The 57,671-nt window shown below is 56.9% G+C and carries 49 protein-coding genes (2 of these 49 cut by a window edge); 32 read left to right on the top strand and 17 right to left on the bottom strand.

The genetic code is table 11. The features are described 5' to 3' along the window. On the bottom strand, window positions 1-892 hold the 5' portion of the coding sequence (locus tag CKW31_RS26055) for a M20 family metallopeptidase (RefSeq protein ID WP_095101462.1). 401 nt of this gene lie to the left of the window's left edge; 892 of the gene's 1,293 nt are visible here — the first part of the coding sequence; the start codon lies at window positions 890-892; the stop codon falls past the left edge of the window. A gap of 70 nt (window positions 893-962) precedes the next feature. On the opposite strand from CKW31_RS26055, the gene CKW31_RS26060 reads away from it, so the two are divergent. Continuing rightward, window positions 963-1,733 (top strand): GntR family transcriptional regulator, encoded by a 771-nt coding sequence (locus CKW31_RS26060; RefSeq protein WP_095101464.1) that lies wholly within the window; start codon window positions 963-965, stop codon window positions 1,731-1,733. Window positions 1,734-1,960: 227 nt separating this feature from the next. On the opposite strand, the gene CKW31_RS26065 is transcribed toward CKW31_RS26060, so the two are convergent. Genes CKW31_RS26065 through CKW31_RS26080 form a run of 4 tightly spaced genes read right to left on the bottom strand, consistent with a single transcriptional unit; the run spans window position 1,961 to window position 6,202 of the window. Then, window positions 1,961-3,190 (bottom strand): Zn-dependent hydrolase, encoded by a 1,230-nt coding sequence (locus CKW31_RS26065; RefSeq protein ID WP_095101466.1) that lies wholly within the window; start codon window positions 3,188-3,190, stop codon window positions 1,961-1,963. Window positions 3,191-3,213: 23 nt separating this feature from the next. Beyond that, a complete protein-coding gene (locus CKW31_RS26070) occupies window positions 3,214-4,143 on the bottom strand; it encodes a glyoxylate/hydroxypyruvate reductase A (protein ID WP_095101468.1) in 930 nt (309 codons plus the stop codon). After that, window positions 4,140-4,895: a class II aldolase/adducin family protein gene (locus CKW31_RS26075; protein WP_095101470.1), complete on the bottom strand. Its 756-nt coding sequence runs from the start codon at window positions 4,893-4,895 to the stop codon at window positions 4,140-4,142. The genes CKW31_RS26070 and CKW31_RS26075 overlap by 4 nt, the downstream gene beginning before the upstream one ends. Next, on the bottom strand, window positions 4,892-6,202 hold the full coding sequence (locus CKW31_RS26080; RefSeq protein ID WP_095101472.1) for an MFS transporter: 1,311 nt from the start codon (window positions 6,200-6,202) through the stop codon (window positions 4,892-4,894). Before CKW31_RS26080 ends, CKW31_RS26075 begins: the two co-directional genes overlap by 4 nt. 153 nt (window positions 6,203-6,355) lie before the next feature. Between CKW31_RS26080 and CKW31_RS26085 the strand changes: the two genes are divergently transcribed. After that, window positions 6,356-7,321, top strand: coding sequence for a LysR family transcriptional regulator (locus CKW31_RS26085; protein WP_095101474.1), 966 nt, complete (start codon window positions 6,356-6,358; stop codon window positions 7,319-7,321). A gap of 8 nt (window positions 7,322-7,329) precedes the next feature. Here CKW31_RS26085 and kdgR read toward each other — a convergent pair whose 3' ends face one another. After that, window positions 7,330-8,112: a DNA-binding transcriptional regulator KdgR gene (gene kdgR, locus CKW31_RS26090; RefSeq protein WP_095101476.1), complete on the bottom strand. Its 783-nt coding sequence runs from the start codon at window positions 8,110-8,112 to the stop codon at window positions 7,330-7,332. Between the two features lie 151 nt (window positions 8,113-8,263). Here kdgR and CKW31_RS26095 point away from each other — a divergent pair, with 151 nt between their 5' ends. From CKW31_RS26095 to uxuA, 6 genes are all read left to right on the top strand, one after another. Next, window positions 8,264-9,271, top strand: coding sequence for a sugar kinase (locus CKW31_RS26095; RefSeq protein WP_095101478.1), 1,008 nt, complete (start codon window positions 8,264-8,266; stop codon window positions 9,269-9,271). After that, window positions 9,271-10,482 (top strand): D-mannonate dehydratase ManD, encoded by a 1,212-nt coding sequence (gene manD / locus CKW31_RS26100; protein WP_095101480.1) that lies wholly within the window; start codon window positions 9,271-9,273, stop codon window positions 10,480-10,482. Before CKW31_RS26095 ends, manD begins: the two co-directional genes overlap by 1 nt. Window positions 10,483-10,561: 79 nt before the next feature. Next, a complete protein-coding gene (locus tag CKW31_RS26105) occupies window positions 10,562-11,593 on the top strand; it encodes a Zn-dependent oxidoreductase (protein ID WP_095101482.1) in 1,032 nt (343 codons plus the stop codon). Window positions 11,594-11,660: 67 nt separating this feature from the next. After that, complete coding sequence (locus CKW31_RS26110; RefSeq protein ID WP_095101484.1) at window positions 11,661-12,959, top strand: MFS transporter; 1,299 nt, start codon at window positions 11,661-11,663, stop codon at window positions 12,957-12,959. 11 nt (window positions 12,960-12,970) lie between these two features. Next, a complete protein-coding gene (locus tag CKW31_RS26115; RefSeq protein WP_095101486.1) occupies window positions 12,971-14,416 on the top strand; it encodes a mannitol dehydrogenase family protein in 1,446 nt (481 codons plus the stop codon). A 17-nt stretch (window positions 14,417-14,433) separates the two neighbouring features. Beyond that, window positions 14,434-15,609 (top strand): mannonate dehydratase, encoded by a 1,176-nt coding sequence (gene uxuA, locus CKW31_RS26120; RefSeq protein ID WP_095101488.1) that lies wholly within the window; start codon window positions 14,434-14,436, stop codon window positions 15,607-15,609. 275 nt (window positions 15,610-15,884) lie between these two features. On the opposite strand, the gene CKW31_RS26130 is transcribed toward uxuA, so the two are convergent. From CKW31_RS26130 to CKW31_RS26140, 3 genes are all read right to left on the bottom strand, one after another. Beyond that, the gene (locus tag CKW31_RS26130; protein ID WP_095101580.1) at window positions 15,885-16,598 is read right to left on the bottom strand and encodes a FadR/GntR family transcriptional regulator; all 714 of its coding nucleotides are present in this window, start codon (window positions 16,596-16,598) and stop codon (window positions 15,885-15,887) included. A 98-nt stretch (window positions 16,599-16,696) separates the two neighbouring features. Continuing rightward, a complete protein-coding gene (locus tag CKW31_RS26135; RefSeq protein ID WP_095101492.1) occupies window positions 16,697-18,220 on the bottom strand; it encodes a UxaA family hydrolase in 1,524 nt (507 codons plus the stop codon). Window positions 18,221-18,244: 24 nt separating this feature from the next. Beyond that, a complete protein-coding gene (locus tag CKW31_RS26140) occupies window positions 18,245-19,255 on the bottom strand; it encodes a zinc-binding alcohol dehydrogenase family protein (RefSeq protein WP_095101494.1) in 1,011 nt (336 codons plus the stop codon). Between the two features lie 312 nt (window positions 19,256-19,567). Between CKW31_RS26140 and CKW31_RS26145 the strand changes: the two genes are divergently transcribed. Beyond that, window positions 19,568-20,692 carry a sugar diacid recognition domain-containing protein gene (locus CKW31_RS26145; protein WP_095101496.1) on the top strand — a complete coding sequence of 375 codons (1,125 nt, stop codon included), beginning with the start codon at window positions 19,568-19,570 and terminating at the stop codon, window positions 20,690-20,692. 87 nt (window positions 20,693-20,779) lie between these two features. After that, window positions 20,780-21,922: a glycerate kinase gene (locus tag CKW31_RS26150; protein WP_095101498.1), complete on the top strand. Its 1,143-nt coding sequence runs from the start codon at window positions 20,780-20,782 to the stop codon at window positions 21,920-21,922. On the opposite strand, the gene CKW31_RS26155 is transcribed toward CKW31_RS26150, so the two are convergent. Then, complete coding sequence (locus CKW31_RS26155) at window positions 21,919-22,827, bottom strand: LysR family transcriptional regulator (RefSeq protein WP_095101500.1); 909 nt, start codon at window positions 22,825-22,827, stop codon at window positions 21,919-21,921. The two genes, CKW31_RS26150 and CKW31_RS26155, sit on opposite strands and share 4 nt — an antisense overlap. Window positions 22,828-22,964: 137 nt before the next feature. On the opposite strand from CKW31_RS26155, the gene CKW31_RS26160 reads away from it, so the two are divergent. From CKW31_RS26160 to CKW31_RS26170, 3 genes are all read left to right on the top strand, one after another. Beyond that, window positions 22,965-24,020: a tartrate dehydrogenase gene (locus CKW31_RS26160; protein WP_095101502.1), complete on the top strand. Its 1,056-nt coding sequence runs from the start codon at window positions 22,965-22,967 to the stop codon at window positions 24,018-24,020. A 93-nt stretch (window positions 24,021-24,113) separates the two neighbouring features. Next, the gene (locus tag CKW31_RS26165) at window positions 24,114-25,409 is read left to right on the top strand and encodes a dicarboxylate/amino acid:cation symporter (RefSeq protein ID WP_095101504.1); all 1,296 of its coding nucleotides are present in this window, start codon (window positions 24,114-24,116) and stop codon (window positions 25,407-25,409) included. A gap of 281 nt (window positions 25,410-25,690) precedes the next feature. Next, entirely contained in the window at window positions 25,691-27,031 is a 1,341-nt protein-coding gene (locus CKW31_RS26170; protein WP_095101506.1) for an MFS transporter, read from the top strand. Window positions 27,032-27,173: 142 nt separating this feature from the next. Here CKW31_RS26170 and CKW31_RS26175 read toward each other — a convergent pair whose 3' ends face one another. The 3 genes from CKW31_RS26175 to CKW31_RS26185 all read right to left on the bottom strand — a co-directional run bounded on the left by CKW31_RS26175 (window position 27,174) and on the right by CKW31_RS26185 (window position 30,629). After that, complete coding sequence (locus CKW31_RS26175) at window positions 27,174-28,505, bottom strand: MFS transporter (RefSeq protein ID WP_095101508.1); 1,332 nt, start codon at window positions 28,503-28,505, stop codon at window positions 27,174-27,176. Between the two features lie 100 nt (window positions 28,506-28,605). After that, window positions 28,606-29,946 (bottom strand): amidase, encoded by a 1,341-nt coding sequence (locus CKW31_RS26180; RefSeq protein WP_095101583.1) that lies wholly within the window; start codon window positions 29,944-29,946, stop codon window positions 28,606-28,608. A gap of 5 nt (window positions 29,947-29,951) precedes the next feature. Continuing rightward, window positions 29,952-30,629, bottom strand: coding sequence for a DUF2848 domain-containing protein (locus CKW31_RS26185; protein WP_095101510.1), 678 nt, complete (start codon window positions 30,627-30,629; stop codon window positions 29,952-29,954). Between the two features lie 324 nt (window positions 30,630-30,953). On the opposite strand from CKW31_RS26185, the gene CKW31_RS26190 reads away from it, so the two are divergent. The 3 genes from CKW31_RS26190 to CKW31_RS26200 all read left to right on the top strand — a co-directional run bounded on the left by CKW31_RS26190 (window position 30,954) and on the right by CKW31_RS26200 (window position 33,382). Then, window positions 30,954-31,643 (top strand): GntR family transcriptional regulator, encoded by a 690-nt coding sequence (locus tag CKW31_RS26190; RefSeq protein WP_256582732.1) that lies wholly within the window; start codon window positions 30,954-30,956, stop codon window positions 31,641-31,643. Between the two features lie 112 nt (window positions 31,644-31,755). Further along, window positions 31,756-32,691: a LysR family transcriptional regulator gene (locus CKW31_RS26195; RefSeq protein ID WP_095101514.1), complete on the top strand. Its 936-nt coding sequence runs from the start codon at window positions 31,756-31,758 to the stop codon at window positions 32,689-32,691. A 127-nt stretch (window positions 32,692-32,818) separates the two neighbouring features. Beyond that, window positions 32,819-33,382 carry a hypothetical protein gene (locus CKW31_RS26200; protein WP_095101516.1) on the top strand — a complete coding sequence of 188 codons (564 nt, stop codon included), beginning with the start codon at window positions 32,819-32,821 and terminating at the stop codon, window positions 33,380-33,382. Window positions 33,383-33,433: 51 nt separating this feature from the next. Here the strand turns inward: CKW31_RS26200 and CKW31_RS26205 are convergent, their stop codons facing one another. Next, window positions 33,434-34,090, bottom strand: coding sequence for a DUF2625 domain-containing protein (locus tag CKW31_RS26205; RefSeq protein WP_095101518.1), 657 nt, complete (start codon window positions 34,088-34,090; stop codon window positions 33,434-33,436). A gap of 326 nt (window positions 34,091-34,416) precedes the next feature. Next, window positions 34,417-35,376, bottom strand: coding sequence for a LysR family transcriptional regulator (locus tag CKW31_RS26210; RefSeq protein ID WP_095101519.1), 960 nt, complete (start codon window positions 35,374-35,376; stop codon window positions 34,417-34,419). Window positions 35,377-35,841: 465 nt separating this feature from the next. Between CKW31_RS26210 and CKW31_RS26215 the strand changes: the two genes are divergently transcribed. The 9 genes from CKW31_RS26215 to CKW31_RS26255 all read left to right on the top strand — a co-directional run bounded on the left by CKW31_RS26215 (window position 35,842) and on the right by CKW31_RS26255 (window position 45,742). Beyond that, a complete protein-coding gene (locus CKW31_RS26215; RefSeq protein ID WP_095101521.1) occupies window positions 35,842-37,362 on the top strand; it encodes an amino acid ABC transporter permease/ATP-binding protein in 1,521 nt (506 codons plus the stop codon). A gap of 33 nt (window positions 37,363-37,395) precedes the next feature. Beyond that, complete coding sequence (locus tag CKW31_RS26220) at window positions 37,396-38,268, top strand: phytanoyl-CoA dioxygenase family protein (RefSeq protein ID WP_095101523.1); 873 nt, start codon at window positions 37,396-37,398, stop codon at window positions 38,266-38,268. Between the two features lie 49 nt (window positions 38,269-38,317). Then, window positions 38,318-39,151 carry an ABC transporter substrate-binding protein gene (locus tag CKW31_RS26225; protein ID WP_095101525.1) on the top strand — a complete coding sequence of 278 codons (834 nt, stop codon included), beginning with the start codon at window positions 38,318-38,320 and terminating at the stop codon, window positions 39,149-39,151. 156 nt (window positions 39,152-39,307) lie between these two features. Beyond that, window positions 39,308-40,039 (top strand): class II aldolase and adducin N-terminal domain-containing protein, encoded by a 732-nt coding sequence (locus CKW31_RS26230; protein ID WP_095101527.1) that lies wholly within the window; start codon window positions 39,308-39,310, stop codon window positions 40,037-40,039. Between the two features lie 127 nt (window positions 40,040-40,166). After that, a complete protein-coding gene (locus tag CKW31_RS26235; RefSeq protein ID WP_095101529.1) occupies window positions 40,167-41,462 on the top strand; it encodes an NAD(P)/FAD-dependent oxidoreductase in 1,296 nt (431 codons plus the stop codon). Between the two features lie 48 nt (window positions 41,463-41,510). Next, window positions 41,511-41,927: a RidA family protein gene (locus CKW31_RS26240; protein ID WP_095101531.1), complete on the top strand. Its 417-nt coding sequence runs from the start codon at window positions 41,511-41,513 to the stop codon at window positions 41,925-41,927. A gap of 11 nt (window positions 41,928-41,938) precedes the next feature. Then, entirely contained in the window at window positions 41,939-42,616 is a 678-nt protein-coding gene (locus CKW31_RS26245) for a DUF1028 domain-containing protein (protein ID WP_095101533.1), read from the top strand. Continuing rightward, window positions 42,613-43,770 (top strand): acetylornithine deacetylase, encoded by a 1,158-nt coding sequence (argE, locus tag CKW31_RS26250; RefSeq protein WP_095101535.1) that lies wholly within the window; start codon window positions 42,613-42,615, stop codon window positions 43,768-43,770. Before CKW31_RS26245 ends, argE begins: the two co-directional genes overlap by 4 nt. Before the next feature lie 346 nt (window positions 43,771-44,116). After that, the gene (locus CKW31_RS26255) at window positions 44,117-45,742 is read left to right on the top strand and encodes a methyl-accepting chemotaxis protein (protein ID WP_095101537.1); all 1,626 of its coding nucleotides are present in this window, start codon (window positions 44,117-44,119) and stop codon (window positions 45,740-45,742) included. Window positions 45,743-45,985: 243 nt separating this feature from the next. Here CKW31_RS26255 and CKW31_RS26260 read toward each other — a convergent pair whose 3' ends face one another. Continuing rightward, a complete protein-coding gene (locus CKW31_RS26260; protein ID WP_095101539.1) occupies window positions 45,986-46,357 on the bottom strand; it encodes a helix-turn-helix domain-containing protein in 372 nt (123 codons plus the stop codon). A gap of 108 nt (window positions 46,358-46,465) precedes the next feature. Here CKW31_RS26260 and CKW31_RS26265 point away from each other — a divergent pair, with 108 nt between their 5' ends. The 5 genes from CKW31_RS26265 (at window position 46,466) to CKW31_RS26285 (ending at window position 54,756) form a co-directional block, all read left to right on the top strand. Continuing rightward, on the top strand, window positions 46,466-47,215 hold the full coding sequence (locus CKW31_RS26265; protein WP_095101585.1) for an SDR family NAD(P)-dependent oxidoreductase: 750 nt from the start codon (window positions 46,466-46,468) through the stop codon (window positions 47,213-47,215). A gap of 529 nt (window positions 47,216-47,744) precedes the next feature. Then, window positions 47,745-49,148, top strand: a complete 1,404-nt coding sequence (locus tag CKW31_RS26270) for an MFS transporter (RefSeq protein WP_095101541.1) — start codon at window positions 47,745-47,747, stop codon at window positions 49,146-49,148. Between the two features lie 547 nt (window positions 49,149-49,695). Continuing rightward, a complete protein-coding gene (locus CKW31_RS26275; RefSeq protein ID WP_095101543.1) occupies window positions 49,696-51,681 on the top strand; it encodes a glycoside hydrolase family 3 protein in 1,986 nt (661 codons plus the stop codon). Between the two features lie 158 nt (window positions 51,682-51,839). Then, a complete protein-coding gene (locus CKW31_RS26280; protein ID WP_256582733.1) occupies window positions 51,840-52,316 on the top strand; it encodes a DUF2251 domain-containing protein in 477 nt (158 codons plus the stop codon). Between the two features lie 1,135 nt (window positions 52,317-53,451). Further along, window positions 53,452-54,756 carry an integrase gene (locus CKW31_RS26285; protein WP_095101547.1) on the top strand — a complete coding sequence of 435 codons (1,305 nt, stop codon included), beginning with the start codon at window positions 53,452-53,454 and terminating at the stop codon, window positions 54,754-54,756. Between the two features lie 330 nt (window positions 54,757-55,086). Here CKW31_RS26285 and CKW31_RS26290 read toward each other — a convergent pair whose 3' ends face one another. Beyond that, complete coding sequence (locus CKW31_RS26290) at window positions 55,087-55,692, bottom strand: SMI1/KNR4 family protein (protein ID WP_095101549.1); 606 nt, start codon at window positions 55,690-55,692, stop codon at window positions 55,087-55,089. Window positions 55,693-56,229: 537 nt separating this feature from the next. Here CKW31_RS26290 and CKW31_RS26295 point away from each other — a divergent pair. Then, the gene (locus tag CKW31_RS26295; RefSeq protein WP_095101551.1) at window positions 56,230-57,432 is read left to right on the top strand and encodes a M48 family metalloprotease; all 1,203 of its coding nucleotides are present in this window, start codon (window positions 56,230-56,232) and stop codon (window positions 57,430-57,432) included. Continuing rightward, on the top strand, window positions 57,420-57,671 hold the 5' end (the start) of the coding sequence (locus CKW31_RS26300; protein WP_095101553.1) for a WGR domain-containing protein. The gene runs 5,205 nt beyond the window's last position; only the first 252 of its 5,457 coding nucleotides appear in the window; its start codon is at window positions 57,420-57,422; its stop codon lies off the right edge, out of view. Before CKW31_RS26295 ends, CKW31_RS26300 begins: the two co-directional genes overlap by 13 nt.

Here is a 57,671-nt window from a genome sequence, read left to right on the forward strand (position 1 = left end):
AAGGCTCCTGCGGCGCGTAGCGGCGATTGATCAGGATGTCGAATTGCGCCGGGACGGTTGATCCCTTGCTGCCACCATGGGCGGCGGCCAGCGTCATGCGTGAAATCAGCGGCGCGCCGTTGTAATGCGGAGGCGCGGGCATCGGCCAGGCTCGTTTTTGCACGTCGAGCTTCAGGCTGTGCAACGCATTGAGCAGCGGCAGGCTCTGTTCAATGGCATTGATTGCATTGACCGGCTCACCCGAATGCGAGGAGCGGCCTTTGACCGTGATCTTCAGATCGATGCTGCCAAAGCAGCCCGCCCAGATGCGGGGGGCGGCGCCGCCGTTGAAGCTGAGGATATGGCCTTCCACCAGTTGTTGTTCGGCCAGATAACGGATACCTGGGTACAAACCGCCTTCCTCGTCAGTACACAGTAACAACGATGGGCAGTAGCGCAGCGGCAAATTGAAACGCTGGGCAGCGCGCAAGGCAGCGAGGGTGGAGGCGATGCTGCCTTTCATATCAGCGGTGCCGCGGCCAATGAGTTTGCCTTCGACCTCGGTCAGTTGCAGCGGCGGCTGAGTCCAGCCGTCGCCCGGCGGTACGGTATCGACATGGAAATACAAGCTGCAGACTTCCTGATCGCCAGGCTGACGAGCAACAAGATTGATGCGTTCGCCATAGGCTTCGCCGCTGCGGGTCTGCCATAACGTTTCGGGCACCGTGACGCGTCGGGTGTCCATCCCCAACGGCGCGACCAACTCATCCATGAGGTCGGCAAACGCGCCGTAGCCCGCACCGGGAGGAAAACAGGTGTCTACGGCGATCATGCGTTGCAGATCATGGAGGAGCGAATCATGATCCGCCTCGATTGACTCGAGTGCCTGTTTCAGCGCCGCATTCATCGTCATTTTTCGCTCTCGATGTATTTCTATATAGTTTATAGTTAAGTATCCACGCACGGCCCGTCAAGGAAAAAAGATGACAGACAGCAACCCGCCGCTTGCACCTGTGAATTTCTCGCGCCTGAGCGAAAACGACGGCGCGCCCCTTTATGAGGTAGTCAAACGGCATATTTCCGAGGCAATCCTCCTAGGCGAGTGGGCAAGCGGCACGGTGATACCCAGTGAGAATGCTTTGGCGGCCGATTTCGGCGTGTCAGTCGGCACCATCCGGCGCGCATTGGCCGAGTTGGTGTCCGAGGGGATGCTGATGCGCAGACGCAAAACGGGCACCGTGGTGACCGGCTGGGCTCCGTTGCACAACCTGCGCTATTTCTTCCAGTACTTCCGATTGCACAACAAGGAAGGCGCGCTGCTGAAATCGCGCACGGTATTGCTTGATTACCAGTTGGGGGAGGCCAGTGCGAACGATGCGGAAAAGCTGCTGATCGAAGAGGGCAGTCCGGTCTATCGCTTGCACCGCCTGCGTAGCATCGACGGCGTGCCTGCGATGCATGAGCAGTTCACGATTGTGGCCAGTAAAGTCCCGGATTTTCCTGGCCCGGAGGAATTGCCGGAATTGCTCTATCGTTATCTGCTTGAGCAGTACGGTCTGCGTGTTGCTGCTGTGCGGGAGCAACTGACGGCTGGTCTGGCCAATGACGAGGATTGCGCACTGCTGGAACTGACCGCGCCCCATGCAGTGATGATTATTGATGCGGTGTCATTCGATCAGGCCGCCACGCCGGTCATGATGACCCACCAGCGCGCGAGCACTGAGCACTTCATGTACGTCAATGAGATTCGGTAGGATCCCTGCAGACTGGCTACGCGCCGTGAGCGGGGATTAAGTGGCGGTTCAATATTCGTCTGCAAACCCCAATCCCCGCAGGAGCGAATTCATTCGCGAAAGGGCCGGTACCTCCGCAGCTTATATACGGCCTGGAATACCGCCTTCCGACTAGATTCGGTTCCACGGGCCGTCCATGAGCGTGAGATCATGATCGGCCCGCGTTCTGGGCTTGCCCGCTCAGTTTGTTATCGCTGAATCCGTTCGACAATGGCATTCAGCAGCACATCGCACCCCATCCGTGCATCTTCCGGGAAGATATCCTCGGCCTCGTTATGACTCAACCCGCCAACGCATGGGATGAACACCATGGTGGTTGGGCAGTGTCGAGCCAGCAGGATAGCGTCGTGGCCTGCGCCGCTGACGATGTCCTGATGCGGATACCCCAGCGCTTCGACGGCACGGCGCACTGCGGCGACGCAGTCCTTGTCGAACGGAGTGGCCGGACTGAGCCAGTGGCGCTGTATGTTCAGGGTCAACCCGCGAGCGTCAGCCACTTGCTGGAAACGCTGTTGGACCTGCTGTTCCATGAGCGCAATCTGCTCGTCTTCGTGGTGACGTAAATCGACCGTGAAGTTCACGCTGCCTGCGATGGTATTGCGCGACGATTTGGCGATGCTCAACTGGCCGATGGTCACCAGCCCTTTGGGCGCGAACTCATCGGCCAGGGCTTCAAGTTGCGCAGCCATTTGCGCCACGCCAAACAGGGCGTCCTTGCGCAGTTTCATCGGTGTGGTCCCGGCATGGGCGCTCTGGCCTTTGACCTGCACGTCCAGCCAGCAAATCGCCTGGCCACCCGTCACCACGCCCACCGGGATGCCGTTATCTTCAAGGATCGGGCCCTGTTCGATGTGCGCTTCAAAATACGCATCGAAAGGACGTTTGAAGGGTTGCTCACCCACATGCCCGGTGGCGTCCAGCGCTTGAGCGACGCTGATACCGTCCGCATCGCAGGCGTCCAGCGCGGTCTGTAATTCCAGGCTGCCGGTGAATACCGCAGAACCAAACATCGCAGGCGTGAAGCGCGCACCTTCTTCGTTGGTCCAGACCGCAATCTCGATCGGGCGCTGGCTCTGGATGCCTTGCTCGTTCAGACAGCGAACCACTTCCAGCCCGCTCAAGACACCGTAGATGCCATCGAAGCGACCACCTTTGGGCTGGGTGTCCAGATGGCTGCCCATCACGATCGGATCAAGCGTGTCGTCCAGTCCGGCGCGGCGGGCGAACAGGTTACCGATGGCATCGAAGCTCAGGGTCATGCCTGCCTCCCTACACCAACTCATGAACAGCTCACGCCCGGCTTTGTCCTCCGCAGACAGGGCCAGGCGGCAGTTGCCGCCTTTGGCTGTGGCACCGACTTTGGCCATGTCCATCAGGCTGGCCCAGAGGCGCTCGCCGTTGGATTCAAGTACGCTCATCACTCAACCTCTTGTATATCGCTTCAGTAGCCCAGCGTCGGGTCCACCAGGTTATTCAGGGGCTCGCCGTTGATCAGGCGGCGGGCGTTTTCCGCGACCTGCTGCGCAATGCAATCGTCGGAGGCTGCGGAGGCCATGTGCGGGGTGATGATCACGCCCGGCATCTGCCACAAAGGATCATCGACCGGCAGCGGCTCCTGATCGAACACGTCCAGCACCGCGCCGCGCAGATGCCCGCTGGCCAGCGCCTGTTGCAAGTCATCAACGATCAGGTGCTGCCCGCGTCCGGCATTCACGACCACCGCGCCAGGAGCCAGAGCGGCAAAGGTCTTGCTGCACAGGATGCCTCGGGTAGCGTCAGTCAAAGGCAGCAGGTTGACCAGCATGTCCAGTCCGTCGAGGAATCCATTGAACTGTCCGTCACCGTGATGACAGACCACGCCCGGGATTTCTCGCGGGCTGCGTGCCCAGCCACTCACGGCGTAGCCAGCACCGGCCAGATCACTGGCAATCGCTGCACCCAGCGAACCCAGGCCCATGACGCCCACCTTGAATTGACCTGCGGGCCGCTGTGGATGACGCTGCCACGCACTGTGGCGTTGCTGCGCAGCCACGCGATCAAAATCACGATGAAAATGCAGCACTGCCCAGCGCACGTATTCGGTCATCCCGCGCCTATGGTCAGGGTCCACCACGCGGCAGGCGGGAAGATCCGCTCGACTCGGGTCAGTGCGCAAATGATCGACCCCGGCAGCCACCGAGTGCACCAGTCGCAGGTTGGGCAGGCTCGCCATGCTGCCTGCGGGCGGATACCAGCAGGCGGCGATTTGCGCCTCGGCGGCGGCCGGGTCATCGGGCAGTACCACCTTGAGTTCAGGCGCAATACGGGCAAATGCGTTTAGCAGTTCGCTGTCTAGAACGGTGTCATTGGTCAACAGGACGACGGTGGTCATGAGCAGTAGGACTCGCGTTGGTCTTCGATCAAGGTGAGTGCTGCTTTCCAGCTCAACTGAATGATCTCTGCGGCTTCATCGCGATCAAACTGTTGGGCTGTCAAACGGCACACTTCCTCGCTGGGTTGCACGAGTTTACTGTTACCGGACAGGGCTTGAACCTGTGCCTGACACGCTCGCTCGAGAAAATGTATCTCGTGGAACGCCTGAGCCACGCTGCCACCCCCCGCCAACAGCCCGTGATTGCGCAGAATCATCGCTTTATGAGGGCCGAGATCCGCCACCAGGCGCTCCCGTTCCTCCAGCGACAGGGCGATGCCTTCATAGGTGTGATAACCCAGCTTGCCGTAGAACTTCAGCGCATGTTGGGTGATTGGCAACAGGCCATGTTCCTGCGCGGCGACTGCCATACCGGCTGCAGTGTGGGTATGAATCACGCAATTCAGGTCTTCCCGGGCCATATGGATCGCGGAATGGACAACGAAGCCTGCGGCATTGACCCGACTGTTTTCCAGGTCACCATTGACCACCTGACCATGCTCATCGATGCGCACCAGATCGCTGGCTCTCATCCGATCGAAGATCACCCCGTAGCGGTTGATCAGAAAGTGATGTGCGGGACCGGGGATACGCAGGCTGATGTGCGTGTCGATCAAATCAGTCATGCGGAAGTGCGCCACCAGCCGATACAACGCAGCCAGTTCGCAGCGGGCCTGCCATTCCACAGCATCGATAGAGTCCGGGGTATTCATGAAAGCTCCTTGTTGAACGCTGGCTGCTGCGTGGTGTTGTCGTCACCGCGCAGACGCGCCAGACCACAGACGCCAAACAGCGAAATGCCTGCCAGCACACTGAAGAAAATCGCCAAAGGCAGCCACTGCCCGGCGTAGTGAGTCGCCAGCAACGTACCGATGATGGGCGTGCTGCCACCGGCAATCGCACAGATCAGCTGGTAGGCGATGGAAATCCCGCTGTAACGCAGGTGCGCCGGGAATGCCTGCGCCATGTAACCGGCAATCACCGCGTAGAGTGCTGACAGGGTGATCACGGCCATGGCGATGCCCAGGGTCATCAACGCGAGATTCTGAGTGCCGACCAACAGAAACATCGGGTAGGGCATGAACATCGAGAGCAGGGCGGTCAACATCAGGAACCGGCCTTCACCGATACGCTCAGCCAGCAATGCGCTGATCGGCTGGGAAATGAATTGCAGGACGGTCACGATAAACAGGCAATCCAGAATGGTCGCCCGGGAGATGCCCTGATACTGGGTCACGTAAGTGATCATGAAGGTGTTGGTGAAGAAGAACCCCGCCGAGCCGATGGTTACGGCACAGGCGGCAAAGAAAATCTGCCGCCAGCAGGTGCGCAGCACATCCAGGACCGGGTATTTGGCAGTTTCGCCTTTCTCGGCGACTTCTTTGAATTCCGGTGACTCTTCAACGCCAAAGCGGATCGCCAGGCCAATCATCATCAGCACGCCGCTGGCGAGGAATGGCAAACGCCAGCCCCAGTCGGCAAATTCAGCGGGCTCCAGAGATGTCACCAATCGGAAGGCAATCAACGCCAGCAGCAAACCGGCGGGGCTGCCCAGTTGCGCAAACGAGGCGTAGAACGTCTTGCGACCCTTGGGCGCATGTTCGCTGGCCATCAGCACCGCGCCGCCCCATTCGCCACCGACCGAAATGCCTTGCACGATGCGCAGCGCGACCAGACCAATGGGGGCCCAGATACCGGCGCTGGCGTAGCTTGGCAACAAGCCGATCCCGGTAGTCGCGAGCCCCATCAACAGCATCGTGAACAGCAACATCTTTTTCCGGCCAAGACGATCCCCCAGATGGCCGAACACCATCCCGGCCATGGGCCGTGCGATGAACCCCACCGCGAAAGTGCCAAAGGCGGCAAGGGTGCTCAGGCCGGGCGTATCGCTGGGGAAAAACACCTGGCCCAGGATCAGCGCGGCGGCTGTAGCGTAGATGTAGAAGTCGTAGAACTCGATGGTGGTCCCGATGAATGCCGCGGCAGCCGCTCGACGCGGCTGGTTGGATGAGGTTCGCATGCAAGGCCCTTTTGGTTTTGGCGTTATGGCAGGGATTGAGGCTGGTCACGTAGCGCTCTGGGGGCGCTTCCCTGCTTTATCGCTCGCTGCCTATAATTAATCAATTTGCTAATACTTATTTTGTGTATTAGTCAGGCTACTAATGGTGCGGTGATGAATAACGACGAATCGGTCGAAGCACAAGGCAAGTGGCAAGGGCGGCGCTTTCTCAATGATCGACTGGACTGGAACCTGTTGCGCACTTACCTGGCAATCGGTCAGGAACGCAGTATCAGCCGTGCGGCGGCCAGGCTTTTTGTCACGCAATCAGCGGTCAGTCAGTCGCTGAAACGTCTTGAAGGACAGCTCGATTGCGCGTTGATTGTGCGCAAGGGGCCGCGCTTCGACCTGACTCAAGCGGGGGAGGAGGTGTTTGGCATTGCTCAGGAAATGTATGGCAATGTCTCGCGCCTGGGTACGGCAGTTGAGGGTGCCGAGGAAGAAGTCGTTGGCAAAGTACGTGTGCTGTCCATCAGTCACGTGCAGTCACCGCTCTATGACGACTTTCTTGCGGACTTCCATCTAATGCATCCGCGTGTCGAACTGGAACTTGAAGTCATGCGCAGTTCGGACATTCAGAGTTCGCTGAACCAGAAAACTGCCAGTCTGGGCATCGGACTGTGCCGCTTCCCCCAGGCGAAACTGGAGCGGGTTCTGTTAATGCGCCAGCGCTACGCATTCTTTTGCGGCAAACGTCATCGACTTTTCGGCAAACGAGGGTTGGCACTGGATGCATTGCAGGGCGAAAACTTTGTCAGCTTCACCAGCGACCAGCTTGGCGGCAATCTGTCGCCACTGACGGTGTTCCGCGATCAGCAGGGCTTTACCGGCAAAATCGTCGCATCCTCGCCCAGCTTTGAAGAGATTCGCCGGTTGATCATTGCCGGTTACGGCATCGGTTGTTTGCCTGAACACCTGGTGGACAATGATTTGCACAACGGTCTGATCTGGCGTTTGCCACCGGCTGACGGCGTGGTGGATGTCGATATGTTTCTGATGTGGAACCGTGATCAACGGATGAACCGCGCCGAGACGGTTTTTATCGAGTCGTTTCGGCGAGTCATTGAAGAGGCGCTTTGATCAGCAGGTTATTTCGCGTGCCAGCCTAACTGGCTGGAAATCCGCTGCGTGGCTTTCATCAGCTGTTTGACGTAATCCTGCTTGAGTTCTTCGCGAAAGCGGAAGCAGGGGAATGACACGCTCATGCCACCGATCACATGACCAAAACGGTCGCGAATCGGCGCCGCCAGACAGCGCATGTTGTCTTCGAATTCTTCATGGTCTTCGGCATAGCCCTGCTCGCGAACCACCTGCAGTTCCTGCAAATAAGCATCGACGGTTGTCAGCGTGTTGGCTGTTCGGCGCTCAAAGCTTTCTTCCTGCAAGTGCGCCAGCAATTCCGGCTGATCCAGCCATGCCATCAAGACCTTGCCGATCCCGGTGCAGTAAAGCGGCGCGCGCCGACCGATGCGCGAATACATGCGCAGGTTGTACTTGGAGTCGATCTTGTGCACGTAGACGATGCTGCCTTCGTCAAGAATCCCCAAATGCACGGTCTCGCCGGTCAGCTCATTGATACGGCGCATGCCCGGCTCAGCCTCGCGGACGATGTCCAGATGAGGCAGGGCTTGCGCGCCCAATTCAAACAGTCGAACGCTGAGCCGGTAACGATCTTCGGCGTCCTGCACCACATAACCGCGGGCTTTGAGTGACTGCAAAAAGCGATAAACCGTGCTTTTGGACATGTCCAGTTTCTGCGCGATTTCCGATACGCCGCTTTCCTCGGGATGTTCTGCCAATGCCTCTAGTACCGCCATGGTCCGGCCTACTGCGGAGACCAGTTCATTGTTCTGGAGAGTGCTGTTGTCCATGAAGGCTCCAACGGGAACGGAAAACCCAAGAATATACGCTAGCGAATCAAAACGCTGTTTCATTTTTCTTGACGAGCTTCAAAATCTGATCAAAACTCCGCCCCAAGCTGCAAATGAAACGCCGTTTTAAAAATAATAAAGGCGCGTAACGATGAATGCGATTTCAAGACAACAGCCGCAATCCGTTTCACACAAACCCGTCACGGTAGCGATGGTGGGTGAGTGCATGATCGAGATGCGTGCCGAGTCAGCCTCGGACTTCAGCCAGACGTTTGGCGGTGACACGCTGAACACGGCCGTCTATCTCGCACGATTGAATCCAGCTGCACGCATCGCCGTGGAGTACGTGACCGCCATCGGCGCGGACAGCTTCAGCGACGCCATGCGCCAGTTGTGGTGTGACGAGGGCGTCGGCAACCGGCACGTTAGGGTGATCAAGGACGCATTGCCGGGGCTTTACGTCATCCAGACCGATACTCGTGGCGAGCGTCGCTTTGTGTACTGGCGCGGCCAGGCTGCAGCGCGGCGCATGTTCGACGGGCCTGAAGCAGATGCAATGCTGCAAGCTCTGGCCGACTACGACTACCTCTACCTGAGCGGCATCAGCCTGGCGATTCTCACGCCAGATGGTCGCGAGCGCCTGTTGGAGGCGGTGGCTCAAGCCCGGGAATCCGGCACCCGGATCGTTTTCGATAACAACTTCCGTCCTCACCTTTGGCCTGACGCCAGCGCAGCTCGCCAGGCCTATAGCGACATCCTGCGCCTGACCGATCTGGCCCTGATCACCTGGGAGGACGACGAAGCCCTGTTTGCTTACCCCGACGTGGAGGCCTTGTTCAGTGCCTATGCGAACTTCGGCGTTGACGAGGTCGTGCTCAAGCGCGGCGCGGCGTCATGCCTGATCAACTGCGCCGGCCAGCGCTTCGAAGTGCCTGCCGAAGCCGTGCGCAACATCGTCGACACCACGGCGGCAGGCGATTCGTTCAGCGCCGGATATCTCTCCTGTCGCCTGCAAGGCGGTGCCCCGGATCTCGCGGCTCAGTGGGGACATCGACTGGCCGCTCAAGTCGTTCAGCATCGCGGTGCATTGATCCCCGTAGCCGCGATGCCCAGTCTGGATATGCCTTCTTTTTCTTTTGCCGCAGAGGCCCGCAACTGATGAAAATCATTGAAGCCCGCGTGATCGTGACCTGTCCGGGTCGCAACCTGATCACTCTTAAAATCGTCACGGATGCCGGTATTTATGGCATTGGTGATGCAACCCTCAATGGCCGCGAACTGGCGGTGGTCGCCTACCTTGAAGAACACGTGCTGCCCGCGCTGATCGGTCGCGATGCCCACCGTATTGAGGACATCTGGCAGTACCTGTATCGCGGGGCCTATTGGCGCCGTGGCCCGGTGACCATGACCGCGATTGCCGCAGTAGACATCGCGCTGTGGGACATCAAGGCCAAGGCCGCCAACATGCCGTTGTATCAGTTGCTGGGTGGCAAGAGCCGCGAGCGGGTGATGGTGTACGGGCATGCCACCGGCAAGGACATCGAGGGTTGCCTGGACGAAGTCGCCCGCCATGTGGAGCTGGGTTACAAAGCGGTACGCGTGCAATGCGGGATTCCCGGCATTGCCACCACCTACGGCGTGGCCAAACGCAGTGGTGAGCGCTATGAGCCAGCCGACAGTGACCTGCCTGCCGAACATATGTGGGACACCGCCAAATACCTCAACTATGTACCCAAATTGTTTGCAGCCGTTCGCGAGCGTTTCGGTGACGACTTGCACATTCTTCACGACGTCCACCACCGCCTCACGCCTATCGAAGCGGGGCGGTTGGGTAAAGCTGTAGAGCCGTTCAATCTGTTCTGGCTGGAGGACTGCACCCCGGCTGAAAATCAGGCTGCGTTTCGCCTGATCCGTCAGCACACCACTACGCCATTGGCGGTGGGTGAAGTCTTCAACTCGATTCATGACTGCCGCGAGCTGATCCAGGAGCAGTTGATCGACTACATCCGCGCCACCCTGGTACACGCAGGGGGCATTACCCATGTGCGACGCATTGCGGACTTTGCTGCGTTGTTCCAGGTTCGTACCGGCTTTCACGGGGCTACAGACCTGTCGCCGGTGTGCATGGGGGCTGCGCTGCATTTCGATACCTGGGTGCCTAACTTCGGCATTCAGGAGCACATGCCTCACGACGAGCGAATAGACGAAGTCTTTCCTCACGCCTATCGCTTTGAAGACGGCCATTTCACTCCGGGCGAAACTCCGGGACATGGCGTCGACATTGACGAGAACCTCGCGGCGAAATACCCCTACAAACGCGCCAGCCTGCCGGTCAATCGCCTTGAAGACGGCACGCTCTGGCACTGGTAAGCCCAGCTTCGATACCAGTAAAAAACGATTTACCACAACAAGAACATCAGGCGGCGGCCGCCCTGACAGGAGTTATCCGATGAAAGCTTTTCAAGTAAGAGCACCTTTTGAGTTCGGCCTGGCCCAGGTCGAGGTGCCGCAAGTCGCACCCGGCGAAGTCAAGGTTGACGTCGCCTACGCCGGTATCTGCGGCTCGGACATGCACATCATCCACGGGCAGAACGCTTTCGTGCGCTTCCCGCGGGTCACCGGTCATGAGTTCTCTGGTGTGGTTCGCGAAGTGGGCGAGGGCGTTGAACACCTCAAGGCCGGCGACCGCGTGTGCATCGACCCGGTGATCAGTTGCGGCACGTGTTACCCGTGCAGGATCAACCGCCCTAACGTCTGCACAAAACTGCAAGTGATTGGCGTGCACCGCGACGGCGGTTTTAGCGAGCAAGTCTGCGTCCCGGCCGGTAACGCCCATCGCCTGCCGGACTCGATGTCTTTGAGCCACGCGGCATTGGTAGAACCTTACTCCATCGCGCTCAACGTGCTGGATCGCATGCAGGTGCATCCGGGTGACAGTCTGCTGATTTACGGGGCTGGGGTGATTGGCCTGACCCTGGTGCAGATGGCCCGGGCCCTGGGTTTGACCGATATCACCGTCACCGACGTGATCGACGCGCGGCTGGAAACCGCCAAAGCCCTCGGCGCCAGTCACACCCTCAATGGTCAGGCGGTCGACGTTGAGGCCACGATGCGCGAATTGACTCATGGCGAAGGCGTCCCGCTGATTGTCGACGCGGCGTGCATTCCGTCCCTGATGCCGCAAATGGTTCGCCTGGCCTCGCCAGCCGGGCGTATTGGCCTGTTGGGCTTCAACGCGACACCGAGTGATCTGGTGCAACTGGAAATGATCAAGAAGGAGCTTACCCTGGTGGGTTCGCGCCTGAACAACCGCAAGTTCCCCAGGGTGATTGAGCTGATTGCCAGCGGCAAATTGCAGGTTCAGGAGCTGGTCAGCCATCAGGTGTCTTTCGACGAGATGCCTGCGGCCATCGACCTGATCGAACACCATCCTGAACAGACCCGCAAGGTGCTGGTGCAGTTGGGTGAAGCGCGTCACTAGTCCGCTGTAGAAACGAGTGCCCCTTTGGGCACCCTCACCGAATAAACATAAAAAGCGGGAGGTTCCAATGTTTGGTCAAGGTCGTACATTAATTATCATCATGCTGTTCCTGGCAGGCGTCATTAACTACCTGGATCGCTCTGCATTGTCCGTGGCAGCCCCTTTCATCCAGAAGGACTACGGTCTGACGACAGGTGAAATGGGCATGATCTTCAGCAGTTTTTTCGTCGGCTACGCGGCGTTCAACTTCATCGGTGGCTGGGCGGCTGATCGCTACGGCGCAAAAACCACGCTGCTGCTGGCGATGGTGTTGTGGTCGTTGTTCAGCGGCCTGACTGTGCTGACCGTAGGTTTCGCTTCGTTGGTGCTGATCCGCATCCTGTTCGGCATGGGTGAAGGGCCGTTGAGCGTCACCACGAGCAAGATGGTCAACAACTGGTACACGCCCAAGCAACGTGCGCGGGCGCTGGGTTCGTCCATGTCCGGCACGCCGCTGGGCGGGGCGATTTCCGGGCCGGTGGTAGGCTTCATTGCCATCAGCTACGGCTGGAAAGTATCGTTCATTATCATCATGGTGGTAGGCCTGATCTGGGCTGCAGTGTGGTTCAAGTTCGTCAAGGACAAACCCGAAGGCAAGGTGGCTGAAGAGATCCAGCGCGCCGAAGGCACGAGCGAAGTGGCTTCGTTGCCGGTGCATCCGCTGCGTTATTACCTCAAGCAACCTACGGTGCTGTTCACCTCTCTGGCGTTCTTTTCCTATAACTACACGCTGTTTTTCTTCCTGACCTGGTTCCCCAGCTACCTGACCATGGCCCATGGCCTGAACGTCAAGGACATGAGCATCGCCACCGTCATTCCGTGGCTGCTGGGTTTCCTCGGTCTGGCCCTCGGCGGTTTCATTTCCGATTTCGTGTTCAAGAAGACCGGGCGGATGATGTTCTCCCGCAAAGTGGTGCTGGTCACGTGCCTGCTGGCCTGCGCTGCCTGTATTGCGGTGGCCGGGATCGTCAAAACACTTTATCCGGCGGTCATTCTTGTTGCGCTGGCCGTGTTCTTCCTCTACCTGACCGGTGCCATTTACTGGGCGATCATTCAGGACACCGTGCCTGCCGCACGCGTGGGTGGGGTCAGTGGCTTCATGCATTTCCTGGCGAACACCTCAGGCATCATTGGCCCGACCCTGACCGGTTTTCTGGTGCAGTTTACCGGCTCGTTCACCAGTGCCTTCCTGTTGGCGGGACTGTTGACCGTAATCGGCGCCGTGTGCGTGGCGCGTTACGTAAAACCGCTGAGCGCTGCAGACACGGGTGAGGCGGCTGTGCAGATCCCGCAGCATGATTCGGCCTTGAGCCATCCCAGAACATAAGGAGCGTTTCGATGCCAATTGTGAACCGTGTGCCTGCTGCCGACCCTGCCTCGGAGATCGGTATCGTGCATTTGGGCCTGGGGGCGTTTCATCGCGCTCATCAGGCGGTTTATCTGCAACGCAACCTCAACCGTCATGGCCAGAGCGACTGGGGGCTGTGCAGTGCCAACCTGCGATCAAACCATGCAGTGGTTGATCTATTGCGCGAGCAGGATGGCCGCTACCACGTCGCCGAGTACCGCGACCGTGAGCACGTGACGCTGCGGGAAATTGCGGTGGTGCGACAGGCGCTTTATGCGGGCGAGGGCGGTGATGAGCTGGAAAAACTGTTGCAGCGCATGGCCGAGCCGCAAACGCGGATTGTTACGCTCACCGTCACCGAAAAAGGCTACTGCTTGAGTCCGTCAACCGGGCAACTGCGCCTTGAAGATCCGACGATTGCCCATGACATTGCTCATCCGCACACGCCGCGTTCGGCGCCCGGTATCGTCCTCGAAGCCTTGCGCCGTCGTCGGACAGCTGACATCCCGGCTTTCACTGTCCTGTGTTGCGACAACATGCCTGACAACGGCCAGCGTACCCGGCAAGCGGTGCGCGGCTTAGCGGCAGAGCAGGATCAAGACCTGGCGCAGTGGGTCGACCAGCACGTGGCGTTTCCCAGTTGCATGGTCGACCGTATTGTCCCGGCCATGACCGCAGAGTCTTTCGGTCGTCTGGAGCAACAACTGGACTGCCATGACCCAGCGGCCGTGGTCTGTGAAAGCTTCAGCCAGTGGGTAATCGAGGACAACTTTCCGCTGGGTCGCCCTGACTGGGAAGTGGAAGGCGTACAGATGGTCGACGACGTGCAGCCCTTCGAAACGATGAAGCTGCGCATGCTCAACGGCAGCCATTCGTTATTGGCTTACGTGGGTGTGCTGGCGGGACATGAGTTGGTGTTCGAGGCGGTCAACGACGCCCGGATGGCAGGTCTCATTGAGCATTACATGGCCCATGAAGCCGCACCCACGCTGGACATGCCTGCGGGCATCGATCTTTCCCTCTATGCCCGCGATCTAATCGCGCGCTTTGCCAATGACAGCCTGCAACATCGCCTCCGCCAGATTGCCATGGACGGTTCGCAAAAGCTGCCGCAACGCTGGCTGCTCGGCGCACAGCAGTTGCTTGACGACGGTCGCGATATCGCTTGTACCGCTTTGGGCGTCGCGGCCTGGATTTGTTACTGCACGCAGCCGACTGAGCAGGTTATCGACGATCCATTGAACGCCACTTTTGCCGATCTGGCGGGGCGTTTCGAAGATGCGGCTCTGGTAGACGCATTTCTCGAACTGGATGAGGTTTTCCCGGCGGCGTTGGCCAATCGCCCTGCGTTTCGTGACGCCGTGCAACAGGCTTACAGCTCGCTGGTTGGCGAAGGTATCAGCAGCGTGCTGCAACGCTTCGCTGCACACCACTAACAAGAAAGGAGAAGCACATGGAACAGACATGGCGCTGGTTTGGCCCCAAAGACCCGATCTCCCTGGCGGATGTCCGGCAAACCGGAGCGACCGGCATCGTCACTGCGCTGCATGAAATCCCCAACGGCGAAGTGTGGCCAGTAGAGGCCATCGCGGCGCGCAAAGCAATGATCGAAGATGCTGGCCTGATCTGGTCAGTGGTGGAAAGCATCCCGGTACATGAAGACATCAAGCGCGGCTGCGGCCGACGTGATGAGTACATCGCCAACTACCAGCAGAGCGTGCGTAACCTGGCTAGTTGTGGCATTGATATCGTCTGCTACAACTTCATGCCGGTCCTGGACTGGACACGTACCGACCTGGCCTGGGAACTGGCAGACGGTGGTTGGGCACTGCGTTTCGACCAGACCGCGTTTGCCGCCTTCGACCTGTTCATCCTCAAGCGTCCGGGGGCAGAAGCCGAGTACAGCGCCGAGGATATTCAGCAGGCCAAAACCTATTTTGAAGGGCTGACCGAAAGCCAGAGCCAGGCGTTGGTTAATACCCTGATTGCAGGTTTACCGGGCGCCGAGGAGCATTACACCCTGGAAGATTTTCGGGCCTTGCTGCGTACTTACGCTGATATCGACGAAGCCCGTTTGCGTGAGCATCTGGGGTACTTTCTGCGTGCAGTGATTCCGGTGGCAGAGGAAGTTGGGGTACGCATGGCGATCCACCCGGACGACCCACCTCGTGCACTGCTGGGGCTGCCGCGCATTCTGTCCACCGCCGCCGATGCGCAATGGTTGCTGGACGCCGCGCCTAGCCAGGCCAATGGCCTGACGTTCTGCACCGGCTCTTACGGTGTGCGCGAGGACAACGATCTTGTGGCCATGGCCAAGCACTTTGCGCCGTACATCTACTTCACGCACCTGCGCTCAACCCGCCGCGAGGCGGACCCGCGCAGCTTCCACGAAGCCCATCACCTGGGCGGCGACGTTGATATGGTCGGGGTTATCCGTGAGCTGGTCACCGAGGAGCGTAGACGTGAACGCGAAGGCGGCCCACGCCTGCCATTGCGCCCGGACCATGGACATCAATTGCTGGACGATCAACACCGCAAGAGCAATCCTGGTTACTCGCTGATTGGTCGGCTCAAAGGCTTGGCAGAGATTCGCGGGGTGGAACTGGCTGTGCGGCAGCAGTTGAGTTGATGTTGTCCGTCTGATAGACCTTAGCGCCTATATCGCGGGCAAGCACCGCTCCCACAGGGGGAATGCGATCTCATGTGGGAGCGGTGCTTGCCCGGGAAGAACATGACACCGTGTTCCCCTGTTGGAGCGAGGCTTGCCGCGAAGAACGATAAAGCGGTTTTTCTGCCATACCGCGTCGACTGGTTCGCAGGCAAGCCCGGCTCCAACAGGAAGCTGCGATCTCCTGTGGGAGCGGTGCTTGCCCGCGATGCAGGCGCCACAGATATCAAGCTAACCTAACGCCCCAAATCCTCAGGCTCCAGCGCCTGCAGCCAGCGTCCTTCCGAGCGACTCAAATGCTGGCGCATCGAGGTCTGGGCGCCGAGCACGTCCTTATTGGCAACCGCACGCAGAATCGCCTCATGCTCAATGACCGCCGCTTCCCAGGTCGACGCATTCTCAGAATGCTTGCTCAAGTGAGCCGAAATCGGGTTGTGTCTCTCATCAAAGAGCGCAGTGATAATTCGCACCAGCGCCGAATTGCCGCTCATTTTGGCCAGCCGATGATGAAATTTGCGGTCGTCCTCCAGCGGTGGCAGGCCGTTGGCAATGCTTGCACGCATGGCGTCGATGCAGTCCTGCAAATAGCGGTAGTCACTTTTCTTGCCATGCAAACAGGCCAGAATCACGCTTTCGCCTTCGATCAACGCTCGGGCCTGCATCAGCTCCGAGGGGCTCTCGCCCAACGTCACAGGTTTGCTGCTGCCTTCCTTTTGGTTGGCACGCACATAAACGCCTGAGCCCATCTTGATTTCGACGGCGCCTTCGATCTCCAGTGCAATCAACGCCTCGCGCAGCGAAGGTCGCGATACCCCCAGCAACCGCGTCAGGTCACGTTCAGGGGGAAGCCTTGCACCGGTTTTGAAGTCCGCCTGCGCAATGTAATTGCGCAATTGATCGGCGATTTTCTGATACGGCTTTCGCTCAGCGGCGTTGATCGGTGAAACCATGGCGACGGCGTCCCTCGGAAAGTTGGCGAAGGCTACCATAGCGACTGATTGTTTCGCCGCTGATGAAACCGTCCATGCTGTCTGGATTCAAGCCGCTATCACATCACCGCGCCGATCTGCCATGGCAAAAACTCGTTATCCCCCAAGCCATTTTCTTCACTGCAGGTTTGCCGTCCGGAGGCGGTATCGAGCATCAACTGGAACAACCGTTGACCTGACTCGGCCACGGACTCAACCCCGTCGACAATCCCCCCGGCATTGAAATCCATATCCAGCTCCATGCGTTGGAAAAGCCCCGTATTGGTAGCAATCTTCAGCGAGGGTGTGGGCTTGCAGCCGTACGTCGATCCCCGGCCGGTGGTAAAGCAAATGAGGTTCGCACCGCCTGCCACCTGACCTGTCGCAGACACCGGGTCGTAGCCCGGCGTGTCCATGAACACCAGCCCCCGGACTTTAATGGTTTCAGCGTACTGGTAAACCCCCATCAAGCCGGTAGCACCTGCTTTGGCCACCGCACCCAGGGATTTTTCCAGAATGGTGGTGATGCCCCCGGCCTTGTTGCCGGGCGAGGGGTTGTTGTTCATGTCACCGTCGTTGTGGCGGACGTAGGCTTCCCACCAATGAATCCGCTCCATCAATTGCGCTGCGATTTCCAGGGCGGCGGCGCGGGCCGTGAGCAAGTGTTCAGCGCCGTAGATTTCCGGGGTTTCCGAAAGTATCGCGGTGCCGCCTTGTTGCACCAGCAGGTCGACGGCCGCGCCCAGCGCCGGATTGGCGGTGATGCCCGAATAACCGTCTGAACCGCCGCATTGCAGACCGACGCACAGGTGGCTAGCCGCTACGGTTGTACGCTGGAATTTATTGATGATTGGTAACATTGCCTCTATATGGGCGATGCCGCGTTGCACGGTTTCACGTGTGCCGCCCGCATCCTGGATGATCAGACTGGCCTTCAACAGGGTTGCGCGGTCGTCAAGCTCATCCAGCAACGGGGTCAGCTGGTTGACCTCACACCCCAGGCCGATCAATAGCACACCGGCGAAGTTGGCGTGATTCGCGTAGCCGCTTAACGTCCGCTTGAGGATGTCGATGCCTTCACCTTTGGCGCCCATGCCGCAACCACTGCCATGAGTGATGGCAACTACGCCATCGACATTGGGAAAGTCCTTCAGGCGCTCGGCAGTGAAAGCCTGGGCAATGTGTTTGCAGACAGTTGCGGAGCAGTTGACGCTGGAAATGATGCCAATGTAATTGCGGGTGCCGACCCTTCCATCGTCGCGCAGGTAACCTTCGAACGTGGCTGGCTCGTGGCTCAATGCAGTGGGCGAATAGACGTTCTGCACGCTGTGTTCGGAATTAACGGTCGGCATGGCCAGGTTATGCACGTGGACATAGTCACCGGGCTCGATGTTCTGCATTGCCTGGCCGATGGGCTGGCCATACTTGAGCACGTGTTGCCCGGCCGATACGCCGCGCAGGGCAATCTTGTGGCCGGACGGAATCGGCTGCCGGGCGATCAGCTCAATGCCGTCGGCGCTGAGCTGCCGGCCTTCGGCGATGTCACCTCGGGCGACAGCGACGTCATCCCCGGGTGATAAAACAAGCAAGGAGGGCTGGTTCATGGTGCGTCCTCTAAATGCGTTTTTTCAGCACTCGATGATGGCTTTGACGACGCCCTGTTTCGGGTCGAGCAGTGTGGTGAACGATTCGGCAACATCTTTGAGCGTCAGCCGATGGGTGTTCAGCGCTGCATCCGGGATCAGGCCGTTGCGCAAGCATTCCTCCACATAGTGGAAGTCCTCCTTGGTGGCGTTACGGCTGCCCATCAGGGTGGCTTCACGCTTGTGAAACTCAGGGTCGGAGAAGGTGATTGAGTCCCGAACCACTGAAATCATGACGTAGGTGCCGCCGTGAGCGATGAACTCGAAGCCGCGCTCCATGGCCCGGGCATTGCCAGTGGCGTCGAATACCACGTCGAAAAAATCACCTTCTGTGAGGTCGGCCAAAGCCTGCTTGTCGCCTTCGCCGATTTGCACCGCTGCTTGAATGTTCAAGTGTTGGCTACAGAAGGCCAGACGGTCTTCGCGGGTATCCAGTACCGTGACCCTCGCGCCGCGAAGACTGGCGAAGATCGCTGCGGCCATGCCAATCGGACCGGTGCCGACCACCAGCACGCGCTTGTCCGCCTGCACATTTGAGCGACGCACCGCGTGGGCTCCGATCGAGAGAAATTCGATCATCGCGGCCTGATCAAGAGAAACACCCGCCGCTTTATGAACGAATGCCTGGGGGATGCTCAGGTATTCGGTGAACGCCCCATCGCAGTGAACCCCCAGCACTTGAATTCGGGTGCAACAGTTGGTTTTGCCTTGGCGGCAAGCGATGCATGTCCCGCAGGAAAGGTAGGGCATCACGTAAACCACGTCGCCAGCAGCAAGCTCGCTGGTGCTGTCGGCGTCTTCGACGACCCCGGAGAACTCATGGCCCATGACTCGTGGGTATTCGAGGTAAGGCTGGTTGCCGGTGAAGATATGCAGGTCGGTGCCGCAGACACCCACGCGCTTGACGCGGATGAGGACTTCTCCGGCTTTTCTGAGCGGTTTATCGCGTTCGATAGCGGTTAACGAGCCGGGTTCGTTACAGATGACGGTCAGCATGCTGATGCTCCTTGTTGAGGGGAAGGGCACCGAGCGCGCTGCAGGCGGGATATCTACACATCAGGAGGCTCTCTTTGTTGATCTCTTTTTGTTGTAGTCGGGCAGGTGCCCGCTCGGATGATCACGCCTGAAAACTACACGCCGGGAATTTTATTGGCAAGACCAATATTTAGTTATCCTGAATTGGACCGACCAATTTGTATTTCTCGTTCCGCTTGTTTGGTGTCGCGCAGCTGACTTGTAAAAACGGTAACCGGACCTTCATGATGGTCAGCGGGCGTTATCCGGCCCGTGCATTTCAAGGACAAGAGCATGTTTGAACTGGACTACGCGCTGGCACAGGAAATTGTCGACCGCGCGATGGCCATCCTGCCCTGCAACGTGAATGTGATGGATAGCCAGGGGCTGATCCTCGGTAGCGGCGAAGCCGGGCGCATCAACACCCGTCATGAGGGCGCCCGGCAGGTTCTCGCTACTCAGCAAGTGGTGCTCATCGACGCGCAGTCCGCGTCGGGCCTCAAGGGTGTGCAGCCGGGCATCAACGTGCCGCTCATGCATGACGGGCGTTTGATTGGGGTTCTGGGCCTGACTGGTGATCCGCAAGCGCTGGAGACTTACGCGCAGTTGCTGCGCATGACCGCTGAAATGCTCGTCGCGCAGCGTCAACGAGAGGACGAGCGTCAGTGGCGCAAACTGCGCATTGATGAACTGCTGTCATTGCTGCTGAGTGGAAGCGGCGACCCGGCCCGGCTCCTTGATGAGGCGCAGCGTCTGGGTCTGAAGCCTCAGCTCTCGCGCACTCCGGTGTGGATTGAACTCACCTCGGATCAAGCGATGGCATCGGTGTGTGAGTGGCTGCACGGACGAACGCCGGACAGTTGGTGCCTGAGCTTTTCTGAAAAAAACCTGCTCTGGTGCTATCCCTCCACGGTGGGGATTGATCCTGACAAACTCTCACAAAAAATTCAGGCCCAGGGCTGGGCGATAGAGCGTCTGGCCTTTGGGGTGCCTGCACAGAACATCGCGCAACTGCGCAACGTCTGTGCCCGCGTGAAGACGTTGGCCGCTTACGGCTTGGAGGTGAAGACGCACGAGAGCGTTTTAATGCTGACGCGTTATCGCCTGCCGGTGATGTTATGGGCGCATCGCGAGGAGGGCACGACGGAGGAGTTGCTGGCGATTGTCGAGAAGGTGCGGGTCAAGGACAGCAATGGTCAATTGATGCAAACCTTGCGCAGCTGGTGTGAACACAGTGGGCAAGTTCAGCAATGCGCCGCGTCCCTCGGTGTGCACCGCAACAGCCTGCGTTACCGGATGGACCGGATCGCCGAAATCAGCGGGCTGGATCTGGACCGGCTGGATGACTTGATTGCGTTATACCTCGGCGTGCAATTGCTGCCTGAAACCGATTTATTGTGCGGGCGAACAATTGAATAACTCTAATGTTGTGCGAAAGACTAAAGCGCGAGCGGCGGTTAAGGTGTCAGCCTGAATGCACAACAAATAGATCGCCGGAGAGCATCAATGAAGATCGTCATAGCACCTGATTCGTTTAAAGACAGCCTGAGTGCGGCCGATGTTGCTCAAGCTATCGCGCTGGGCCTGGCTGAAGTTTTCCCTTCCGCAGAACTGGTTCAATGCCCCATGGCCGACGGCGGTGAGGGCACCGTGGATGCAATCCTGGCCGTACTCGACGGTGAACGACGTCAGCAGATTGTCACCGGCCCACTGGGCACAGACGTTACCGCTCAATGGGGTTGGTTGCCCGAGTCGCGTACTGCAATCATCGAAATGGCTGAAGCCAGCGGTCTGCAACTGGTGGCGGTGGCACAGCGCAACGCCTGCATCACGTCGACTGTCGGTACTGGCCAATTGATTGTCGAAGCTCTGAATGCAGGTGCTGAGAAGGTCGTATTGACCATCGGCGGCAGCGCAACCAACGACGGCGGTGCGGGCATGCTCACTGCATTGGGTGTGCGGTTTTATGATGCGCGAGAAAAACCGTTGGCTCCCGGCGGTCTCGCGCTCGCCGATCTTGCGCGCATCGACCTGAGTGGTATTGACCCCCGTTTGCAATCGGTCAGCTTTGAGATCGCCGCTGATGTCGATAACCCGCTGTGCGGGCCACAAGGGGCTTCCTTCACCTTTGGCCGACAAAAGGGCGCGAGCCCTGAGCAAATACAATCGCTGGATCACGCACTGGCGCGCTACGCCGATTGTTGCGCGGCCGTCCTCGAACGCGATGTGCGAGACGAACCCGGCGCGGGTGCCGCCGGAGGCATGGGCTTTGCCGCGAAAGCATTCCTGAGGGCAGGGTTTCGACCGGGTGTTGAAGTGGTGGCTGAACTGGTTGGCCTTGCAGAAAAAGTCCGGGACGCAGACCTGGTGATCAGCGGGGAGGGCAGTTGCGACTTCCAGACCCTGAGAGGCAAAACCCCCATGGGCGTGGCCCGCGTCGCCCAGAAGCATGGCGTGCCGGTGGTGATCCTCGCCGGAACATTGGGCGAAGGCTATGAAGCGCTGTATCAGCACGGTATTGCCGCTGCGTTTTCGGTGGTTTCCGGTCCGATGACCCTGGCAGAAGCCTGTCAGGACGCACCGCGTTTATTGCAGGAGCGGGCGAGAGATGTCGCCCGGGTGTGGCAACTGGGACGTACCACAGGCTAATTCTCCTCGACGTTATCGATGTGCTTGAAACGCTCGATCAGAAAGTCGATCAGGCTGCGCACTCGTGCTGACAAATGCAATTGCTGCGGGTAAACCGCGTACACGTCAGCCCGGGTCGGCGTCTGGTCCTCTAGCACCAGACGCAATCGGCCACTGCGCACATAACGGGCGATGTCCCATTCAGCCCTGAGCAGGATGCCGAACCCCTCCAGCGCCCAGTTCAGGGCGACCTCGCCATCGTTGCAGCCCAGTGCGCCATGCACCTTGACGTTGTCTGTGCGTCCACCGTTGGTGAAGCTCCAGACGCCATAAGGCGATTCGTTCTGGCGAATGAAAATGCAGTTGTGGTGCTGCAGCTCACTGAGTTTCTGCGGCGTGCCGTATTTCTCCAGATACAACGGCGACGCGCAGAGTAAACGACGGTTGGAGGCAATCTTTCGCGCATGAAAGGCGGCGTCCGGCAGTGTTCCGAAACGAATACCCAAATCGAAACCATGCGCCGCCAGGTCCAGCGGATGGTCACTGATCTCCAGCTGGATTTCGACTTCCGGATAGTGCGCGAAGAATGCCGCAAGGGCAGGGCCCACATGACGGCGACCGAACCCCAGCGAGGCATTGACACGAATCAAGCCCTTGGGCGTTGCACGGCTGCTGCTCATCAATTGTTCGAGATCATCAATCTGGGTGAGGATCCGCGCCGCGTGGGAGAAATACAACTCGCCTTCGGACGTCAGGCTCATCGAACGCGTGGTGCGATGAACCAGGCGAATGCCCAGCCGCGCCTCTAGCGCGGTCAGGCGTTTACTCACGGCTGGCGGGGTGACGCCAAGCTCGCGCGCAGTCGCCGCGAGACTGCCTTTATTGGCTAACAGATAGAAAAAGGACAAATCCAGCGTCTGGCTCATTCGTAACTCAAAGTTATTTATGTAGTGATTTGGAGTAACTCACGCCTCTTGATTCACTACATATACTCCGACCACACCCCGTTTGGACAGCCCGGTTCGACGGGAACAACAAGAAAATGACGAGAGTGGAGTTAACGATGAGCGCATACAAAATTGCTGCGGTTCCAGGTGATGGCATCGGTGTCGAAGTCATCGCCGCTGGCGTTGAAGTGCTGCAAGCCCTGTCTAAAAAATCCGGTTTTGAGCTGAACTTCAAACACTTCGACTGGAACTCGGACAACTACCTGAAAAACGGTCACTACATTCCGCAAGGCGGCCTTGAAGAGCTGAAGACCTTCGATGCGATTTTCTTCGGCGCGGTGGGCGCCCTCAATGTGCCGGACCACATTTCTCTCTGGGGCTTGCGTCTGCCGATTTGCCAGGGTTTCGATCAGTACGCCAATGTGCGCCCGGCGCGTGTATTGCCTGGGGTGAAAAGTCCCCTGCACAACGGCGACCAGATCGACTGGGTGGTAGTGCGTGAAAACTCCGAAGGTGAATACTCCGGCAACGGCGGCCGTGTACACCGGGGCTTGCCGGAAGAAGTCGCCACTGAGGTTTCGGTATTTACCCGTGCAGGGGTCGAGCGCATTCACCGCTTTGCGTTCGAACTGGCGCAAAGTCGGCCACGTAAACACTTGACCATGGTCACCAAGTCCAACGCCCAGCGCCACGGCATGGTGTTGTGGGACGAGATCTTCTACGAAGTTGCCAAGGACTTCCCGGACGTCAAAATCGACAAGGAACTGGTCGACGCAGTGACCACGCGAATGGTGCTCAAGCCTTCGACACTGGATGTGATTGTCGCCACTAACCTGCACGCTGACATTTTGTCCGACCTCGCGGCTGCCTTGTCGGGCAGCCTCGGGATTGCACCTACCGCCAACCTCAACCCATCGCGCAAATTCCCGTCGATGTTCGAACCGATTCACGGCTCCGCCTTCGACATCACCGGCAAAGGGGTTGCCAATCCGATCGCCACGTTCTGGACTGCCGCGATGATGCTCGAGCACCTGGGTGAAGCGGATGCGGCCAGGCAGTTGATGTCGGCCATCGAAGCTGTGACCGAGAGCGGTTTGCATACCCCGGACCTCGGTGGCAACGCCACCACCCGGCAGATCACCGACGCGGTGATCGCGCTGATCAACCGCTGATTCAAAGTAGTACTGCGGCACAACGCCGAGGGGCAGTTCACTGGAGCTGACTTCTCGGCATTTCCTGACAACAATAAAAATCAGGGCCCTGTCATGAAAAGAATATTTGGCAAGCTATACGTGCAAGTGCTCATCGCCGTCATCCTTGGCGCGCTGGTGGGTGTACTGGTTCCCGAGACAGGAACAGCGCTCAAGCCTTTGGGCGACGCGTTCATCAAATTGATCAAAATGCTCCTGGCCCCGGTAATCTTCCTCACCGTGGTGACCGGCATTGCCAAGATGGAAAACATGAAAGAGCTGGGGCGTGTCGGCTTTCGCGCACTCATCTATTTCGAAGTGGTTTCCACGCTGGCGCTGGTCGTCGGCCTGGTGGTAGTTGATGTGTTCAAGCCCGGCGCAGGCATGAACATCGATGCAGCGACACTGGATGCCTCCAGCCTTGCCAACTACACCACGGCGGCGAAGCATACGACGTTCATGGATTTCTTCATGAATATCATCCCGGACACCATCGTCGACGCATTCGCCAAAGGCAACGTCCTGCAGATCCTGCTGTTTTCAATCCTGCTCGGCGTGGCGCTGGCTCATGTCGGACCCAAGGGCAAACCCTTTGTCGACATGCTGGATAGCCTGATGCAGGGCATGTTCCGCATCGTCAACATGGTCATGCGTCTGGCCCCGATCGGGGCGTTTGGCGCTATCGCATTCACCATCGGCAAATACGGCTTTGGTTCGCTGTTTTCCCTGGGCAAATTAATGGCCTGCGTTTACCTGACCTGCATCGTCTTTGTGATCTTTGTCCTCGGGCCTATTTGTCGCTACAGCGGTTTCAGCCTGTGGAAATTCCTCAAGTTCATCAAGGAGGAGTTGTTCACTGTGCTGGGCACCAGCTCGTCGGAGTCAGTGCTGCCACAGATGATCACCAAAATGGAAAAAGCCGGGGTTTCGAAACCCGTGGCCGGCATGATTATCCCGGCCAGTCTGACCTTCAACCCGGATGGACAGGCGATCTACTACACCATTGCGGCTATTTTTATCGCTCAGGCGACCAACACGCCACTGACGCTGACCGACCAGTTGATCGTGCTGGCGGTGCTGATGTTCACCTCCAAAGGTTCGGCGGGCGTGACCGGTTCGGGCTTCATCATCCTTGCAGCAACGCTTTCCTCTTTGGGCACCATTCCGGTGGCGGGGATGGTGTTGTTGTTAGGTGTCGACCGCTTCATGTCCGAAGCCCGGGCGATCACCAATACCATCGGTAATGGCGTCGGCACCATGGCCATCGCCAAATGGGTCGGGGCGCTGGATACGGTAAAAATGAACAAGGCGCTCAATGGTGAAACGGAGTCGGTTTTGCCGGTCAAGGTTGAGCCGGTACTGTCAAGTTGAACCAGTCCTGTAGGGGCTCACCGAGCTTACGAGGCCAGCGATGGCGGAGTGTCAGCCAAACCACTATCGCTGGCCTCGTAAACTCGGTGAGCTTCTACAGGATCAATATGCTGCGCGCGCCATGATTGCCATTTGCGCCAGCGTGGTTCATTCGTGGCACTTGATTGGTGCGCAGGCCATTTTGCACAAGAAAAACTGATCGTTGCCGTGTAAAAAACCCGTTTGTCAGGCCTCGATGTGTCGACAGATCATTTCTTCATTGTTGATTAATGGAGAACATGATGAGTACAACGCAAACCTCGCAGGCGCTGTCCGACGCCCCACCGGTTGCCTCTTCAGCGCCCGTGGCTTCGGGCAAGAAGATGAGTCGCCTCGCAGCCGCCAGTACCATCGGCACGACGCTGGAGTGGTACGACTTCACGGTCTACAACCTGATGGCGGCGCTGGTCTTCAATGCGATCTTCTTCCCGTCGTTTGATCCTCTCACCGGCACTATTCTCGCGTTCTCTACCTATGCCGTCGGCTACATCTCCCGGCCTTTGGGGGGCATTGTTTTTGGTCACTTGGGCGACAAGCTCGGCCGCCGTTTCGTGCTGGTTACCACGCTGGTTCTGATGGGTGTCGCTACGGGGCTTATGGGGCTATTGCCGACTTACGCCGCGTGGGGTATCTGGAGTCCGATTCTGCTGGTGGCGTTGCGCTTCGTGCAGGGCGCAGCAATTGGCGGCGAGTGGGCGGGCGCGGTTTTACTTTCTATGGAGCACGGCGCGCAGCATCAACGCGGTCGTAACGCCTCGTTCACTCAGGTCGGCCCTTCCTGCGGTACGTTGCTGGGCACCGGCTTCATCGCGCTGGTTTCATGGGGATTGAGCCCCGAAGACTTTCAGTCATGGGGCTGGCGCATCCCGTTCCTGTCCAGCGTCGCGCTGTTAATCTTTGGTCTGTGGTTACGTCGCGGAGTGGAAGAAACGCCGGTTTTCAAGGAAATCGAAGCACACAATGCAACGGCAAAGACCCCCATCAAGGAAGTCTTCAGCAATCACTGGCGTCGGCTGCTGCTGGCGGGCGGCGCACGGGTGGGTTCGGATGTGCTGTATGCGCTGGTCGTGGTGTTTACACTGACGTATGTGACCACGGTCCTGCACTTGCCGCGTCCTTTGGCGCTGACTGCAACGATGATTGGCGCGGGGTTGAATGCGATCTGTGTACCGCTGTTCGGCATCCTCTCGGACAAGATCGGTCGCAGACCGGTGTACATCGGCGGCGCGCTGTGCGCGATGGTCTGGGCGTTTGTGTTCTTCAAACTGATGGATACGGCTCAGCCACTGTCGATCTGTGTCGCAGTGATCGTGGGCCTTGTCATTCACGCGGCGATGTACGGACCGCAAGCTGCCTTCGTTACCGAGCAGTTTCCGACTCGCGTCCGGTATGCCGGTTCGTCGCTGGCTTATACGCTGGCGGGGATTATCGGTGGTGGCTTCGCTCCGCTGATTATTGCCTCTTTGTATAAATCCTATGGCTCGACGTTGGCAGTTTCGCTTTACGTGTGCGCAGCGTTGAGCATCACGCTGATCGCGCTGATCTGCGCCAGGGAGACGGCAGGTAAGCCGTTGGAGAAATAGGTTGTAGAGAGTTCCGTACAGAGAAAGCCCCCGGCCAAATGGTCCGGGGGCTTTTTTGTGGGCGGTGGCGAGCGCAAGATCAACTCAGCCCTGTGGGAGCCGGTCCTGCGGGATTGCATGCAAACAGAGAATCTCCCACAGCTCACTTCGTACGGCTGACTTTCACATCCTTGAACAGGCAGAACACCAGCACTGCAGCCAGAATCTCCAACGCAGCAACGAAGTACAGGCCCGCCGCAAGGCTGCCAGTCAAGGTGCGCAGCCAGCCAATCATGTAAGGCGCGATGAAGCCAGCCAGGTTGCCGATGCAGTTGATCAGTGCAATACCGCCCGCTGCCGCAGTCCCCGCGAGGAAAGCGCCGGGGATTGACCAGAAAACCGGAAACGCCGCAAGAATCCCGGCTGCTGCAATGGTCAGCGCGATCAAGGCCATGGTTGCGTTACCCAGGCACAGGCCGGTTGCGATGAGGCCCAATCCTGCGAGCAAGGCTGCCGTGGCGCAGTGGATGCGACGTTCGGCGGTTTTATCCGAATGGTGACCATTCCACAGCATGGCCAGGGTGCCGACGATAAAAGGAATGGCCGCCAACAGGCCGATGCTCATGGTGTCGTTGACACCCAGCGACTTGATCACCGAAGGCGTCCAGAACGCGATGGTGGCGTTCCCCGAGACAATGCAGAAATACACCAGCGTACACAGCCAGACCTTGGGGTTACGGACCAGCGCCTTGAGGTCGCTGTGTTTTTCCGGCTCCGCGTCTTCGCGAGCAATCACCGCGCTGACCATCTGCTGTTCGGCAGAACTCAGCCATTTGGCATTGACGGGTTTCTCCGGCAGATAGCGAAGCACAGCAAAACCTGCCAGCACTGAAGGAATGCCTTCGAGGATGAACAGCCATTGCCAGTTCGCCAGACTCCCGACACCTACCATGCGGCTCATGATGAAGCCGGCAATCGGGCCGCCTACTACACCGGCAATGGCAAACGAGGTCATGAACATGCCGTTGATGCGTGCGCGCTGGGCGGCCGGAAACCAGTAGGTGAGGTACAGCACGACGCCAGGAAAGAACCCGGCTTCGAACACCCCGAGCAGAAACCGCAAAATGTAGAACGACATCGGGCTGGAGACGTAGGCCATCGCCATTGACGTCAGGCCCCAGAGGATCGTGATCCGGGCCAGCGTGCGGCGTGCGCCGATCTTCTCCAGCAAGAGGTTACTGGGTACTTCGAACAGGAAGTAACCGATGAAAAATATACCGGCGCCGAGTCCGTAGACCGCTTCGCTGAAGCCCAGATCGTCGAGCATCGCCAGTTTGGCAAAGCCGACGTTGACCCGATCGATCCAGGCCAGCACAAACAGGAACACCAGAAACGGCAGCAGGCGCCAGGCAATCTTGCGATAGGTCGCGGTGGTTGCGGCCTGATCGGGCGCGACGTCAGCAGCGCTGCCATTCAGGGCGGGATTGTGGTTCATGTTGCATCTCCATCGATCAAGAGATGGCAGCCTATAGATGGCTGCCATACCGGTTCGCTCGCGGCAAAGGCCGCGAGCGCAACGACAATCACGCTCAGGTTTACGGGGTGCGCAGCAGGGGTTCGACACTGCGGGCGATTTGCAGCACCCGGGCGTCCTGACCCTTCAGACCGGCAATGGACAAGCCCACCGGCAGTTCCCCTGGCAGGTGGCAAGGCAGGCTGATTGCGCAGCCGTCGAGGAAATTGATCACGCTGGTGTTACGCAACACCAGGCCGTTGGTGGCGAAGAAATGCGCGTCGTCCTGCTCCAGCGGTGCCAGCTCTGGCGGTACCACGGCAACGCTTGGCATCAACCAGGCATCGGCATCGCCCATTCGTTGGGTGGCGAGGTCAATCATGGTCTGACGCTGGGCGAGCAGCTGCAGGTAATCAGCCGCACTCAACGCTTCACCCCGGCGTATACGCTGTGCCACGCGTGGATCGTAGTCAGCCGCTTGCTCACCGCTGAGCCAGCCCTGATGCAAATACCAGGCTTCGGCAGCCGTCAGGCCTCCCGCAGCATTGATCTTTGGCAGGTCTTGCAACTCGGGGAAGTCGAACCAGCGAATGGATGCTCCCGCATCAGTCAGGCGTTGCAAGCTGCGTTCGAAGGCGGCGGCGACAGTGGCATCGACACCGTCCATGACGAAGTCACGGGTAACTGCCAGACGCAGGCCTTTGAGCGAAGCAGGCCGGGTATCCAGGGTCTCGCCTGACAGAATACTGTCCAGCACGATGCTGTCGTCGACCGTGGCGGTCAGCGCTCCGACGGAGTCCAGGCTTGTGGCCAGAGGGAATGCGCCCTGAGCCGACACTCGGTTGGCTGTGGGTTTGAAGCCAACCAACGCGCAGAACGCTGCCGGAATGCGCAGCGAACCACCGGTGTCCGTACCCAAACCGGCAACCGCCATGCCTTCGGCAACGCTGACCGCTGCGCCAGAACTGGACCCGCCCGCGATGCGTCCGGTCGCAGCAGGGCTGGTCGGAGAACCAAAGTGTGGGTTCAAGCCAAGGCCGGAGAACGCAAATTCACTCATGTTGGTACGGCCCAGCAGAATCGCGCCCGCGGCTTTAAGGCGCGCAACGACGGGCGCATCAGTCTCGGCGGGTGCATTACCGGCCAACACTTTGGAGCCTGCAGCCGTGACCTGTCCGGTTACGTCGCACAAGTCCTTGATGGAAACCGGCAGTCCCGCCAGCGGGGAGGGCACATAGCCTGCGGCACGGGCCAGATCGCTGGCACGGGCAGCTTGCAAAGCACTTTCTGCATCCACCGATATGTAGGCTTTGCCCCCTTGGGCGCGGTGCGCATTGATGCGCTCCAGCGCTTCGGTTACCAAGGCCTCGCTGGTGGTAGCGCCGTTGGCGAGATCCTCGGCAAGCTCTTTGATTGGCTTCATCTGCATTACTCCGCGACTGGCAACGGTTCCACGCTGTAGGCGTGGCGCAGGCTGCGATCGAGCACCGGGTCAAACAACTCCATCTCGAAGGCTTCGCCGTAGCCCAGTTCACCGATCACCGGCTGGGTGCCGCAGAACATCGCGGTGCCTTGCGCGAGGCTGGCATTGTCGTTGAGCTTGGCCAGGAGCGTGTCGGGTGCCAGCAGGCTGGTGACCGGACCTTCCTGATAAAGGCTGCGAACACCGTCGCGGGTGCGCCAGGTGCGCATGATCAACTGATCCCAGTGGCCCTTGACTTCATCGAAACGCCAGGCTGTGGCGGCGATCGGTTTGTCGCACATTTGCTTGGAAACGGTGACGTCGAAGGCTTCAACCTTGCGGTCGGTGTGGTCAGAACCCAGACCGACCAGCAAGCCAACACTGCTCGGAATCAACACAAACTCGGTTTCCCCGGAAGAATCCTTGCCCGGCACCTGAATGGATTCGGCGGAGTTCAGCAGGCTGGCGGCCACTCGATAGAAACACGGAATCTGAGTTGGACGACGAACGCCGAGAGCTTCCAGTTCAGCAATGTGGTGCTCCACGGCTGCACTGTTGCGGCCAGCCCAGCCAGCGATGATCAAGTGATCGATTTCTACAACAACTGCGCCATGGTTGGCGACCTGGAGAGTTAGCTGAGTCAATGCGGTGTCCTCGTTACGGATAGGAAGAAAAGTCAGTAGCTGTGAAGTTACACTGATATATCACATGATTATCAATAGGCAATTGATATGCCAGTCAGTATTGGCTGAGAGCTAAATTGATATTAATCAAGTGTTTAATAGATATATAACAAGTAGCTTATGAAGATCGAAAAAGCGCTGTGTTACCAAATCGCACCGCTTTTGGGCGTGCCGTGCGTACTATTGGCGCGTTTTTGTTACCGGTTTGGGGTGGCGTGAAAAGCGACAATCCAGACGATATGAAATACAGTGATATATCAGCAGCGCCCCATGAGGATTTCCGGATTGCTCGATTCAACTGACCTGCCCACCGCCGATCTTGTTGGCAAACCCGCCGCCAAGAGTGGTGCAAGCCTGCGCGAACTGGCGTACGTACAGATCAAGCAACGCATCATTTCCTGCCAACTGCGTCCAGGCGAGGCGATCAATGAGGCGCAACTGACCCAGATGCTTGGCTTGGGCCGTACGCCGGTGCATCAGGCGCTGCACCGTCTGGAAATGGAAGGCATGGTGACGATCCTGCCGCGCAAGGGCGTGATGGTGACGCCCATATCGTTGAACGACATTCTCGACATGATCGAAGTGCGTAGAACCAACGAAGAGCTGTGCGTGAAGCTGGCCGTCGAGCGCGCGCAGGAAGACGACTTCATCCACATGCGCGAAATCATCGGACGCACCCAACCGCTGCTGGAGCGTCGGGACGTGAAGGGTCTCATGGAAGTTGACCTGCAATTCCACCTGGCGATTTCCGCCGCTGCACGCAACCGGGTATTGGCTGAGTTACTCCGCACGCTGCATGAAAAACAGGCGCGTTTCTGGTTCCTTACATTGTCCGAAATGCACCACAGTGAACGCATCTACGACGAGCATCTGCAGATACTCACCGCCATGGAGAATCGCGACAGTGAGGCCGCCATCAAGGCTATCCATCACCACATCGATGACTTCCGCAGAGCCATCATGCGTACTCTTTAAGAGCGCTCGGCAACCTTTGCCTTTGAAAATTCTGGCGTACAACTTGCGTGTGGATCCTGCTGACTGACGCCCTTTGCGCGGGTAGATCCATTATTGGTACGGGCTGTTACGCATGAACCTGAAGTTTCTCGAAACCTTCGTTTGGGTGGCGAGGCTGAAAAGCTTCCGCCTGACCGCAGAAAAGATGTTCACCACCCAGGCCTCCATCTCCAACCGCATTGCTGCTCTGGAAGCGGAGCTCGGTGCAAAGCTGTTCTTGCGTGACTCCAAACGCGTATCGCTGACGCCTGAAGGGGAGCGGGTGCTCGACTATGCAGAACAGATGATCGACACGATGCATGCGCTTCAGCAATCGATCAGTGCCACCAGCGATCTCAAGGGTTGTATGCGGCTCGGCGTCATGGATACGGTCATCCACACGTGGTTGAGCCCGTTCATATCGACGTTGATGGAGTGTTACCCGGCGGTTGAAATCGAGCTCACCGTCGATACATCACTTAACTTGTGCGACCAGCTGCAGAAAGGCTATCTGGACCTGATCGTGCAGACCGACATGGTTCGCAGTGATGCGGTCCGCAACCAGCATCTGGCCTTACTGCCAGTCGAGTGGATCGTGCAGGCCGGGTCCATCTACCAGCGCAGCTACACGTCTATCGACGAACTGGCTGCCGAACGCATCATCACCTTTTCCCGTAACTCCCGTCCGCATCAGGACATTCTCAACCTGCTGCATGCAGGCGGTGTGGACAGCCCGCGAATCAGCTGTGTCAACTCCGTCGCCGCCATGACTCTTTTGGTGGGTGACGGCTTTGGTATTGGTGCGTTGCCGACGGCATTGGTCAGCAAAGAGTTGGCCGAGGGCAAGTTGTTCATCCTTGAAAACGTGACGCGGCCTCAAGCGCTGGACATCATCGCCTGTTGGCGCGCCGGGGTTGGTATGGAACTGACTGAGCAAGTGGTTAGCATCGCCCGCCATACCCTGGAACAATATGCCAGGCAGATGGGGTCGGAAATGGTGGTCCTCAGCTTAAGCGGCGCACAGGTTTGAAGTGTCCTCAATTGCAACGTCGACTCACGCGAAGCATGTAACAATGCCGCACGGCTAAACCCGGGTGCGTTTAAGGAAACAGCACGGACGTCCGGGATGGAATCCTTCTTAGAAGACCACACCACACATGAAAGCACTGCCCCTCTTGGCCACGATGGCCCTGTTGACACTGTCTTTGACCGGATGTAGTCCGGTCGCGAACGGGGTTCGAATGCCCGAGCCTATGCACCTCACCTTGCGCGTGGTCGGTGACAACGGAGAACCGCTTGCCAACACGTCAGTAAAAATTCACCAGATCGTACTCGGCGCCGACAGATTTTTCTGCATGGGCAGCATAGGGGTAGCCGGCTATGGAGGAGGGGGTTGCGGGGGAGGCCAGATCAGAGTCCCTATTTACAAAGGTGAATTTCCCGCCAGCGGATCACTCGACTTCACCCTTGAGTATGGGGGCAAGCTGTATATCGAGGTGGCGGAGTCATGCGACAACACTGCCCCCAACGCCATGCGCCGGTATTTCAGGCGCGAGCTGGCCACCTGGCTAGTCAAGGATGGAGAGACCATTACGGCGGCTCCCCGTGTTATTGAGGAAGGTTTTTCATACTACACCCGATATGAGCCGTGCACGACCCGCAAGCCTTCCCTTGAAAACTGGGACGATCATTATTACGACCCACTTAAGCGGCGGTCATAACCTGCGCGCGCCCCGCCAGGGGCTGCGTGTCAAATCCATGGTTGAGGTATGCTAGCCCGGTGGATTCTCCAACTTGCTGGCAAAACCGATGTTCAACTCATATTGTTCTGCGACGTCCACAATTCTGCGGCTGCTTGTCTCTAGCGATCCCTCTTGCGTCCACAAGAACGGATAAAACGTCATGCATTGATCTGCGTTCATCTTCTCCAGATCCTCTTGCCATGTCGGCCATTTGAGGTCTTTATAGAACATGAGCATTTGGTCGCTGAGTGCCCACTCCAGAAAGTCTGTATAGCCAATTTCCAATGGCTCCCATTCCAGAGTGTCCGGTGCCCAGTAATACATTGAGCCAACGTCTTCTCCGAAACGTCCGCCATTGATTGAAAAGAAACCGCCTGCTGCGTCGTCCGCCACCAACAGGTGACCGCCACCGTCGTGCAGATGGGTCCAGTCAAGGATGTTTCTGGACAGTTGCTCGTGTCCGGATCCCAGAAAGCGTAGCCAGCCTCCATCAATGAGGATGCCTCCGGTTTCGTACGCAACCGCGCCTAAAGTTGATCGCGTAGTGATCTGGAGCCCCATCAATACTCTGGCGTTGTCCTGTGAAGGAGGAAGCAACTGGCAGCTGCGTTGCGCAGTGCTCAGCAACTCCTTTAACAAGGGCAGGGCAGGTTCATCGTGTTCGATCAGATCTTCAAGGCGTTTCATTAACCGCTCCTCGGGGAAAGTCTCCTTATGGTACCGGCATGCGCCTAAATGTTAAGAGTTTGATAGAAACACGTTGCCTCGGGTCAAACATAGACGCTGTAGGAGTGAATGTGCTCGCGATACGGATAGACCTGTTGAGAAATTACCGTCTGGCCTGACGCTATCGCGAGCAAGCTCACTCCTACAGGGTGCATGTTTGCTTCGCGACGGCGTTGTGTCACTGACACAGCGAAACCGGTGACCTGTAGGAGCTGCCGAAGGCTGCGATCTCGGTGTGTCAGGAGAAACGCTTCGCAGCCTTCGGCAGCGCCTACAGAAAATGCATTTCAATCCAGCTGTTTGCATGTTGTTTGATGAGACGCGTGCGCCTTCAAACTCGAGGGTGGTGCCAGCTCAACGGTGCGGCAGTAATCCATGAACAATCGGGTCGCCCGCGTTGGCTGATTATTGCGCAGGTACGCCATTACCAGGGTCGAAGCGGGCATGTCGTCTTCGATATCAAGCTGTGCCAGAAGCTCGCCGTCGTAGGTCATGTTGGTGCAAGGCCGCGTGACCAGCACCGAAAACCCCAGCCCCTGGCCGACCATGCAGCGCACCATTTCAATCGAGGGTGAGCTGTAAGCCACCACCGGCGCATAACCTTTCTCGGTAAAGATATCCATGAAGTAGGTTCTGCTGGGCACGGCGTCCAGCAGGATCATGGGCTCCTGGCTCAACTCGCGCAGTGTCACCGTTTTCTGTTGAGCAAGGGGGTGCGCGGCTGGCAGTAATGCGTAGGGCTTGTGCGGAGCGTTCAATGCTTCTTTGTGGATCGTCGCGCCCAGCTCCAGATCGTACAGGAAGGCCAGGTCGAAGCGGCCGCGGTGCAGCCCATGCATCAGCTCGTGCTGTTCCCCGTCGCAGAGTTGAATGGTTACGTCGGGATAAAGCTGCTTGAAGCCAGCAACGAGTCTGGGCATATACAGCGGCGCGGCTGATTCAAAACAGCCCAATGCGATAGTGCCCGATACATTCTTGCTCTCGGCGCGAGAATCCTGTTCCAGTTCTTCCGACAGTCGTAATAACTCTTTAGCCTTTTCGTAGACTTTCCCGCCACCGGAAGTCAGGGAAACACCCTGCGCATGGTGCCGTACAAACAGCGGTTGATTAAACGCCTCTTCGAGATTTTTTATGGCGACGGAAATAGAAGGCTGTGAGATATGCAGTTGTCGCGACGCCTCGGCAATACTGTCCATTTCTACGGCAGTGACAAAGTATTTAAGCTGTTTCAACGTGAAATGCGTCACTGAGTACCTCGTCGGCACACGGCCATGAGCGGAATTAGCTGAATAGCTTTTACCTATGCTTAGCGAGGAGCGTGCCAGATGCCAGGATTCGTCCTGGTTCGGTTATTGGGCCGGCAGTTGATCTTTTTATCAGTCTGCAACTCAATTAATCCATCGCTCTGTACGGCCCACAGAATGAGGGTTTCGCACTGAAAGTGAGCGAACCAAAGCGAGGGAAACGGTTACCGCCCTAAAAATGTGCGGCATGTTCGGCGCAGGGTAAATAGTTTCGCCTTCCGCCTGCATTGAGTATGCATCCCGCCGGTTCTGCTTAGGATTTTCCTACGCTATGAGCCAAAACTTACTATTGGGTCGTTCGACGAAACTTCGCTCATGATGGCCTCAGAAGGGAGAGCGGGGCAGCGCTCAATATTCAACTTGCATTGGATATCACCCGCCACTGTTACTTAGCCGAGCGAGCCGACGATGACGTTTGACTGGAAATACATGTTTAGCCTGTTCAGCGATACCGAGTTCTGGATGGCAACGTGGACCGTCATACAACTCAGTACATTGACATGGCTTATCAGCATTGTTCTGGGCTTCGTCGTGGCGCTGGCCAAACAGTCTTCCAACCCGCTGATCAACTTGCCTGCCCGTGGCTATATCTGGTTATTCCGTAGCGTGCCTTTGCTGGTGCTGCTGATATTTGTCTACAACTTGCCACAGGCTTTGCCCGCCACATCGGCGGTGCTGGCCAACCCGTTCTGGGCAGGCCTTATTGCACTGGTGTTGTGTGAAACCGCTTACGTCGCTGAAATCCATCGCGGCGGGCTGTTGTCGATTGCCAAAGGGCAAAGCGAAGCAGCCAGAGCATTGGGATTGCGCTTTATCGGTACGCAGTGGCGCATTGTGATTCCGCAGGCGCTGCGGGTGGCTTTGCCGTCCTTGACCAACGAATACATTTCAATCGTCAAACTCAGTTCGCTGGTGTCGGTGATCTCGCTGACCGAAATTCTGATGGTGGGGCAGCGCCTGTATTCACAGAACTTTCTGGTCATGGAAACCATGGCGGCGGTAGCGTTTTACTACGTGCTGATCGTTACCGTGTTCGACTTCCTGCTCAAGCGGCTGGAGCGTTATCTGGATGTCACTCAGCGCAAAGTGGTGCGTGAGCCTGACGCTGAAATGCTCCAGCTCGCCACTCAGGATCGTGCCGTCATTGCCCGCCCTGTCTCCGACTTCGCAGGCCCGGCACTTCAGGCCACCAAATTACACAAGGCCTACAACGACATCGAAGTGCTGGGTGCCGTCAGTCTGCAGATTCATCCCGGCGAAGTGGTGTCGGTGATCGGGCCGTCGGGTTCAGGGAAGACCACTTTGATTCGTCTGCTCAACGGCCTTGAGCAAATCGATAACGGGGATATCAGGATCAACGGCGAACCGTTCATTCACCTGGTTCGCCAAGGTGCTCAACCGCCGCGCTACGTCGAGCATACAGAGCATCGTCTGAACATCGGCATGGTGTTCCAGAGCTTCAACCTGTTTCCGCACCTGACTGTGCTCGACAACTTGCTGCTGGCTCCGCGTTATCACCGCCTGGCTTCAGCGCAGGAACTGAAGCAGCAAGCGTATGAGCTACTGCACAAGGTCGGCATGCTGGAACACGCCTGGAAATATCCACATCAGTTGTCCGGCGGGCAACAGCAGCGTGTAGCGATTGCTCGTGCGTTGATGATGCGTCCGCAGATCATGCTGTTCGACGAGCCGACATCAGCACTCGACCCAGAGAAGGTCAACGAGGTGCTGCAGGTGATCGAAACCCTGGCGAAGGAGGGCATCACCATGGTCATCGTGACCCATGAGATGAACTTCGCCTTCAAGGTCTCTGATCGAATCGTATTCATGGAGAAAGGCCGGGTGGTGTGCGATGACAGCCCGCAGGCACTGCGCGATGGACAGCACCCGCGAGTGGAAGCTTTTCTGAAAGATGTTTCGTTGGCTTGAAACCTTAATGTTTTGTTTGCAGGGGAGAAGAACATGATCGAGCAATGGCAGGTCGACCAGTTTCACGCGCAGGGTTTTCTGGTCGTTGAGGGCGTGCTGGCAGCCGATGAAGTGGCGGCGCTGCAGCATGACTTCGACCAGTGGGTGGAAGACAGCCGCAGCCAAGACTGTGCGTGGGGCCAGACGCTGGACGGTCGGCCGCGTTTTGATATTGAAAGCGACCATCGCCCGGATCATCCGTCATTGCGCCGCGTGACCTCGCCAACGGAAATCTCAAAGGCTTACCAACAGACTGCCTTCCAGTCGCGCATGGCGGCCATTGCTGCGCAGCTGATCGGTGGCAACGGCACGCGCTTTCATCACAGCAAGATCAACTCAAAATTGCCGCACACCGCCACTCAGGTGAAGTGGCATCAAGACTTCCTGTTCACGCCGCACAGCAACGACGACCTGGTGACTGCATTGCTGATGGTCAGTGACGTGACACCCGAAAATGGCCCGCTGAATGTCGTGCCGGGCAGTCATAAGGGCGAGCTTTGGTCCCATTGGCAGAACGGGCGTTTCACGGGGGCAGTGGAAGACGCGGTTGTTGACGAGCATTGCCAGCAACCGGTGGCCTGTTATGGGCCTTCGGGTTCAGTGTGCTTCATGCACACCCGATTGCTGCATGCCTCAAGCCCGAATGAAACCGAGTTCCCGCGCACATTGTTCATCAGCGTGTACGCCGCAGAAGACGCGTTGCCCTTCGGGGAGAACCCGCTGCCAAGCGAACACACCGGTTTGATGGTGGCGGGACATGAAAGCGGTCTGGTGCGCAGCACCGCGAACCAGATCCGTCTGCCGCAGAAACCCAAGGGGGCTTCGTTTTTTGTGCAACAGGCCGGAAGCGACCTGGCCACTGCCTGAGACTTGAACCGCAATTGCCTGAACCCTACTGACTCCACGAGGAATACTTATGAAGCTATCCCGTCTGTTCGTTCGTCCCGCTGCGATGGTTGTACTAGGCGCTGCGGTTGCCATGGCTTCATCAATGGCCTCGGCTTTCCAGCAGCCAGGCAAGATCATTGCCGGATCCGACATGACGTTCTATCCGTATGAGTACATGGACAAAAACCAGCCGGCAGGCTTCGACATCGAGTTCCTGGATGGTCTGGCTAAGGTCATGGGGATGAAGGCTGAGAATCTCGACACCCGTTTCCCCAACCTGATCGGCGGGCTGCAAGGCGGCCGGTTTGATATCACCAACTCGTCGATGTACATCACCGCTGACCGCCTGAAAGTCATCGACATGATCCCTTACCTGAAAAGCGGGGAGTCGATTCTGGCAGTCAAGGGCAGCGCGTATCAGCCAAAGATTCCGGAAGATTTCTGTGGCCACAAGATCGGCTCCATGGCAGCCACGTCCTGGCTGCAACAACTGCAGAAACTGTCCACCGACTACTGCGTAAAGAACGGCCTGCCGCCTATCGCGATCAGTGAATACGGTACTGATCCGCAAACCACCCAGGCCATGCTCGCTCATGCGGTTGAAGCGCAGATCACAGACGCTGCCGTGGCGCGGGGCGTGGTTGAAAAGCTCGGTAACCGGGTAGTGATTTCATCCGAAACCCTGATCTACCCGGTGCTCAACGGCTTCGGCGTGAAGAAAGGCAACGATGTGGTCCGCAATGCGTTGATCGAAGGGCTCGAGAAGTACAGCAAAACGCCGGAATACAAGGCTTTGCTGGACAAGTACAAGTTCCAGGCGCCTACGGCGGATGACATTGCAGCGCTGATGCCCAAGCCCTGATTGCGCGTTAAAAAACACGGACCCGGTAGGAGCCAACTTGTTGGCGAGACGTCGGACTTGCATAGCCTGATGATCCGCCTCGCCAACAAGTTGGCTCCTACCCAGAATGTATTTCAACCCGATGATTTATGCGTTGTTGGCAGGAGTATTTTGAACATGGCCCTTAACTTCGAGGAGCAGACGCGTCTGGATCTGGCGGCGACCTTTCGCATCATTGCCCACCTGGGTATGCATGAGGCGGTGGCCAACCATTTCAGCGCGGCCATTTCAGCTGACGGAAAGCAGTTCCTGCTGAACCCGAAGTGGAAACATTTCTCGCGCTTGCGTGCCAGTGATCTGCTGTTGCTCGATGCCGATGATCAAGACGCCGCGCAACGACCGGGTGTGGATGCGACAGCATGGTCCATTCATGGACAGATGCACCAACGCCTGCCTGAAGCCCGCGTGGTTCTGCATCTGCATCCGGTCTACACCACCGCGGTGGCGTGTCTGGCTAAGCCGCACATTCCGGCAATCGATCAGAACACAGCACGTTATTTCAACCGGGTGGCGATAGACGAGCTTTACGGCGGTATGGCCGATACCACCGCTGAAGGTGCTCGCCTGGTCGGGCTGCTGGATGGGAAAAGCCGCCTGTTGATGGGTAACCATGGCGTGATGGTCACTGCGCCAACGGTAGGTGAGGCATTCGACGACATCTGGACTCTGGAAAGGGCCTGCCAGATTCTGGTCACGGCCTGGTCCACAGGTCAGCCAGTGAAGACACTGCCGGACGATGTCGCGGAGAAGACAGCCCGGGACTGGGAGAAGATCACTGATTTCTCGCAGCAGCATTTCGAAGAAATGAAGTGGCTGATGCTTCAGGCGGACCCTTCACTGGCCGACTGACCCAAACACGATACTGACTGTATACGCGTCTGCGGATGCCGTAGGGCTTCTTACGCCTGCGCGCTGACATTTTCGTTATTTTTTACTGCGTCAACCCGCCACAAAGGGCGTGTTGAAGGATGCCAGGATGACCGAACACATCACAGAAATTGACACGCTCGTCGTAGGAGCAGGGCAGGCGGGTGTGGCCATGAGTGAACACCTGAGCCGGCTGGGCATTGCGCATCTGGTACTGGAAAAACACCGCGTAGCCGAAGCGTGGCGCAGCGGCCGCTGGGATTCGCTGGTCGCCAATGGACCGGCCTGGCATGACCGGTTTCCGGGACTTGAGTTCGACATGGACCCGGACGGGTTTGCCGGTAAAGAACAGGTCGCTGACTACTTCGAACGCTATGCACGCAAATTCAACGCGCCAATCAAGGCCGGCGTTGAGGTCAAACGTGTGACCCGCAACGTGGAGCGTGCCGGTTTCACTGTGGAGACCAGCGCGGGTACTTACATCGTCAATCATCTTGTGTCTGCGACCGGCCCGTTTCAGAACCCCGTCATTCCATCGATTGCGCCCACGGATGACGCGCTGCACCAGATCCACTCGGCGCATTACTTCAACCCACGGCAGTTGCCTGACGGCGCCGTACTGGTGGTCGGGGCGGGCTCGTCCGGTGTACAAATCGCCGACGAATTGCAGCGTTCCGGCCGCCAGGTTTACTTGTCGGTCGGACCTCATGATCGTCCACCACGAGCCTACCGCGGCCGTGATTTCTGCTGGTGGCTTGGCGTATTAGGGCTGTGGGACAGCGAGACTGTGCAGCCCGGAAAAGAGCACGTCACGATTGCCGTCAGTGGTGCTCGAGGCGGTCACACCGTTGATTTTCGGCGCCTGGCTCAGGCGGGAATGATGCTGGTCGGTCTGACGGAAAGCTTCGCCGAGGGCAAAGTGCGTTTCCAGAATGATCTCGTCGAAAACCTCGATCGCGGCGACGAGAACTACCTGTCGTTGCTCGATGCCGCCGATGCGTATGCCCTTCGAAATGGTCTGGATTTGCCACTGGAACCCTCAGCACGTGAGCGCGTAGCTGACGCGGCATGTATCACTCATCCGCTGCGTGAGCTCGATCTGGCTGAGGCCGGTATCAGTTCCATCATCTGGGCCACGGGTTATTCCCAGGATTACAGTTGGCTGCAGGTCGATGCATTCGACACCCGAGGCAAGCCCTTGCATCAGCGCGGGGTATCCATTGAGCAAGGTCTGTATTTCGTAGGTCTGCCCTGGCTGTCGCGACGTGGTTCAGCGTTTATCTGGGGCGTGTGGCATGACGCCAAACATGTCGCTGATCAAATCGCCACTCAGCACAAGTATCGCTCGTATGACCAGGGCAAGCGTGCAGCCCCCGAAGTTCGGTTGCGCAACGTTAAAGGTTGATCGTCTTTGATCGGGCGAAAGTCGCCCCAGTGCTTACAGGAGATTTACATGGCTACCCCGACCCACACGCGTATTCGTATGTTCAATACCAAAGACACTTACCCTAACCAGAGTCTGGACAACGACCTTTGTCAGGCGGTGCGTGCCGGTAACACCGTGTACGTGCGAGGTCAGGTTGGCACCGACTTCGAGGGTAACCTCATCGGCCTCGGCGACCCCGGCGCTCAAGCGCATCAGGCCATGAAGAACGTCAAACAGTTGCTGGAGGAGGCGGGCAGCGACCTGTCGCATATCGTCAAGACCACCACCTACATCATTGATCCGCGTTATCGGGAGCCGGTTTATCACGAAGTGGGCAAGTGGCTTAAAGGGGTTTTCCCCATTTCCACCGGGCTGGTGGTCTCTGCACTGGGTCAGCCGCAGTGGCTGATGGAAATCGACGTGATCGCCGTTATTCCCGAATAAGGACTTTCGTCATGACTTTTTCCATCGCCGCACGTTGCGCCGAAACTGGCCAGTTGGGTATCGCCATCAGCTCTTCGAGCATTGCCGTGGGTGCACGTTGCCCCTGGCTGCGTGCCGGGGTTGGTGCGGTGTCTTCGCAAAATATCACGCTGCCAGCCCTGGGGCCGCAAGCCCTGGACCTGATAGAGCAGGGCGCCACACCTGCACATGCGCTTGAGCAGTTATGGGCGGATCAAAGGTTCAGTGAGTACCGGCAGATCACGGCGATCGATCACCTTGGGCGCGTCGCGCATTTCAGTGGCGGTAAAACCCTTGGTATACACAATGCCGTCAGCGGAGAACAGTGCGTGGCAGCCGGCAACATGCTGGCTACCCCGGAAGTGATTGAAGCGATGGTCAAGACCTTTGAGCAGGCCTCAGGGCACCTTGCCGAGCGCCTGCTACTGGCCATGCGTGCGGGGCAGGCGGCGGGCGGAGAAGCCGGGCCTGTGCATTCGGCAGCGCTGAAGGTCGTGGCGGATCTGCCTTGGCCGATCGTTGATTTGCGTGTGGATTGGGCCGAGCACGACCCGATCAATGTGTTGGATGGCTTGTGGCAGGCCTATCAACCACAGCTGCAGGATTATCTGGACCGCGCCCTGAACCCCGCCGGCGCGCCAGGGTATGGCGTACCAGGAGATGATCGATGAGCGCCAGTCGTGAACTGTTGGCCCGATTGGTGGCCTTTGACACGACCAGTCGAGAGTCGAATCTCGCGCTGATCGATTTTGTTCGTGATTACCTCGATAGCCATGGCGTTTCCTGTGAACTGATCTACAACGCGCAAAAGACCAAGGCCAATCTGTTTGCGACGATTGGACCGGTTGAGGTGCCCGGCATTGTGCTGTCCGGCCACACGGATGTGGTCCCCGTAGATGGCCAGGCCTGGACCTTCCCGCCGTTCGGACTCAGCGAGGAGGGCGGCAGGCTCTACGGCCGTGGTACTGCCGACATGAAGGGCTACATTGCCTGTGTTTTGGCATTGGTCCCGGAGTTGATCCGGAATACGTTGCGCATGCCGGTACATATAGCTCTTTCCTACGATGAGGAAGTCGGCTGCCTGGGCGTCCGCTCATTGCTGGAAGTGCTGGGTTCAAAGCCTGTTAAACCACTGCTCTGTGTGATCGGTGAGCCCACGGAGCTAAAGCCAGTACTTGGTCATAAGGGTAAAGTGGCCGTGCGCTGCGACGTGCACGGCGTAGCGTGCCATTCAGCCCATGCGCCCAGTGGCGTCAACGCGATCGAGTACGCCGCGCAGTTGATCAACGAACTGGGAAGGCTCGGGAAAGCATTGCAGGCCGAGGAACGACAGGACGAGCGCTTTGATCCGCCGTTCTCGACCGTACAGGTTGGGGTGATCGGCGGCGGAGCAGCGCTCAACATCGTTCCCGAACATTGTCGTTTTGACTTTGAGGTGCGCTCGCTTCCTGTTGAAGACCCGAACCACGTCATCACTGCGCTGCACACCTACGCAAAGAATGAGTTGCTGCCTGCGATGCAGGCTGTCAGTGGGCAGAGCGATATTCGCCTTACCGAGCTGTCGAGTTACCCGGGGCTGGATATCCCGATGCACAGCCAGGCCGCAGAGTTGATCGCGGAGTTCTGCGGTTCCAGGGCGTTTGGCACAGTCGCCTTTGGCACTGAGGGCGGATTGTTCGACCAGTCAGGAATCCCGGCCGTGGTCTGCGGCCCCGGCAGCATGGCGCAGGGGCACAAACCGGATGAGTTCATCAGCGTCGAGCAGCTTGATGCGTGTGACCGGATGCTGAGGCAGGTGTTGGCGTTCGTTATACGCGATCGCTGACGCTTTCAGGCCGGGTTTCCTTGCACTAGTCACGCACTGGTGGTGCACTCATTTCTCTAACAACCAACTAATTGATAAGAAAGACTTCATCGCTGCCAACTAAGCACATAAATACAAAAAGCTGCGTTATACAGCAATATCGCTAAAAAATTTGTCGCAGACGGTCTTTTGGCGTCAGAAAATAAATTTTAAATTCTCCTCAACTAATACGAAATCTCCGCCGATAGAAGTAACAAGGTGTGTAAGAGCTACGACGCTCGCCCCTGCGTTATGAAACCGGGCAGGTCGACTCGTAACGGTTAGAGCATGGAGCGCTATTGCTGTTTACTCCAATGAGAATACGTCCATGACTATAAGAAATATGAATATCGCTCCAAGGGCTTTTCTTGGTTTTGCGTTTATTGCGGTGCTGGTTATCGCGCTGGGTTTTTTCGCCCTGAACCGCATGACCTTGATTCGCCAGGCCACGGTCGACATGGAGACCAACACCCTGCCAAGCATCACCCTGATAGGCAACGTCAACGAGTACGTATTGCGCCTTAGGATTTTCTCCCTGCGCATGCTGGTTAACCGTGAACCGGAGATGCTTCAGGAGAGCGACCAGCGCGTTGCTGAAATCATTACCCAGTTGCAGGCTGCCAAATCCGCTTACAGTGCGCTGCCCGCGGAAGCCGATGAAAGAGCAATCTACCAACAGTTTGATGGAACACTGACTCAGTACATCGGCTTGCTGAATCAAGCGGCGCAACTGTCGCGTGACAATAAGGTTGAAGAGACTCGTGCGCTTATCAACACCAGCATGAGACAAACTTCTGACTTGATGACCAAGCAACTCAAAGACCTGGTTGATATCAACAGGGCGGGCGCTGTTGCTGGCTCTAAAGTTGCGGGACAGCAGTACGATGGTGCAACCATCGCCATTATTGCCGTGGCAGTTATTGCGTCATTGATGACAGTGTTACTGGCCTGGTTACTGACGCGTAGTATCGTGGCGCCGTTGTCCAGAGCGGTTAATGCTGCTCAGGAAATTGCCGCAGGTAACTTGACCAAGCATATCGAAGTGGATGGCAAGGACGAACCGGCGCGCTTGCTCGAAGCGCTGGTAATCATGCAGCAGAACCTGCGTAAAACCATCGAGATGATTTCAGGATCAGCTACCCAATTGGCATCGGCAGCCGAGGAGTTGAGCGCTGTTACCGAAGAGTCGTCGCGTGGTTTGCAACAGCAGAACGATGAAATCGAACAGGCGGCGACCGCCGTGAACGAAATGACTGCGGCTGTTGAGGAGGTTGCGCGCAACGCTGTTTCGACATCCCAGGCTTCTGAGCAGTCCACTGAAACCGCACGTCAGGGCCGGGACAAAGTCGTGCAGACCGTGCAAGCGATTCAGACCATGACCCAGGACGTACAGACCACCTCGACCCTGGTCGAAGGCTTGGCTGAGCAAGGCCGCGATATCGGTAAGGTACTGGACGTTATTCGTTCGATCGCCGAGCAAACCAACCTGTTGGCTTTGAACGCTGCCATTGAGGCTGCGCGGGCAGGGGAAGCGGGCCGTGGCTTTGCTGTGGTGGCTGATGAAGTGCGGGCTTTGGCGCATCGCACCGCGCAATCAACACGCGAAATTGAACAGATGGTGGCTGGCATTCAAAGCGGAACAGGCAACGCGGTGCAGTCCATGGCATTGAACACAAGCCGCACGCAAAACACGCTGGAACTGGCCCGCGCCGCCGGAGAAGCGCTGGAGCAGATCACTGAAGCGATTTCCCAGATCAATGAGCGCAACCTGGTGATAGCCAGCGCTTCGGAAGAGCAGGCTCAGGTTTCTCGCGAGGTAGATCGCAATCTGGTGAACATTCGTGATCTGGCCACTCAATCGGCTGCCGGGGCTAATCAAACCAGTGCGGCGAGCCATGAACTGTCGCGACTGGCGGTAGACCTGAACGGGATGGTGGCGCGTTTTGTGATTTGATATGAGGCTGTCCACTGTCACTGTCACTGTCACTGTCACTGCGCTGTCGCGACGCTTAAACGAAATGTAAATGACTGAATTGGGATGCTTTTTGGCAGGAGGCAAAGGCGACTAGGCTGAGCCTCCGCGCTGCCGGGGTAGGAGCGAACTTGTTCGCGAGGCGGCGTACCTGAATAACTGCGGCAACCTCTCTCGCCAACAAGTTGCCTCCTACCTTCAAAGGCGACAGTCCGGACCACCGCGTTACCGAGCGTTAATCGGCTGGGCGAGGGCGGATGTGCGCCGCTCGCTGATGCGCTCCACCGTCTCCATATGTTCCGTCCCCCACACGCATAGCGCACCCAGCGCTGTTGCCAAGGATTGTCCGAAAGGCGTCAGGGAATACTCGACCTTTGGCGGTATTTCCTGAAAGTCCGTGCGCGAAACGATTTCATCGCGCTCCAGTTCCTTGAGTTGCTGGATCAATACCTTGTCGGTCACGCCGCCAATCGCGCGTTTCAGCTCGCCATATCGGTGAACTTTGCGCGTCAGATTATAAAGGATCAGTGGCTTCCATTTACCGCCAAGCACTGCCAGCGCGGCCTCAAGCCCACATTTATAGGTCTCGTTTGCCATGATTCGGGCGGCTCCATCCCTCACTGAAGGGTACTTACCAAAAGGTGCATACTATTCAAGTTGAAAGCGCAGATCTACAGTTGTGCCTCTTATTTCGAGGACATCATCATGAGCAGGCTCAACGGAAAGATCGCAGTGATTACCGGCGGTAACAGCGGTATAGGCCTGGCCAGCGCCATACGCTTCGCGGCAGAAGGTGCGCAGGTTGTCATCGTCGGGCGTCGGCAAGAGCAGTTGAACGCAGCCTTGCAACAGATTGGACACGACGCGATAGCGATCCAGGCTGACATTTCGAACCTGGACGACCTGGATCGCGTCTACGCCGAAGTCAAAGCCACCAAAGGCCGGATTGACGTACTGTTTGCAAACGCCGGGCTGGGAGATTTCCAACCGCTTGGGGCGATCACCGAGGAGTCGTTCGATCGCACGTTTGGCATCAACGTCAAAGGCACGCTGTTCACTGTGCAGAAGGCGTTGCCACTGATGAGCGCAGGCGGATCGGTCATCCTGACCGGCTCGACAACAGGGACCATGGGCACACCGGCATTCAGCGTATACAGCGCCACCAAGGCTGCACTACGTAATTTCGCCAGAAGCTGGGCGCTGGACCTGAAAGGTACGGGGATTCGCGTCAACGTTATTTCGCCGGGACCGATTTCTACACCGGGACTCGACCTGGCACTGGCACCCACTGGCCAGGCAGAGGCCATTGTTGACGGCATGATTGCGCAATTGCCGGTGGGCCGTATCGGCCAGCCCGAAGACGTTGCGGCAGCGGCTCTGTTCCTGGCGTCGGATGAGAGCAGCTTTATGACGGGAAGCGAGATGTTTGTTGATGGTGGGTTTGCCCAGGTTTGAGGTGAGGAGGGGGGGTATGGATGGAATCTGGCTGTATGGCTGCTTCACCAGTCAGCATCGACGCTGACGCGGGTGACGGTGCCATCTCAGTCAGCAAGCGAGAGAATTCGCCGTGCGCAGGTGTTTTTCGGTCCCCCTGGGCCTGCGCGTGGCAACCCTTGGTCATGTGCTCGCTGAAAAAATTACTTTTCTGAATGTTTCAGATTGACACTGGAGTGCTGGCCTCGATATAAAGCAGATGTTGTACGACGACAGACGAATGTCGTCGACCAGAGCTAAAAATAAAAACAGAGTGTCGTCCATCATGAACCCAGATCGCTTGAATATCTCGCTGATTGCCGACGTTGCCGGCTCAGGTTTTATTGCGCGCCTGCAGGCGCAATCAAGCCCGTCGCTGCCCAACTTTCAGAACACCCGATAACTTCAGCTTTATATCCGACTCCAGCCTGTGGGCGTGGAGGGCGTACACCTGCGCTCTCGAAATGTTGTCGAGAGAACCATCAGCATAATCCAATAATAAAGTGATGCTATGAACGTTAATGAAGCGGTACACGCGCAAAGCGTTAGCCACGCCATAGGCAAATATCGGTGGACGATCTGTGCACTGTTGTTCTTTGCGACAACGGTCAATTATCTGGATCGTCAGGTACTCAGCCTATTGGCGCCGGGCCTTTCAACCCAGTTTGGCTGGAGCAATACGGACTACGCCAACATCGCCTCGGTCTTCCAGTTCGTTTATGCGATTTCCATGCTTTTCGCGGGTCGCTTCGTGGACAGGATCGGCACCAAGGCAGCCTTCATGGTCGCAATCGGTGTGTGGTCGACAGGTGCGGTCATGCATGCCTTTGCAGTGCCGCTGGGAGAGGGGATTGCCTCAATATCCGGCGCGTTAGGCCTTGCAGTTATTCCGGTATCCATCGCAGGGTTCATGCTGGCACGTGCAGTACTGGCGATTGGCGAGTCGGGTAACTTCCCAATTGCGATCAAGGCCACAGCTGAATACTTCCCGAAAAAAGAGCGCTCTTTCGCCACGGGTATTTTCAACTCGGGTGCCAACGTGGGTGCGATTCTGGCTCCGATTTCTGTTCCGTTGATCGCTGCGGCCTGGGGTTGGGAATCAGCATTCATCGTTATTGGGATGCTGGGTTTCGTCTGGCTCGGCGCCTGGATTTTCCTGTATGAAAAGCCGGAGAATCAGGCCCGACTGACCCCTGAGGAATTGGCCTATATCCGCGGTGATGAGGCTGTATCGGTAAACACCGGCGATGCAGCGGCTGCAGGAGGCAAAAAAGTATCGTGGTTCAAGTTGCTGACCTACCGCCAAACCTGGGCGTTCGCCTTCGGCAAGTTCATGACTGATGGCGTGTGGTGGTTCTTCCTGTTCTGGTTGCCGACATACCTGGGCGCACAGTACGGAATGAAGGGCCAGGCCATTGTGTTGCCGTTGGCCGTGCTCTACAGCATGACCATGGTGGGCAGTATTGGAGGAGGCTGGTTTCCAAGCTATTTCATGTCCCGCGGCGATAAACCATACGACGGCCGCATGAAAGCCATGTTCGTGATCGCGCTTTTCCCGTTACTCGTGTTGCTGGCGCAGCCGCTGGGCTATATCAGCTTCTGGATACCCGTCTTGCTCATCGGTATAGGCGCATCGGCGCACCAGGCCTGGTCGTGCAATATCTTCACCACGGTATCTGACATGTTCCCCCAGAAATCCATTGCTTCGGTGGTGGGTATCGGCGGCATGGCCGGTGGGTTAGGTGGCGTAGTCATGACCAAAATTGGCGGATGGGTTTTTGATTATTACAAGGCCATCAACGATATCCACACGGGTTACATGATCATGTTTTCTATCTGTGCACTGGCCTATCTGGTGGCTTGGAGTGTGATGAAGGCATTGGTGCCACGGCATAAAGAAATCACTGATCTGTAAACGGTGAGCGCTTTGCAGGTCGGTGGGCTTGCGTTCATTGACCTGCAATCTGCTGTTAATTTTTATACCATCAGGGCGCCAGGGCCTTGTCCGTAAGGGCCCTGGTGGGAGGCCAAAGTCTCTCTGCATCAAGCAATAGCGTCGACCGATTCCAGTTTACTTCCTCTCTTTGACAGCCATGGCTGTTTCTCTCGAATCCGATCGCAAGTTATGCACCTCCTTGGAGCGAAACGCTGCTTAGTGGTGCGCACTAATAGCGTAGGCGCTATATATATGCCTTTTTTTGAACGCCGCAGTTCAGCTTTAGCAAAGCGCGAGCCAGGTTGGTTACTTAGCCTTACGCAACGAAAGCGGATTGGATCTGAGTTTTTAACAGGCTCATGAGATGTCCGGAAATATTCCAGCAGGGGCTTTCCATAGAAAATAAATAGTGCATACACTGTAAGTGCGTTCCGATTCCGCTTTTGTAGATCGTCCATCGAGTGTCTCCAGTGGTAGCGATATTGCTGGGCCCACTGATATCTCTCGCCCAAAAACGGTCACTTACATGAAAAAATCTATTTCCAGCACAGCTGCGGTTGTGGTTGCTTCTTGCTACATGAGTGCCTGCAGCAACAGCATTGCGACCGCGCCCCATGTCATCCAGCCCGTGCTCAAGACTGTCTCCAGTCCGCTGTTGCATCAGGACGGCCAGACCTTCAAGGACCTTGATCACAATGGTGTGCTCGATGCTTATGAAGACTGGCGGCTGACACCTGAAGCACGTACCAGCGACCTGGTACAGCGCATGACCCTGGAAGAAAAGATCGGCTTGATGATGCATAGCACCGCACCCTACGTAGCAACCGGTGCAGACGCCGGTTACAACCTTGCAAAGCTGTCCCCACTGATTGGTGACAAGCACATCAACCATTTCATTTCGCGCCTCAGTATCACTCCGGTCGAGATGGTCAGCAGCTATAACCAGTTACAGGGCCTGGCAGAAAAAACTCGCCTTGGCATCCCCATCAGCTTTAGCACTGATCCGCGTAATCACTTCCAGTACACCCTCGGTGCGAGTGTCAGTTCCGGCAGCTTCTCCCAGTGGCCGGAGACACTAGGGCTTGCTGCGACAGGCGACGAAAAACTGGTGGAGCGATTCGGCGACGTTGCACGGCAGGAATACCGCGCCATGGGCATTCAGATTGCCTTGTCGCCACAAGCAGACTTGGCCACGGAGCCGCGCTGGTCACGCATCAATGGCACCTTTGGTGAGGATGTAGACTTGGTCAGCAAGATGACGGCGGCGTACATCGTCGGCTTCCAGCACGGGACCCAAGGTTTGCAAACGGATGGCGTCGCGGCAACCGTCAAGCATTGGGCTGGTTATGGCGCGGCACACAAAGGTTTTGATGCCATGAACGCCTATGGCCGAGATCTGGCCTATAGCGCTGAGGACTTCAAGACGCAACTGAGTCCATTCAAAGCGGCATTCGCTGTGAACGCGGCAGAGATCATTCCTACCTATGGCGTGCCGCCTGAAGGGGTTACCGTCAATGGCAAGCCTTTGGAGCGGGTCGGAGCAAGTTTCAGCAAGCAAATGCTGACCGATTTGCTGCGTAACGAATACGGTTTCAAAGGCATCATCCTCACCGACTGGCTGATCACCAACAGTTGCACAGACGAGTGCCTAACCGGGAGTAAGCCAGGCGAAGATCCAAACAAGGCCTATCCCAAATACGGGATGCCATGGGGCGTTGAGGGGCTAACCGAAAAACAACGCTTCATCAAAGCGGTGGACGCTGGCGTCGATCAGTTTGGCGGCACATTCAATACCGAGCCGCTCATCGAAGCAGTGAAGGAGGGCGCTCTTGCCGAGACCCGGATCGATGAGTCGGTAACACGATTACTACTGCAGAAATTCCAGCTTGGCCTGTTCGAAACGCCTTATGCGGACGCCACAGAAGCCGAACGTATTGTCGGTAATGCGCAATTCAAGGAAGAAGGACTCGAAGCACAACGTCGTTCATTGGTCATGCTGCAGAACAAGCAAAACGTGCTTCCGCTCAAACCAGGCGCCAAGGTCTATCTGGTCGGAGTTTCGAATACTCAGGCTCAGCAGCACGGCTTGACCGTGGTATCCGCTCCGGAAGACGCCGATGTGGCGCTGGTACGCATGAGCGCGCCGTTCGAGACCCATGCGACCTATGCGTTTGGATCGGGGCTGCACGAAGGCGATCTGGACTTCAAACAGGATAACGCCGAGTACAAAGAGCTATTGAAAATCAGTGCAAAGGTGCCTGTCGTCACGACCGTTTATCTGGATCGACCAGCTGTCCTGAGTAACGTCGCAAAGGCCAGTCATGCGCTCGTTGCAAACTTTGGGGTGAGCGATCAGGCGCTGCTTGATGTGTTGACGGGTAAGCACTCGCCAGAAGGCAAGCTGCCATTCGAGTTACCGTCGTCAATGGCCGCCGTCGAGGCACAGCAATCAGGCAAGGCAGCCGATAGCAACTCACCTTTGTATCCTGTGCATTTCGGTTTGAAGTACTAAACGGCCGCGCTGCAACAATGTGGGCTGTGTTCGCGTAAGGGATAACCGGCTGACGGTCTGTGGCCTCTGGAGCGAGGCTGTGGACCAGACGCCGGTTGATTCGTCGATTAGCAGAAGCACCGCAGTAAGAATATCGATTGGTACGCATAACTTATCTTATGGCGATTAATTTATGCGGCGGTTGTCGTAACCTACAGCCTTTAATAGCCAAAAAGGTGGGGATTGCCAGGATGTCAATTTATCTAGCTGCTGAAAACGAACTCAAAGTAGGCCAGGCTTTGGTGCTGGAGGCTCCCGCAGCAGATGGCTCTTTCGTCGTGGTTTTTGAAGATGATGGGGACACAGGTTATTTCTATGCACTGGATACTTCGGCTGCCGACAACCCGATTCGCGATGCCTTGCATATCTACAACGTCGCTGATGTTTCTGACGGCGACAAGCCATCGGTCGTCAAAATCGGCTGGTCGATTGATCACAGCAAGGCGGTACTCCTGATTAATGATTATCCCCATGCGGTGTTTGATTTCGCCGCCAAGCAGGGATATTGCAGATCAGGTTTTCCACCACAGATGGGCGAAGGCTGGTCCGAGAGCGGGCATGAATGGGATGAGAGCGTGCTCGATCTGTTTGCTTGAAACCAAGCAGCGAGAAAAGAAAGCACTCCGACCAGAATACATGTAGGTACGCATAATTCGACGTTTCGCTTTTTCACAGATGCTTACGGTGAGGTCGAAACGTCTTTCAAAGATCAGCAGGAAGCACCGCAGTAGGAAACCTATAGGTACGCATAATGTATATTATGTTAAATCATGTATCTGCTGTCGCCATTGTTGCATCACAGTCGACTGTGAACCGTGACTCCAGCAGTCGCCGGTTACAGATAACTGGAATCCCCTTTCCAGTGATTCCTGAGCGGTGAAGTCGCGAAAAGTCTTGGGGTGCCTGGTTTCACCACCTCGAATCAAAGATCGCTGGAAAGCTACAGTCAGGCAGTGACGCAGACAGTTCCTTTCTGAGCTATTCCTGGCAAGGGGCAACTGACGTTTTGTAATCAGAGATTGAGGGCTTGCACCGTTGTGATCAGCCAGCGATACGTCCAACGGGCTCTCTATCATTGCCGCTCTGCAGTGCAAGGTCGAGAAATCTACTTTGCCTGGCGGAGCGCTCCAAAGGATCTCCCGAGCTTGAGTATAGACGTCGCTCAACTCAGGCCGTTTGCACCGAATGACGTTCGGGGTTCCGAGACGGATCACTTCCAGGCGCTTATCGTGGATTCTTATAGGCCCGAGATCTAAGATTCGAGAATACGCGGAAGGCTCAGGTATTCGCAGATGACAATGCCCCATGACCGTACCAGAAGCGTTATTCAGATTCGTGTATCTACAAAGCTAAGTGAAAAACTCTGATTTGCGATCTGATATCTCTAAATAGGCGTTTCGATGGCTTCGCCACTTCCCTGCTTCGGAAGACGTACTCGATTCAGGGGCAGTATTGCGGAATTTGTAAGCAGTGCAGATACCGCCAATCCGATGCGGGAAGCCGTCATGTCAGTGAAATCCCCCAATTTTCTCGTCGAGCGTGGTTTTCAAGCAGGATCCAGCCCTCAAACCCAAAGGGTATGAATGATTCATGCGGTTTTGAAATTCATGCGTTTCGGGAGGGTATGATCCATCCATGCAATATCCGATAACTGTCAGACCCGGATATTGCATAAGGCTAATTTCTATAAGATCATCGGTACCCATTCCTATAAACCCGCTAAGTCAACCTATGTCCGTTCCGACAATGCCGCATCCCCTTTTTGAAACCTACGCGCGCTTCGGAGAACTGAACTTTAGCTCGCTCAAGGCAGAGCTGCCGTGTGTCACCCACTACCTAATGGCGTTCCCCGTAGAACTCCAAGCTGTCGAAGGCTATCGGGCTGTCCGCAGTTTTTTGAAATCCTACGCGGGAAATGAGTCCACCTTCAATTCATATAGGACTCATGTTGAGCGATTACTCCTGTGGACACTCATTAAATCGAGGGTTCCACTACTAGAGATGCGCCGTACACATGCGGAAGAATTTCTGGAGTTCTGCCTGGCGCCTGATCCCGGGTGGGTAAAGCCGGTAGTCAAATCCAGATTCGTACGGGTAGGCAGCCGCAAAAAACTCGCTTCTGATACCTATAGCGTCAACCCAGACTGGAGTCCTTTCAGTCAGTCTGTTTCCAAGGAGGAGCGGAAGCGCGCCAAAGAAGAGAATCGCCCTCTCCTTCAGGAACACTACAAACCGGCACAAGGCTCGATCGCGCAAATATTCGCCGTCTGCGGCAGTTTTTTTCAACATGCCATTGATGAGGGTTTCTGTGAGCACAACCCGTTCAGAGCGGTGAAACAGAAGAGCAAGTACAAGCAGCGAACAACGGGCGAGCATGAGAGCCGTATCCTGACCTCGCTGCAGTGGGACTTTGTTCTGGAGACGGCTGAGCAGCTGGCTACGCAGAACCCTAAGTACGAAAGAACCCTGTTCATCGTGGCGACTATTTTCGCTATGTACCTGCGTGTTTCCGACTTGGTTGGGAGGGAAAACTGGACGCCAAGCATGGGGGATCTACGCAAGGACGGTGCCGGCAACTGGTGGTACCACGTGGTTGGTAAAGGTAACAAAGCCGGCAAAATCAGCGTGCGGGATGATTACGTGGAGAATTACCTAAAACGTTGGCGCATATATCAAGGCCTGTCTCCCCTACCCGGCTTCAGAGAAACCAGTCCCTTAATTGCAACCCAGCGCGGACGCGCCGGTTTGTCAGATCGGCATGTCAGGTTGCTGCTGCAAGAGGTATTTGACCGCGCTCTAGAGCGTATGCAGGCAGAAAATTGGGCTGACGAGGACGTCAGTCGGCTACGTGCGGCTTCACTCCACTGGTTACGTCACACTTCAGCAACTTTCGATGCTCCATATCGAGATATGAAGGATCTTCAGGTTGATCTTCGTCATAACAGCCTAAGCACTACACAAAATGTGTACTACAACTCCGAGGATGAAAAAAGAGCTTACTCCATCAAACGTCTCCCAATGAAGGAGCGCAGTTAATAAAACGTCGCCACTGTCGCATAACGTACTGTCTTCCTTGCGGTGCAGCAATGTGCTCCACCGTAATAAATGAACACCTGCCTCAAACCGGAGCACCTCTTTTTCAAGGAATCAAGCCGGAGAAGATCGCTAACCATCCAGGCAATATATCTTCCTGGATTGCGAACTCCGCTTGCGTAGTCGGATAGCCTATATATTCACCGTTCTCGAAGCACTCTGGAGGTAAGCCCGCTATGTCCTGCTCCGATGCATCGTCCATCCCTAAATTATTGCGCACATGTCCGAAGGTGTAGCGAGGCCAAACGTGTGGCAGCGTTGCAGCGACACTCCTTACGACTTCGGAACAGGGTTATGAAAACTAATAAATCTCTCATGTTGCCTTAAGGCAGCTTTATACTTAATAGGGTTCACATTTTCTAAGATGATCACGCCTTTGCTTTCCAGCTTTTTAGCCAACGCCGTTATTGAACAATCCAAACCTAAATCTCTTTTTACTCCAAGCACATCAGACGCTTGAGGTTTTATTTCTGCAACTGAAACTATATCACCCAGTTCGCTGCCTACGCTTTCATCGCTTATCACATGTTCAGCAAGCTTTTCAATAGATTCAAAAATTTCAGCATTTTCAATGAACGGATCTCCAGAATCCAAAAAATAAAACTGCTTCGAACCTTCCTTCGGTATCAATATTAGTTTCCCTCCGGAGTCATCACCTATCAATACGTGGTTAGGAAAGTTTTTATCTGCCTCATATGTCTTGTTGCGCTCTGTAATTTGGTCGGTAGCATATATTAAGATTCGATCTGCAATCATTGCGCCATTGCACTCAGACCAAAATGGTCTCAGCCAATGACGGGAAGACACTCCTAATTCTTTACACGTAGAATCCACTTCATCTGCATTCGCAGGAGGACTCTTTTCAGTAAAATTCACCACTATTCGAACGCTCCTGGAGAATCAAAATATTTGCATGATCTACTTGTAGTTTTCTTTATAAGGGATAGATCTCACGCAGGTACCTGCATAACAATTCAACGTTAAATCATCCCGAACAACTTCACCAGCAGCAGTGTGAGATGGGGTACCCGTAGCGTAGGGACGGCAGTTTCCTCCCACCCCGCTCAGGTCCGTGCACGCGGCTTTCCCGCATACGGCTCCAGTCTTGGGTTCGTAACGGGAAGCGATCCTTGGCTATCTCGGGATAGATTGGACGATCAACTCGGCCTTGGTACCTGACGCTATTCCGGAGTTCACAAGCTGTCGCAAGCACATCAGAGTCAGATGTTCACGACCAAACAGCAACGCTGCTCATTTTTTCACTGAACGGAAACATTCACTTTCACAAGTATTTTCCCCTCCCCATAGGTATGCTCCGCGTTTATTACCGATCACTGATACCGGGATGCCAACCCAAGTCTCTGCTGCACAACCGCAGGATATGGAGCCGTATCCTCTCAAGGACGTTTGAACACAATGAGTACCCCCGCGCTGGACATCAGCAGCCTGACGCCACTGCCGTACCACCAGCGTGTGGTCGACTATCTGAAAGCCCATGAGCCTGTCGTGTGGGAATGGGCCTCGTCCTTGGGCGTCCAGCAGGAGCATGCCCAGGATGTGCGAGCTCAATTGCTGCGCGACACCTATCGCCTGAGCCCCGAGACCCATCCGCAGGCCTATCAAGCCTGTGAAAAGGCGTTGCAGTGTTTGCAGATCAAGGCACCCGCAACCCTTTATCAGGCTGGCGACGGTGCGATGAATGCGAGCCTGTATTACCTGGCCGGTGAAGTGCATGTGGTGTTTTACGGCCCGATTCTTGAACGCCTCGATGCTCAGGAGTTGCTGGCGTTGCTCGGGCATGAGCTGGCTCATTACCGCTTATGGTCAGAGCACAGTAGCGACTTTTTAACTGCCGAGCGGATTCTCAATCATGCCATGGCCGATGTGAATACGCCGGCCAGCCTGGAACAGACCGCACGTCTATATAGCCTTCACACTGAAATCTACGCCGACCGCGGTGCCGCCTTGGTTGCCAGTGGTCCAGAAGCGTCGATTACATCGCTGGTGAAGATTCACACCGGGATTGTCAGCGTTGATGCTGCCAGTTACCTGACGCAGGCCCGCGAGCTGGATGGCAAGGATGCACAGTTATCCCAGGCCATTTCCCATCCGGAGACGTTTCTACGCGCTCAAGCAGTGGACAGCTGGTGGCAACAACTCCCGGATACGGATAACTGGCTGGATCGCCGGTTGCGCGGGCCGTTGTCGCTCAATCGCCTGGACGTGACCGATCAGGTCGAGTTGACCGCCCTCACCCGCAGCTTTATTGCCCATTTCATCAGCACGTCCGTGTTGCAATCGGAGGCTGTGCTCAACCAGGTGCGCGGTTTCTTTCCCGACTGGAGAGACAACGAAACGCCACTCGACCTAGCGACGCTGAATGCCGAGCGTATCGACACAAGCATCCATGAATACCTGCACTTCATCATGCTCGACCTGAGCCTGGTGGACCGCGACCTGCGGGAGGAAGCCCTCCTGCACGCCGCGCGCACCGCCAGAAAACTCGGCAGCGCCGATGACTTTATCAAAGTGCTTAAGCGCGATATCAAATTACCAAAACGTGAGCTCGACCCGATCGTTCGTACGCTCAAAGCGGAGGTCGACACATGGACTCAGTAATCCAACCTGTCACATTCACTCAATTACTGAGTAGCCACGATGGCGCTGCCGTGCCCATCGACGATGTGTTGTTCCTGGCACTACCGCTGTTACGCCAAGTGGCGCAACTGCATGAACTGGGACGTGTCGCCCAGCTCAGTTATCCCGATGTGATGCAGGGGCCGGAACGCACGCTGCAACTGCGCAATCCCGAGGGTGTCCCTCCGCGACTGGCGCTGGAAGCGATCAAGCAGGTGCAA

The sequence above is a fragment of the Pseudomonas sp. Irchel 3A5 genome (genome assembly GCF_900187575.1).
GTDB classification, from domain to species: Bacteria; Pseudomonadota; Gammaproteobacteria; order Pseudomonadales; family Pseudomonadaceae; genus Aquipseudomonas; species Aquipseudomonas folii.

Excerpts from the sequence above, each read along its gene's own strand:
- CKW31_RS26245 (WP_095101533.1), top strand. The coding sequence starts at position 41,939 with ATGACTTTTTCCATCGCCGCACGTTGCGCCGAAACTGGCCAGTTGGGT.
- CKW31_RS26165 (WP_095101504.1), top strand. The coding sequence starts at position 24,114 with ATGAAAAGAATATTTGGCAAGCTATACGTGCAAGTGCTCATCGCCGTC.
- CKW31_RS26230 (WP_095101527.1), top strand. The coding sequence starts at position 39,308 with ATGGCCCTTAACTTCGAGGAGCAGACGCGTCTGGATCTGGCGGCGACC.
- CKW31_RS26270 (WP_095101541.1), top strand. The coding sequence starts at position 47,745 with ATGAACGTTAATGAAGCGGTACACGCGCAAAGCGTTAGCCACGCCATA.
- CKW31_RS26095 (WP_095101478.1), top strand. The coding sequence starts at position 8,264 with ATGAATGCGATTTCAAGACAACAGCCGCAATCCGTTTCACACAAACCC.
- CKW31_RS26275 (WP_095101543.1), top strand. The coding sequence starts at position 49,696 with ATGAAAAAATCTATTTCCAGCACAGCTGCGGTTGTGGTTGCTTCTTGC.
- CKW31_RS26225 (WP_095101525.1), top strand. The coding sequence starts at position 38,318 with ATGAAGCTATCCCGTCTGTTCGTTCGTCCCGCTGCGATGGTTGTACTA.
- CKW31_RS26240 (WP_095101531.1), top strand. The coding sequence starts at position 41,511 with ATGGCTACCCCGACCCACACGCGTATTCGTATGTTCAATACCAAAGAC.
- CKW31_RS26140 (WP_095101494.1), bottom strand. The coding sequence starts at position 19,255 with ATGCTGACCGTCATCTGTAACGAACCCGGCTCGTTAACCGCTATCGAA.
- CKW31_RS26085 (WP_095101474.1), top strand. The coding sequence starts at position 6,356 with ATGAATAACGACGAATCGGTCGAAGCACAAGGCAAGTGGCAAGGGCGG.
- kdgR (WP_095101476.1), bottom strand. The coding sequence starts at position 8,112 with ATGGACAACAGCACTCTCCAGAACAATGAACTGGTCTCCGCAGTAGGC.
- CKW31_RS26180 (WP_095101583.1), bottom strand. The coding sequence starts at position 29,946 with ATGAAGCCAATCAAAGAGCTTGCCGAGGATCTCGCCAACGGCGCTACC.
- manD (WP_095101480.1), top strand. The coding sequence starts at position 9,271 with ATGAAAATCATTGAAGCCCGCGTGATCGTGACCTGTCCGGGTCGCAAC.
- CKW31_RS26150 (WP_095101498.1), top strand. The coding sequence starts at position 20,780 with ATGAAGATCGTCATAGCACCTGATTCGTTTAAAGACAGCCTGAGTGCG.
- CKW31_RS26060 (WP_095101464.1), top strand. The coding sequence starts at position 963 with ATGACAGACAGCAACCCGCCGCTTGCACCTGTGAATTTCTCGCGCCTG.
- CKW31_RS26200 (WP_095101516.1), top strand. The coding sequence starts at position 32,819 with ATGAAAGCACTGCCCCTCTTGGCCACGATGGCCCTGTTGACACTGTCT.
- CKW31_RS26205 (WP_095101518.1), bottom strand. The coding sequence starts at position 34,090 with ATGAAACGCCTTGAAGATCTGATCGAACACGATGAACCTGCCCTGCCC.
- CKW31_RS26130 (WP_095101580.1), bottom strand. The coding sequence starts at position 16,598 with ATGGTTTCACCGATCAACGCCGCTGAGCGAAAGCCGTATCAGAAAATC.
- CKW31_RS26065 (WP_095101466.1), bottom strand. The coding sequence starts at position 3,190 with ATGAGCGTACTTGAATCCAACGGCGAGCGCCTCTGGGCCAGCCTGATG.
- CKW31_RS26220 (WP_095101523.1), top strand. The coding sequence starts at position 37,396 with ATGATCGAGCAATGGCAGGTCGACCAGTTTCACGCGCAGGGTTTTCTG.
- CKW31_RS26075 (WP_095101470.1), bottom strand. The coding sequence starts at position 4,895 with ATGAATACCCCGGACTCTATCGATGCTGTGGAATGGCAGGCCCGCTGC.
- CKW31_RS26160 (WP_095101502.1), top strand. The coding sequence starts at position 22,965 with ATGAGCGCATACAAAATTGCTGCGGTTCCAGGTGATGGCATCGGTGTC.
- CKW31_RS26170 (WP_095101506.1), top strand. The coding sequence starts at position 25,691 with ATGAGTACAACGCAAACCTCGCAGGCGCTGTCCGACGCCCCACCGGTT.
- CKW31_RS26135 (WP_095101492.1), bottom strand. The coding sequence starts at position 18,220 with ATGAACCAGCCCTCCTTGCTTGTTTTATCACCCGGGGATGACGTCGCT.
- CKW31_RS26215 (WP_095101521.1), top strand. The coding sequence starts at position 35,842 with ATGACGTTTGACTGGAAATACATGTTTAGCCTGTTCAGCGATACCGAG.
- CKW31_RS26070 (WP_095101468.1), bottom strand. The coding sequence starts at position 4,143 with ATGACCACCGTCGTCCTGTTGACCAATGACACCGTTCTAGACAGCGAA.
- CKW31_RS26145 (WP_095101496.1), top strand. The coding sequence starts at position 19,568 with ATGTTTGAACTGGACTACGCGCTGGCACAGGAAATTGTCGACCGCGCG.
- CKW31_RS26280 (WP_256582733.1), top strand. The coding sequence starts at position 51,840 with ATGGCGATTAATTTATGCGGCGGTTGTCGTAACCTACAGCCTTTAATA.
- CKW31_RS26265 (WP_095101585.1), top strand. The coding sequence starts at position 46,466 with ATGAGCAGGCTCAACGGAAAGATCGCAGTGATTACCGGCGGTAACAGC.
- CKW31_RS26260 (WP_095101539.1), bottom strand. The coding sequence starts at position 46,357 with ATGGCAAACGAGACCTATAAATGTGGGCTTGAGGCCGCGCTGGCAGTG.
- argE (WP_095101535.1), top strand. The coding sequence starts at position 42,613 with ATGAGCGCCAGTCGTGAACTGTTGGCCCGATTGGTGGCCTTTGACACG.
- CKW31_RS26110 (WP_095101484.1), top strand. The coding sequence starts at position 11,661 with ATGTTTGGTCAAGGTCGTACATTAATTATCATCATGCTGTTCCTGGCA.
- CKW31_RS26255 (WP_095101537.1), top strand. The coding sequence starts at position 44,117 with ATGACTATAAGAAATATGAATATCGCTCCAAGGGCTTTTCTTGGTTTT.
- CKW31_RS26115 (WP_095101486.1), top strand. The coding sequence starts at position 12,971 with ATGCCAATTGTGAACCGTGTGCCTGCTGCCGACCCTGCCTCGGAGATC.
- CKW31_RS26285 (WP_095101547.1), top strand. The coding sequence starts at position 53,452 with ATGTCCGTTCCGACAATGCCGCATCCCCTTTTTGAAACCTACGCGCGC.
- CKW31_RS26195 (WP_095101514.1), top strand. The coding sequence starts at position 31,756 with ATGAACCTGAAGTTTCTCGAAACCTTCGTTTGGGTGGCGAGGCTGAAA.
- CKW31_RS26155 (WP_095101500.1), bottom strand. The coding sequence starts at position 22,827 with ATGAGCCAGACGCTGGATTTGTCCTTTTTCTATCTGTTAGCCAATAAA.
- CKW31_RS26080 (WP_095101472.1), bottom strand. The coding sequence starts at position 6,202 with ATGCGAACCTCATCCAACCAGCCGCGTCGAGCGGCTGCCGCGGCATTC.
- CKW31_RS26295 (WP_095101551.1), top strand. The coding sequence starts at position 56,230 with ATGAGTACCCCCGCGCTGGACATCAGCAGCCTGACGCCACTGCCGTAC.
- CKW31_RS26175 (WP_095101508.1), bottom strand. The coding sequence starts at position 28,505 with ATGAACCACAATCCCGCCCTGAATGGCAGCGCTGCTGACGTCGCGCCC.
- CKW31_RS26105 (WP_095101482.1), top strand. The coding sequence starts at position 10,562 with ATGAAAGCTTTTCAAGTAAGAGCACCTTTTGAGTTCGGCCTGGCCCAG.
- CKW31_RS26235 (WP_095101529.1), top strand. The coding sequence starts at position 40,167 with ATGACCGAACACATCACAGAAATTGACACGCTCGTCGTAGGAGCAGGG.
- uxuA (WP_095101488.1), top strand. The coding sequence starts at position 14,434 with ATGGAACAGACATGGCGCTGGTTTGGCCCCAAAGACCCGATCTCCCTG.